Raw genomic sequence first — 56836 nt, forward strand, 5'->3', positions numbered from 1 at the left:
GACAGTGAAACGACTTTGCGCCGATGATAGTGCGGGTTCCCGTGTGAAAGTAGGTCATCGTCAGGCTCTTACAGCCCAACCGCCCCCAGTACCATTTTGGTATTGGGGGCGTTTGCTTTGGGGCGGCCGAAACGCGTTTGCCCCATCGGGTGGCCAGGCAGGGGCCGCTCCGTGCTGCGGCTCCCCGGTGCCCTGGGGCGCCAATATTTCGTTGCATGTGTCGAATGCGCGCTCCCTGGTCCGTCGTGTATACAGAGCCTCTTGCTCTGTCTGTCCAACCGACCCAAGGAGAACCCCATGCGATTCATGATTCTGGTCAAGGCCGATGCCAACAGCGAAGCGGGCGTGATGCCCCGCGAGGACATGCTGGCCGAGATGGGCCGCTTCAATGAAGAACTGGTGCAGGCCGGCGTAATGCAGGCCGGTGAAGGCCTGCATCCCAGCTCCAGGGGCGCCCGCGTGCGCTTTGCGGGCAGGGACCGCCAGGTGGTCGATGGGCCGTTCGCTGAAACCAAGGAGCTGATTGCAGGCTTCTGGATCTGGAAATGTGCCTCCCTGCAGGAGGCCATCGCCTGGGTCAAGCGCTGCCCGAACCCGATGCTGGGCGAGTCCGAGATCGAGATCCGCCAGATCTTCGAGGCCGAGGACTTTGGCGCCGAATTCACGCCCGAGCTGCGGGCCCAGGAAGAGCAGCTGCGCACACGGGTGGAGGAACAGCTGCGGCAGCAGGACGCCTGACACGGCAGGCAGGCGAACCGCGGTGCAGCCCATTGGCGCCATGAAGGCGCCTATTGGCTGCAAAAGCCGTCAGTTGGCAGGCGGCTGCTGCCGGGGCCCGAAGCGGTACACGCCCTGGTCGTCGAGTGTGCGCTCGAAGCCGCCGTCCAGCCACAGCAGGTGCAGGTGGGCGAGTGCCTCGCCCAGGGCGAAGGTCATCTGGTGCGGGTCGAGCGGGCGCTTGAACATCACAGGCAACACGTCCGTGGCCGACAGCGGGCCGTGGAGGCTGGCATCCACGATCTCCTGCAGGCGCTCCTGGTGGTGGGCTTGCAGTTGGCCGATGCGCACATGCAGGCCTGTGAAGGGCTTGCCATGCGAAGGCAGGGTCAGCGTGTCCGCCGGCAGCGCCAGGTAGCGCTTGATCGAGGTGAGGAACAGCCGCAGCGGATCGGCTTCGGGCTCGGCCGCGTGCACGCTCACATTGGTGGAGATGCGCGGCAGCACCATGTCGCCGCTGACCAGCACCGACAGCTCGGGGCAGTGCAGGGCGATGTGCTCGGGCGCATGGCCGTAGCCGCTGATGCAGTTCCAGCTGCGCCCGCCGATCTCGATGGCATCGCCATCCATCAGGCGCCGGTAGGTGGTGGGCAGGTCCGGCACCAGCGAGTGGTAGTAGGAGCCGCGGCCGTGCACGTGGCCGAGGAACTCCTCGTCGCGCGCACCATGCGAGGTATAGAAATCGGTTGCGGCCTCGCCGCTGAAGCCATCGCGGTTGCCGATGGCCGCGCGGGCCGCGTAGTAGTCGGTGGCGCTGATCCACAGGCGCACGTCCCAGCGCGCGCAGAGCCAGTGCGCCAGGCCGATGTGGTCCGGGTGCATGTGGGTCACGATCACACGCAGGATGGGCAGGCCGTCCAGGCTGGAGGCGAACACCTCCTCCCACTGCGCGCGCGTGAGCGGGTTGTCGATGCAGCAGTCCACCACCGTCCAGCCGTCCACCAGGGTGTTGCCCATCTGCTGGCGGTCGCGCAGCAGCCACAGGTTGATGTGGTCGAGCGCAAACGGCAGGCCCATGCGGATCCAGCGCACCCCGGGTGCCACGTCCATTGCCACCCCTGGCGCTGGAAGGGTGTCGCCCATCGGGTAGGTGATTTGGTGTTCGAGGGGGTTCATGCAGTGCCTGGTTGGGTTAGCATTGACGTTAACGTAAACGTCAGATTCACTGCATTGTAGGGACGGTTCGCAAAGCGACTGTCGCCAGTGCGAAACCCGTCTCCCGCACGAAGCCCATGGCCACCTCCTACACCATCAGCGACCTTGCCAAAGAGTTCGACCTCACGACGCGCGCCATGCGCTTCTACGAAGACATGGGCCTGCTGCAGCCCGAGCGCACCGGCCCGGCCGGCCGCAACCGCATCTACAGCGCACGCGATCGCACCCGCCTGCGCCTGACCCTGCGCGCCAAGCGCCTGGGCCTGTCGCTGACCGAGGCCAAGGAAATCATCGACCTGTACGACAGCCCGCGCGACACAGGCGCGCAGCTGCGCAAATTCCTCGAGGTGCTGGCACTGCACCGCAGGCAGCTGGAGGAGCAGCTGGCCGACTTGCAGGCCAACCTGGAGGAGGTGGAAGAACACGAGCAGGAGGCCCGGGCACTGCTCGACAAGGTCGAACAGCAAAAATGAGCCATAATTGACGTTTACGTAAACGTCAATTCAATTTCCTTCCAGGAACCTGCCGTGACCAGCCCTGCTTTCGAGGTGAGAAGTCCACGCTATGTGCAGCGTGTGAAGGACAGTTTCGCCCTGCAGGGCGCCATGCAGACGCTGGGCGCCCGCCTGGCCCGCATCGAGCCCGGTGCGGTGGACATCGAACTCGACTGGGCCGCCGGCCTCACGCAGCAGCACGGCTTCCTGCATGCCGGCATGGTCGCCACGGCCCTCGATTCCGCCTGCGGTTACGCCGGGTTCACCTTGATGGGCGACGATGCCGCCGTGCTCACCATCGAATTCAAGATCAACCTGCTGGCCCCTGCCCAGGGCGAGTGCTTTCGCATGGAAGGCCGGGTGCTCAAGCCCGGCCGCACCATCACCGTGACTGAAGGGCGCGCCTATGCCATGGGCGCCCAGGGCGAGAAGCTGGTGGCCACCATGGGCTGCACGCTGATGGCCGTGACCGGCCGCGAGATGAAATGAAACACCCCCTGAGTCGCTTCGCGCCTTCCCCCTCTCTCGACCCGCTGCGCGGGTCGGGAGGGGGACGCCCCCAGTGCGGCGGGGCGGCCCTTGCACGGGGGCACTGGCTTTGGCCGTGCCAGTTTTATCCCGCGCATGTCACTTTCAGCGCCGTGGACAACTGAGATCGTCGTGCCCCAAATCCTCACCATTCACTTCCTACCAGGAGACAAACCATGAGCATCCCCGCGAACCTGCCAGGCCTGAACTTCCAGCTGGGCGAAGACATCGATGCCCTGCGCGACGCCGTGCGCGACTTCGCCCAGGCCGATATCGCCCCGCGCGCGGCCGAGATCGACCGCAATGACCAGTTCCCCATGGACCTGTGGCGCAAGATGGGCGAGCTCGGGGTGCTGGGCATCACCGTGCCCGAACAGTACGGCGGTGCCGCCATGGGCTACCTGGCACACATGGTGGCCATGGAGGAGATCTCGCGTGCCAGCGCCTCGGTAGGCCTGTCCTACGGTGCGCACAGCAACCTGTGCGTGAACCAGATCAACCGCAACGGCAGCGAAGCGCAGAAGGCCAAGTACCTGTCCAAGCTGATCAGCGGCGAGCACGTGGGTGCCCTGGCGATGAGCGAGCCCGGTGCCGGCTCCGACGTGATCAGCATGAAGCTCAAGGCCGAGGACAAGGGCGGCTACTACCTGCTCAACGGCAGCAAGATGTGGATCACCAACGGCCCCGACGCCGACACCCTGGTGGTCTACGCCAAGACCGAGCCCGAGCTGGGCGCGCGCGGCGTCACCGCCTTCCTGATCGAGAAGGGCATGCCCGGCTTCAGCGTGGCGCAAAAGCTCGACAAGCTGGGCATGCGCGGCAGCCATACGGGTGAGCTGGTGTTCAACAACGTCGAGGTGCCCGCCTCCCAGATCCTGGGCGGCCTGAACCAGGGCGCCAAGGTGCTCATGAGCGGGCTGGACTACGAGCGCGCGGTATTGACCGGAGGACCTCTGGGGATCATGCAATCGGTGATGGACAACGTCATCCCTTACATTCACGACCGCAAGCAGTTCGGCCAGAGCATTGGCGAATTCCAGCTCATCCAGGGCAAGGTGGCCGACATGTACACCGTGCTCCAGGCAGGGCGCTCGTTTGCCTACACCGTGGCCAAGAACCTGGACATGCTGGGGACCGACCATGTGCGCCAGGTTCGCAAGGACTGCGCCAGCGTCATCCTCTGGTGTGCCGAAAAGGCCACCTGGATGGCGGGCGAGGGCGTGCAGATCTTCGGCGGCAACGGCTACATCAACGAGTACCCCCTGGGGCGCCTGTGGCGTGATGCCAAGCTGTACGAGATCGGCGCGGGCACGAGCGAGATCCGCCGCATGCTGATTGGCCGGGAACTGTTTGCCGAGACCTGCTGAACCCGCAGGCCGATTCCACCTTTTTGAGAGCCGAGACCCATGAGCACCTCCATCGAAGACCTGTTTGTCCACAACCGCGCCTGGGCGGCCCAGATGGAGCGTGAGCGCCCCGGCTTCTTCACAGGCCTGCTGGCGCAGCAAAAGCCCAAGTACATGTGGATCGGCTGCTCCGACAGCCGCGTACCTGCCAACCAGATCACCGGGCTGGAGCCGGGCGAAGTCTTCGTGCACCGCAACGTGGCCAACGTGGTGGTGCCCACCGACCTCAACTGCCTGTCCACCATCCAGTACGCGGTGGACCAGCTGCACATCGAGCACCTGATGGTCGTGGGCCATTACGGCTGCGGTGGCGTGCTGGCTGCGCTGGAGGGCACGCGCGTGGGCCTGGCCGACAACTGGATCCGCCACGTGCAGGACGTGCGCGACCGCCACCGTGAACTGATCGCCTCCACTGCGCCCGAATGGCGCCACGATGTGCTGTGCGAGCTCAACGCCATCGAGCAGGTGGTCAACATCGCCCAGACCACGGTGATGCTCGACGCCTGGGGCCGCGGCCAGAAGGTCACGCTGCACGGCTGGTGCTACGGCCTCAAGGATGGCCTGATCAACAACCTGCACATGACGGTGGACAGCACCGAGGGGCTGGAGTCGCTGTACAAGGCCGCCATCGCGGGCGTGGCCGCCACCCGGCGAGGCTGAGCCCACGGCCCTGCAGGATCGGTAGGCAGCCCATGTTCCCGCAACGACTCGATTCGCCCCAGGCGTACGACATCGCCAAGGCGATGATGGACGGCTTCAACCGCCACTACCGCCTGTTCCGTACCGAGTCCGCGCGGGCCAAGCACCGCTTCGAGACCGCAGACTGGCATGGCCAGCAGCGCGCCCAGCGCGAGCGCATCGAGTTCTACGACCTGCGCGTCAAGGAATGCGTGCGCCGGCTCGAAAAGGAGTACGACGCCGGCACCCAGCCCATGGACGTGTGGCACCAGGTCAAGCTCCACTACATCGGCCTTTTGGTCAACCACCACCAGCCCGAGCTGGCCGAGACCTTCTTCAACTCGGTGACCTGCAAGATCCTGCACCGCACGCATTTCCACAACGACTTCATCTTCGTGCGGCCCGCGGTCAGCACCGAGTACATCGAGAACGAAGAGCCCGCGGCCCGGCCCACCTACCGCGCCTACTACCCCTCGCGTGAGAGCCTGCACGGCACGCTCACCCGCATCATCGACAACTTCCAGCTGCAGGGCACGTTCGCGGACCTGTCGCGCGACACCGGCCACGTGCTGCGCGCCATGCAGGGCCGCCTGGACAAGGTGCGCCTGCGCGCCAACTTCCAGATCCAGGTGCTGGCCAGCCTGTTCTTTCGCAACAAGGGCGCCTACGTGGTGGGCAAGATCATCAACGGCTTCAACGAAGTGCCGTTCGCCCTGCCCATCCTGCACGATGCCGATGGCCGGCTGTACATCGACGCGGCCCTGTTCGGCGAGGACGACCTGCAGATGCTGTTCAGCTTTGCGCGCGCCTACTTCATGGTGGACATGGAGATCCCGAGTGCCTACGTGCAGTTCCTGCGCAGCCTCATGCCACGCAAGCCGCGGGCCGAGATCTACAACGCCCTGGGCCTGGCCAAGCAGGGCAAGACGCTGTTCTACCGCGACTTCCTCTACCACCTCAGGCATTCGAGCGACCGCTTTCGCATCGCGCCCGGCATCAAGGGCATGGTCATGCTGGTCTTCGACCTGCCGTCCTTCCCGTTCGTTTTCAAGCTCATCAAGGACTACTTCCCGCACCAGAAGGAGACCACGCGCGAGCAGATCAAGGCCAAGTACCTGCTGGTCAAGCAGCACGACCGCGTGGGCCGCATGGCCGACACGCTCGAATACAGCGAGGTGGCCTTTCCGCGCGAGCGCTTCGACGACGAGCTGATCGCCGAGATCCAGAAGTTCGCGGAGAGCCAGCTGGAGATCAGCGACCGCGATGGCGATGGCCAGACCGAGGTCATCATCAAGCACCTATACATCGAGCGGCGCATGATCCCGCTCAACATCTACCTGCAGGAGGCCTTCGACACCGGCCTGGCGGACAACCGCGCGCGCCAGCAGATGGAGCACAGCGTGATCGAGTACGGCAATGCCATCAAGGACCTGGTGGCCGCGAACATCTTCCCGGGCGACATGCTGTGGAAGAACTTCGGCGTCACGCGCAACGGCAAGGTCGTGTTCTACGACTACGACGAGATCGAATACCTCACCGACTGCAACTTCCGCCGCGTGCCCACGCCGCGCAACGAGGAAGAAGAGATGAGCGGCGAGATCTGGTACGCCGTGGGCCCGCGCGACGTGTTTCCCGAGACCTTCGGCCCCTTCCTGCTGGGCAACGACGCCGTGCGCGCCGTGTTCATGCAGCACCACGCCGACCTGCTGGACGCCGCGTTCTGGCAGTCGCACAAGGAGCGCATCCAGGCCGGCCATGTGTACGACGTTTTCCCCTACGACACGGACCGGCGTTTCCCCGGTCGTCCGCGCGATTGATTTTTTGACCTGACCCCCATCCAACCCACTGCAGGAGACATTGCCATGAGCAACCACCCCCAAGACCCCATCGTCATCGTCGGCGCCGCACGCACCCCCATGGGCTCGCTGCAGGGCGACTTCTCCAGCCTGGCTGCCCATGACCTGGGCGGCGCCGCCATCAAGGCCGCCATGGAGCGTGCCGGCGTCGCACCCGATGCCGTGGGCGAGGTGCTGTTCGGCAACTGCCTGATGGCCGGCCAGGGCCAGGCGCCTGCGCGCCAGGCGGCCTTCAAGGGCGGCCTGCCCAAGGGCGCGGGCGCGGTCACCTTGTCCAAGATGTGCGGCTCGGGCATGAAGGCCGCGATGATGGCCCACGACATGCTGCTGGCCGGCACGCACGAGGTGATGGTCGCCGGCGGCATGGAGAGCATGACCAACGCCCCCTACCTGTTGCAGAAGGGCCGTGGCGGCTACCGCCTGGGACACGACCGCATCTTCGACCACATGATGCTCGATGGCCTGGAAGATGCCTACGAGGCCGGCCGTTCCATGGGCACCTTCGGTGAGGACTGCGCCGCCAAGTACCAGTTCACGCGCGAGCAGCAGGACGCATTCGCCACGGCCAGCGTGCAGCGCGCCAAGGCCGCCACCGAGTCTGGCGCCTTTGCGGCCGAGATCGTGCCCGTCACCGTCAAGACCCGTGCGGGCGAGACCGTGGTGTCGGTGGACGAAGGCCCGGGCAAGGTCAAGCTCGAGAAGATCGCCGGCCTGAAACCCGCCTTCAAGAAGGACGGCACCATCACCGCCGCGTCGAGCTCCAGCATCAACGACGGCGCCGCAGCGCTGGTGATGATGCGCGAATCCACCGCGAAGAAGCTCGGCTGCAAGCCCATCGCCCGCGTCGTGAGCCATGCCACGCACGCGCAGGAGCCCGAGTGGTTTGCCACCGCCCCCCTGGGCGCCACCCAGAAGGCGCTGGCCAAGGCCGGCTGGGCCGTGGGCGACGTGCAGCTGTGGGAGATCAACGAGGCCTTCGCCGTGGTGCCCATGGCGCTCATGAAGGAACTCGACCTGCCGCACGACAAGGTCAACGTGAATGGCGGCGCCTGCGCCCTGGGCCATCCCATCGGTGCCAGCGGCGCGCGCATCATGGTCACGCTGATCCATGCGCTCAAGGCCCGTGGACTCACCAAGGGCCTGGCCACGCTGTGCATCGGTGGCGGCGAGGCCACGGCCATGGCGCTGGAACTGGTCTGATTTCGGCCCAGCATATTCGGCCAACAATAGGGCCTTCATCACCACCATCCTCCGCACCGGAGCACGCTGCCATGGAATCCAGCACCGCCGCCATCACCGCCTTCTGGCGCGAGTTCGCCGACACCGAGGCTGCCCTGCATGCCATGCCTTTGCGCGAACGTGTGGAGGAGAGCAATGTGCTGCTGGAGCGGCACCTGGAAGGGCTGGCGCTGGAGATGTCCGGTGGTGACGGGGATGCGGTGGTGGACATGATCGTCACCGCCCACGGCAGCATCGACCGCTTCCCCCTGCTGATGCAGGTGGTCGCGGCCGCGCCCAAGCTGCAGCACCACACCCTGCGGGCGTTCCGCGAGCGAACGCAGCAGCCGGACTTTCCCATCGGCATGGACGGCTTCGAGCTGTCCACCTCCGAGGTGCTGATCGCCTGCAGCCAGGACGACGGCCAGGCGGCGCTCGAGATCCGCTTCGGCCGCGAGATCCCGCAGGATTTTCAGGACCATGCGCGCAACATGGCGTTCATCATGATCGACCATGTGCTGGGCGAGTACGACTTTGCCGTGAAGGTCGGCGCCGTGGACTTCGTGGACGAGTCTGCCGACCCCGATGCCGAGTGGACCCCGCTGAGCCTGCTGCCCCCCGTGTTCGACCGCTACTGGAGCGAAACCCTGGGGCGCACCGGCGACTTCCCCAGCGGCGAGCATGTATGGGGTGGCATGACCCTGGCTTTTGGCGGGTCGGACGACGAAGACGCCGGAGAGCCGCAGGACACGGCGCTGGTGATGGTCAACCGCAGTGCCAACCCGGTCGCGATGCGCGCCGACCTGGCCTATGCCCTCACGCTGGACATGCCCGTCGGTGACCGCGACGAGCTCCAGGTGGCGCAGGACCTGCACGACCAGGCGGCCACCCTGCTGGAGTTGTCGCAGCTGGGCATCCTGGCCTACACCATGACCCGCAGCGGGCGCCGCAAGGCCGTGTACTACGTGGGCGATGAACAGCTGGCCAAGCAGGCGCTGGCGCCGCTGCTGCTGCGCGATGAGGCCGCCTCGCTGGAAACCACCACGAGCTTCGATCCCGCCTGGTCGGGCTATTTCGAGTTCGCTATCCACTGACCAGCGCTTTCATCTGACAAGGATCCCCATCCCATGGCAACCATTCTCATCATCGGCGCATCGCGCGGCATTGGCCTGGAGTTGGCGCGCCAGTACGTGGAGGTGGGTGACCGGGTGATCGCCTCCGCGCGCGATGACGCCGGGCGTGAGCGCCTGCAGGCACTGGGGGCCCAGCCGCTCACCATGGACGTGGCCAACCCCGCCAGCGTGAGCGGCCTGTCCTGGCTGCTCGACGGCGAGAAGATCGACCTGGCGCTGTACGTGGCGGGCGTGATCCGCAGGCCCAACGCGCTCACGCCCCCCACGCAGCAGGATTTTGACGCCGTCATGCACACCAACGTGCTGGGCGCCATGCAGGCCCTGCCTCAGGTGGCGCCCATGGTGGCCGACGCGCAGGGCGTGTTTGCCTTCGTGTCCTCGTCCATGTCGCAGATCGGCAGCGTGGACGACAGCGAATCCTGGCTCTACCGCACCAGCAAGGCCGCCCTCAACATGGCCGTGGCCTCGGCCCAGCACGACTACCCGGGTGCCACCCTCATCACCATCGACCCTGGCTGGGTGCAGACCGAGATGGGCGGCGGCGAGGCCCCGCTCACGGTGCAGGAGAGCGTGCGCGGCATGCGTGCCACCCTGGCCAGCGTGACCGATGCCGACAAGGGGCGCCTGCTGCACTATGACGGCCGGCGTGCTGCGCACTGGTAGCCGTGCCCGCCTTTCTTCCTTTCCAACAACAAGTGCTTTCGGAGACCCCATGCTGCTGACCCAAGACCAGGAAATGATCCGCGACGCCGTGCGCGATTTCGCGCAGGCCGAGCTGTGGCCCCACGCGGCGCGCTGGGACAAGGAGCACCACTTCCCGAAGGAGGCGCACCAGGGCCTGGCGGCGCTGGGCGCCTACGGCATCTGCGTGCCCGAAGAGCTGGGCGGCGCCAACCTCGACTATGTGACCCTGGCCCTGGTGCTCGAAGAAATCGCCGCGGGCGACGGCGGCACCAGCACCGCCATCAGCGTGACCAACTGCCCCGTCAACGCCATCCTCATGCGCTATGGCAATGCGCAGCAGAAGAAGGACTGGCTCACGCCGCTGGCCCAGGGCCGCATGCTGGGCGCCTTCTGCCTGACCGAGCCGCATGTGGGCTCGGACGCCTCCGCACTGCGCACCACCGCTGTGCGCCAGGGCGGCGACTACGTGATCAACGGCGTCAAGCAGTTCATCACCAGCGGCAAGAACGGCCACGTGGCCATCGTCATCGCCGTGACCGACAAGGGCGCGGGCAAGAAGGGCATGAGCGCCTTCCTCGTGCCCACCGACAACCCTGGCTACGTGGTGGCGCGGCTCGAAGACAAGCTGGGCCAGCACAGCAGCGACACGGCGCAGATCAACTTCGACAACTGCCGCATTCCGGCCGAGAACCTGATCGGTGCCGAGGGCGAGGGCTACAAGATCGCGCTCGGTGCGCTCGAAGGCGGGCGCATCGGCATCGCCGCGCAAAGCGTGGGCATGGCGCGCAGCGCCTTCGATGCGGCGCTCGCCTACTCCAAGGAGCGCGAGAGCTTCGGCACTGCCATCTTCAACCACCAGGCAGTGGGGTTTCGCTTGGCCGAATGCGCCACGCAGATCGAGGCCGCGCGCCAGCTCATCTGGCATGCCGCCGCGCTGCGCGATGCGGGCCGCCCCTGCCTCAAGGAGGCGGCCATGGCCAAGCTGTTCGCCAGCGAGATGGCCGAGCGCGTCTGCAGCGCCGCCATCCAGACCCTGGGCGGCTATGGCGTGGTGAACGACTTCCCGGTGGAGCGCATCTACCGCGACGTGCGCGTGTGCCAGATCTACGAAGGCACGAGCGACGTGCAGAAGATCATCATCCAGCGCGCCTTGGCCTGAGCGTGCCGCACGGCATCAGTTGCCAGGCTGCCGCAGCCACTGCGCGAGCAGGGCGTGCAGCGTGTCGGCGTCGACCGGCTTGCGCAGGACCAGGTAGCCCTGGGCGTCGGCCTCCTGCAGCTCGGGGGCGTCGAACTCGCCGCTGACCATGGCGCCGTGGGCGTCGGGGCAGCGCTCCAGCAGCGCTAGCAGCACCTCGAAGCCGCTTTCGCCGGAGCGCAGCCGCTGGTCGCACAGGATGGCCTGCGGCGTGAACCCGGCTTCGATGTGGGCGAAGGCCTCGCCTGCGTTGGAGGCCAGGCGCACCTCCACCTCCCAGGTACCGAGCAGGGCCGCCCAGGCGCCCAGCACATGCGGGTCATCGTCGAGCACCAGGCAGCGCCCTGGCAGCGGGCCGTGGTGCCCTTGCGCGCCCAGCGGCGCCAGCTGCTCCGCCGGCGAGGGCGCTTCGGCGGCCGGCAGCTCGACCCAGAAGCACGATCCCTTGCCGAGCCGGGATCGAAGGCCCTGCCGGGCGCCCATCAGCGCCACGCAGCGGGCCACCACGGCCAGTCCCAGGCCGTGGCCGCTGCGGTGCAGCTGCCATGCGTGGTGGGGGCGGTAGAAGGCCTGGTAGATCTGGCCCTGTTCTTCCAGGGCGACACCGACCCCGGTGTCCCATACCTCGATGCGCCAGTGCCTGCCGCGCTGCCGAGCGCCCACCAGCACGCCGCCGTGCGGTGTGTAGCGCAGCGCGTTGTGCACCAGGTTGGCCAATGACTGCCGCGCCAGCGCCGGGTCGGCCAGCACGGTGGCATGGGGCGGCGGCCGGTGCAGCCGCAGGGCCAGGCGGCGCGCGCCGGCTTCGGCTGCAAACTGGGTGTGGATGTCGTCGAACAGCCCCTGGAGCGGCAGCGCAGCGGGCCGCAACTCCACCGCGCCCGATTCGATGCGCGACAGGTCCAGCAGGGCATCGAACATGTGGCTCACCGAGCGCATGCTGAGCCGCCACTGCGTGAGCAGACCCTCCAGCCGCGGGATGTCCTTGCCGTGCAGGGCAATGGCCTCGGCCAGCAGGCCCATGGCGTGCACGGGCTGGCGCAGGTCGTGCGCGGCGGTGCTCAAGAAGCGGTTCTTCTCGGCCAGCGCCATCTCGGCCGCGCTGCTGGCCTGGCGGTAGCGTTCCGCCAGGTCCCGGCTGTGCTCTTCGAGCGCCACCTGGCGCACGAAGAAGCGGTGCGAGTGGATGGCGCTGCGGTAGATCACCACCATCATCACCAGGGCGATGGGCAGGGTGAAGTACCAATGGCTCTCGAAGGCCCAGGGCATCAGCACGAGGCTGCCGCCCATGCCGAAGAAGAATGCCCGGTAGACCCGCCACGAGGCCGACATCTGGGCGGCGTTGACAGCCACCGTACCCATCAGGGCGGCGTACACCAGCAGCATGAAGTCGTAGCTGGCAGTGCCCATGGGCAGGACCACGGTCGATGCCAGCGCCACGCCATGGGCCAGCGCCAGCCGCTGCACACGGGGCTGCCAGGCCGCGAGCAGGTCGGCGGGCGGGTGTTCGAGCTGCTCGCGGCGGTAGCGGCGCAGCAGGTGCCATGCGTACCACAGGGCCGGCAGGTACAGCGCGCCCCAGACGAAGAAGCCGCGCGGGTTGCCGCCCAGCCAGGCCAGCAGCCCTCCGAACAGAAAACCCATGGCGGGCATGGCCGCCATGCTCAGGCGCAGGCGCGCAAAGGCGGCGCTCAGCAGCCGCAGGCGGCCTGCGTCGGTGGGCGTGGGGGTGTCCAGCGCTTGCTCTGACATGTCCATGTGCCATGCCTCCCGTCAGCGGCCGTGCCGGGGTTCCAGCCACTGGGCCAGCAGGGCATGCAGCCGGACCACGTCGAGCGGCTTGGGCAGCACCAGGTAGCCCTCGCTCTCGGCTTCCTGCAGCTCGGGCGAGTGCAGTTCTCCGCTGACCATGGCACCGTAGGCGCCGGGGCAGTGCGCCATCAGCGCGCGCAGGATGTCAAAGCCGCTCTCGCCCGAGCGCAGGCGCTGGTCGCACAGAATGGCCCCTGGGGTGAAGCCCGTGTCCACCAGCGCCCAGGCCTCGCTGGCGCAGCTGGCGAAGCGGGCGCTGATGCCCCAGGCCTGCAACAGCGCGGCCCAGGCAGTCGCCACCTGCGGGTCGTCGTCGATGACCAGGCAGGTGCCTGACAGCGAACCCAGGTCAGGCGGGCTGCCACCGCCGGCGTCCCATGCCAGGCCGCTGTGGCGGGCAGGCAGGGCGTGGCTGGCGACCAGGGTGGCCGCGGGCAGGTGCAGCCAGAACCGCGATCCCCTGCCCAGGCGCGATGCGAGCCCGTAGTCGGCGCCCATCAGCTTGGCGCAGCGTGCCACCACGGCCAGGCCGAGGCCATGGCCGTCGTTGCCGATGTTCCAGGCGTGCTGCGGGCGGTAGAACGGTGTGTAGATGCGCAGCTTGTCCTCCAGGGCCACGCCCACGCCGGTGTCCCAGACCTCGATCTGCCAGCCCCCGCGGCGCCGGCGCGCGGTGAGCAGCACGCCGCCGCGCAAGGTGTAGCGCAGTGCGTTGTGCACCAGGTTCACGACCGACTGGCGCAGCAGGTCCGCATCGGCCAGCACGGCGGCCTGGGGACCCGGCGGGCGCACGCGCAGCTGCAGCCCGCGCGTGCGCGCCTCCTCGCGAAACAGCGTGAGCACGTCGCCGAAGAGGGCCTCCAGGGCCACCGGTACGGCGTGCACGGCCACATGGCCGCCTTCGATGCGCGAGAGGTCCAGCAGCGAGTTGAACATCCGGTTGACCGAGTGCACGCTGCGCTGCAGGTCGGCCAGCGGGGCGGACAGGCCCGGGTCGTGGTTGCGCCGGGCAATGGCCGCGGCCAGCAGCCCCATGGCGTGCACGGGCTGGCGCAGGTCGTGCGCGGCGGTGCTCAGAAAGCGGTTCTTCTCTTCCAGGGCGGCCTGGGCTTCGTCGCGCGCCGCCAGGTAGCGCGCAGCCAGCTGCGCGCCGCGCTCTTCCAGCCGCACCTGCTGCACGAAGAAGCGGTGCGTCGCGTTGGAGTGGCGGTAGATGGCCAGGCTGAACAGCAGCGCCAACGGCAGGACGGCATGCCAGTGCCCCGGAAACACCCAGACCAGCAGGGGCAGCGATGCATTCCAGCCCGCCATGTACAGGCGCATGAACACGCTGAGCACGGGCGTCTGGAGGGTGGCATTGCCGACCACGATGGCGGCGTTGGTCACCAGCAGCAGCAAGGCAAAGTCATAGTCCGCATGGCCGGCCACGATGGCCATGGGCGCGGTGATGCCGGCGCCGTGCAGCAAGGCGCATGCTTCGAGTCGGGGCTTCCACTTGCGCACCATGGCCTGGGCATCCAGGCGCTTGCGGTCGCGCAGGTGCAGGCGCCGCTGCACGGACATCACCAGCGCGAACAGGGCGTAGAAGCCGCACCACACCCACATCCACCGTGCATCGTGCCCCTGCGCGTAGAACAGCGTGAGCGCCAGCGACACCAGCGGCAGCACGAAGATGCTGGTGAGCAGGAAGCCGAAGGTCATCTGCAGCAGGCGGGCCTGCCCCTCCATGCTGATGGGGGCGTCGTCGGACCCCTCGGCCGGTGGTGCTGCCGCAGGCGAGGCCATCAGCCCGCAGGCCCTGTGGCCAGCACCAGCCTGCGCCCGCGCAATTGGGTGATGGCCTCGATGCGGTTGCGTGCACCCAGGCGCTGCAGGATGGCGGTGACATGCTCCTTGACCGTGCTTTCCGACAAGGCCAGGTCCAGCGCGATGCGCTTGTTGGGCTGGCCCAGCAGCACCAGGGCCAGGATCTCGCCCTGGCGTGTGGACAGGCCCAGCTCGGCCGGGGTCACGGGCAGCTCGCGGCTGCGCAGGCCGCCGGGTTGCACGCGCCCGGCCGGAACGAACCAGGTCAGGCCGCCCAGCAGCGCATGCACGGCCTGGGCAAAGGTGTTCGGGCTGTCCTGCTTGTGCAGGAAGCCGTGCGCACCGCTCGCGCGCGCGCGTTCGCTCAGGAGCGGGTCGTCGTCGCCGCTCATGACGGCTATGGCCGTGCCGGGGCAACTGGCCCGCAGCTGGGCGATCAGGCCCAGCGCTGCGCCTTCCGCCAGCCAGAAATCGATGAGGGCCAGCGCCGGTGCGCCATGGGTCGCCACCTGCTGCAGGCAGTCGGCTGCGTCGGTGGCCAGCCGCATCTCCATGTCCGGGCGCAGCGAGCGCAGAAACTCGGCAACCCCACGTGCCACCAGGGGGTGGTCGTCCAGGATGATGGCGTAGGGGGGCGTGGAAGACATTCGGTGGTGTGAAACCCGCAGAGAGGGCAAATTCTGCCAAGTGTTCCGCAAGATGGCTGCGGCGCCAACCCTACCCAGGTAGGGTTGGCATGCGCGTGCACAGTCGCTGCGGGGAGGCGTAGGCAGGTCTGCTACATCCGGATACCTTAAGGGCCTGCTCTCGCTCGGCACCGCCCACTGCCGGATCGATCAACCCGCGCTGTCGCGCTTGCGCAGCACCACGGTGATCTGCCCGTTGGTCTCGATGGTGGCGCGCTCCACCTCGTGCACGTGCAGGCAGCCGCCGGCGCGCAGCGCGGCCTCCAGGTCGTCGGTGGACAGCAGTTCCTTGTGCATCAGCTCGGTATGCACCTGGCCCTTGTCCACCAGCACGCGCGGCGTGCCGTCGATCAGGCGCTCCAGCCACCCGAAACGGAAGGTCAGGTTGGCCAGCACCACATGGCAGCCCATGAGCGTGCTGGCCGAGATCAGCCCGCCGACCAGGGAGTTGTCGCCCGCGTTCATCGAGTTCTGCACGGCATTGGACAGGATCAGCAGCAGCACCAGGTCGAACGGTGCGTATTGCCCCGTCTGGCGCTTGCCCGTGAGCCGCAGGAAGACCAGCAGGAACACGTAGACCAGGATCCCGCGCAGCACAAACTCCCACCAGGGCACGCTCATTTCCCACATGGTTCGACTCCTCGGACATGGATATCCGTGGGTGCCAGTCTACGGGGTCTGCGCGTGGGCGAAAATCGGACCTTGCCGTTCCTTGTGTTTGACCAGAGAGATACCACGCATGCTGCGTCGCGAATTCCACCACCATGCCAGCGCGGGGGCCCTGGGCGCCTTGCTGCTGGCCGTTGCCACCCGGGCCCATGCCCTGTCGCTGGCCGATCTGTCGGCCGCCGACACCTCGGGCGGGCTCAAGGCCGCCCTGTCTCAGGGCGTGCAGGCGGCCGTTGCCTCGCTCGGGCGGCCCGACGGCTTCCTGGGCAACCCCCGGGTGCGCATCGGCTTGCCAGGACAGCTCGACGATGCCGCCAAGCTTCTGAAGTCGCTGGGCCAGGGGCGGCGTATCGACGAGCTGGTCACCTCCCTCAACCGTGCCGCCGAAGCCGCCGTGCCACTGGGCAAGGATTTGCTGGTGCAGGCCGTCCAGAGCATGACCGTGATCGACGCCCGCAACATTCTGACCGGGGGCGACACCTCGGTGACGGCCTTCTTTGCAGAGAAGACGCGGGCCCCGCTGGGCGAGCGCTTCCTGCCCGTGGTGAACCAGGCCACCGAGAAGGTCGGCCTCACGCAGAAGTACAACGCCTTTGCCGGCAAGGCCGCCAGCTTCGGCCTGCTCAAGGCCGAGGACGCCAACCTGGCGCAGTACGTCACCGGGCGCACGCTTGACGGCCTGTACCTCATGATCGGCGAGGAAGAGCGCGCCATCCGCCAGAACCCCGCAGCGGCCGGTAGCGCCCTGGCCAAAAAAGTGTTCGGAGCACTGCGCTGAAAGGCTTCGCCATGGCGTCTTCCGACAACACCGCCTGCCCTTGCGGCCAGCTCAACGCGCGCCAGAAGCCCCTGGCTTACGCCGACTGCTGTGGCCGTTATGTGGAGCACTTCGACACCACGCCCGCGCCCGATGCGCCAAGCCTCATGCGCTCGCGCTACAGTGCCTTCGTGCTGGAGCGCGCCGACTACCTGCAGGCCACCTGGCATGCACGCACCCGGCCCGCGCAGCTCGACTTCGACCCCTGCGCCCGCTGGCTGGGCCTGGCGGTGCGCAGCCAGCGCAGCACGGGCGAGGACACGGCCGAAGTCGAGTTCGTTGCACGCTATCGCGTGGGCGGCCGCGCCGTGCGCTTGCACGAGACCAGCCGCTTCGTGCGCGAGGGCGGGCGCTGGTTCTATGTCGATGGCGACCAGCAGTGACCGCCATCCTTCTCTTTTTGTGAGCCTTGACCCATGACCTTTGAAGCCATCCTGTTCGACTGCGACGGCGTGCTCGTCGACAGCGAGCACATCACCAACGGTGTGCTGCGCACCATGCTCAACGAAGCGGGCTGGGCCATCACGCACGAAGAGTGCATGGACTATTTCATCGGCCGTACGGTGCGCAGCGCCACGGCCCGTATCGAGGCCGAGACCGGCAAGCCTCTGACCGACGAGTGGATGGCGAGCTTCTACGCCCGGCGCAATGCCGAGCTGGACCTGCACCTGGTGGCCATCGAACACATCCACCCCGCCATCGAGCGCGTGCATGCCCACCACGGCGGGCGCATCGCCTGCGCCTCGGGGGCCGACCGCTTCAAGGTGGAGATGCAGCTGGTCAAGGTGGGGCTCATGCCGTACTTTCAGGGCCGCATCTTCAGCGGCCACGAGGTGCCCCACACCAAGCCCGCGCCCGACGTGTACCTGGCCGCCGCTGCCGCGCTGCAGGCCGACCCCACGCGCTGCGCGGTGGTCGAGGACACCACCATTGGGGTGACGGCCGGCGTGGCCGCGGGCGCCACGGTATTCGCCTACTCGCCTCTGGGCATGGGCGATGAGGCTCTGCGTGCGGCGGGGGCGTCACAGGTATTCCGCAGCATGACCGAGCTGCCGGCCCTGCTGGGCTGCTGAGCCACCCGAGGGGGCAAGCGGGCACGCAAGCGCGCAGCCTTCTCTTAAACTCCCCCGCAGAGCGCGCATTCCTGCCGCGCCGGGAGGGGGAGCCTGTGGCAACACTGCAATCGATGGTGCGTGGGGTGGGGGCGGCATTGGTGGTTGTGCTGGCCGGGTGTTCGTCCGTGCGGCCCTGGATCAACGAGTCCATGCCCCTGGCGGAGCAGTCGGTCACGCAGCGGCCGTCCCAGCGCGATCCGAGCATCCTGGTGGCGGTCACGCTTTCGGGCGGCGGCGCGCGCGCGGCGGCCTTCGGTTTTGGCGTGCTCACCGAGATGCAGAACACGGTGTTCGAATGGAACGGCCAGCGCACCACGCTGCTCGATGCCACCGATGTGGTCAGCGGTGTCTCGGGCGGCAGCATCGTGGCGGCCTACTACGCGGCGCATGGCATCGAGGGGCTGCCGCGCTTCGAGCACGAGTTCCTGCGCCAGAACTTCCAGAACAGCCTGATCACCCAGGCCCTGCGCCCGGGCAATCTGATCGACCTGACTTCGCCCTGGCTCGGCCGCACGCACCTGCTGGCGCGCCGGCTCGATGAGCTCTATGCCGGCAAGACCTTCGGCGACGTGGAAAAGCGCCCGCGCCACCCGCAGCTGTTCATCACGGCCACCGACATGTCGCTGGGCACGGGCTTCGAGTTCACCTGGGACCAGTTCGCGCTGATCTGCTCGGACCTGCGCACGGTGCCGCTGTCCTTCGCGGTGGCGGCCTCCTCGGCCGTGCCGCTGCTGCTCAGCCCCATGACCCTCAAGAACCATGCGGACCAGTGCACCGACCGGCCGGTGGGCACGGCCCTGGCACGGGCCACGGCCGGCGATTACCGCACCCGGCTGTACCGGGCCCACGAGCAGAGCTACCTGGACGCCCGGCGCAAGCCCTTCATCCACCTCGTGGACGGGGGCCTGTCGGACAACCTCGGCGTGCAGCGCCTGCTCGACCGCGCCCTGGCGGGCGGCGGCCTGCGCGAAAGCTTCAGCGAGGTGGGCATTCCGCCGGGGAGCATCCGCAAGCTGGTGCTGATCACGGTGAACGCCGAGCGCGACCCCTCGTTCAACATAGACACCAGCGACAAGGTGCCCGACATGTTCCAGGTGGTCGATGCGCTGCTGTTCGGCACCGGCGCGCGCGCCACGCGCGAGACGCAGGAGTTCCTGCGCGACATCACCGAGCAGTGGCGCAAGACCCTGGCCACCCACCCGCATGCCGGCGGTGACGTGTTCGCACCGAACGCCGAGATCCATGTGGTGCCGGTCAACCTGCGCGATTCGCCCGACGACGTGGCGCGCCCGCGCCTCCTGCAGATCCCCACGGCGTTCTCCATCGAGCAGCACGAGGTCACGGACCTGATCGAGGCCGGCGGCAGCGTGCTGCGGCACTCGCCCGAGTTCCGGGCGCTGGTGAAGTCGCTGCCTCTGTACCGCGCGCCCCAGGCACCGCCGCAGTAGCCGTTGCGCGGCAGAGCAATCATGCCGGTTGGTCCGGCTCCATCATCGCGCGCACCAGCCCCGTGAAGGCCAGGGCCGCCGGCGACAGGGTGCGGTGCGTGAGCCACACGATGCTGTAGTGCGTCTGCATCGGCGCCTGCCTGCGGATCGGCAGGCGCGCCAGCGACTCGGCGCCATGGTGGAAGGCCGCATGCTCCGGGGCGAGGATCACCGCGTTCGCGGTCAGGGCCAGGTGCTGCAGCGTGCCCAGGTCGTCACAGACGACGCTGAAGAAGGAGCGGTCCTTGCGCTGCACTTGGGCGTCGAAGTGCGCCGCCACCCCGCTGGGCAGGTTCGGGCCGGCGACGGGGTAGTCCATGGCCTGGTCCAGCGCCACGGGCTGCAAGGCCAGCAGCGGATGCCCCGCGCGCACGAAGAACGACACCGGGATGTTGGGCAGGCGCTTGAGTTGCAATCCCGGCTGCTGCTGCAGGTCGCGCGTGTCGGCGATGAACAGGTCCAGCTGGCGGCGGTGCAGGCGCTCGGCAAGCGCATTCGGATCGGCGACCTCGATGCGTATCGACAGCTGCGGATGGCGCTGGGCCATATGTGCCAGCACGGGGCGACCCAGCATCCCGGCGGCAAACGGCCCCAGGCCCACGCTCAGCTGGCCCACCACCAGGCCCTGCAGCAACTGCAGGTCGCGCGGGATCTGGTCGGCATCGGCCACCAGCGCCTTGGCGCGCGCCAGCACCAGTTCGCCCGCCGTGGTGAAACGCACCTGGCCATAGGCCCGGTCCACCAGCCTGGCCTGCAGGGCTTCCTCCAGGTTGTCGATGCTGCGCGAGAGCGCCGGCTGGGACAGGTGCACCGCCTCGGCCGCGCGCCCGAAGCTGCCTTGTTCGGCCAGGGCGATCAGGTGGCGGAGCTGGCGCAGCTGCATTTTGCGGTTTATTTAAAAAGAGACACCATATTTTGCATTGGATATTCATTTGAAGCCTGTCGAGAATGGCCTGCATGCCTGCAAAACAAGGAGACAAGCCATGACGATCCCTTCCTTCCCGCGCCGCTGGGCCTTGGCAGGCCTGCTGGCCGCATGCGCCGCGGTGGCCGCGCCCGCCGCCCTGGCCCAAGCCCCGGCAGCGGACTTTCCCCACAAGCCCGTGACCCTGGTCGTGCCCTACCCGGCGGGCGGCGGCACCGACGTGGTCGCCCGCTCCCTTGCGGAGCAGATGGCGCGCCTGCTGGGCCAGCCGGTGATCGTCGACAACAAGCCCGGCGCCAGCGGCATCCTGGGCACCAGCACGGTGGCCAAGGCCGCACCCGATGGCCACACCGTGCTGGTGGGCCTGACCCAGTCGCTGCTGACCAACCCCTTTCTCTATGCAAGGCTGCCCTACGATCCGCGCAAGGACCTGGGCCTGGTCTCGCTGGTGGCCACGTCGCCGCTGCTGCTGCTCGTGCCCGCCAGCTCGCCGGCCCAGAGCGTGGCCGACCTGCAGCGTGCCCTGCGTGCCAAGGGCGATGGCGGCAACTGCGGCTCGTGGGGCGCGGGCTCGTACCCGCACCTGGCCTGTGCGCACATGGCATCGAGCTGGAAGGCGCCCATCGCCCACATCGCCTACAAGGGCGAGGCGCCCATGCTGCAGGACCTGGTGGGTGGGCAACTGAGCTTCACCATCGGCAGTGCCATCTCTGCCAAGCCCTACATGGATGCGGGCAAGCTGCGCGCGCTCGCCGTCACGGGCGGCCAGCGCCTGCCCCTGCTGCCCGCGGTGCCCACCTTCGCGGAGGCCGGCTTTGCCGATCCCGAGTACCGGGTGCTGGGCTGGCTCGGCCTGGCCGTGCCGCAGGCGACACCGCCCGCGGTGGTGGCACGCCTGCAGCAGGCCGCGCAGCAGGCCGTGGCCACGCCCGAGGTGGGCAAGCGCTTTGCCCAGCTGGGCATGCTGGCCGTGGGCAGCACGGCCGAGCAGTTCCGCCAGGGCTATGCGGCCGACCTGCCGGTCTGGGAGCGCCTGGTGCGCACCTCGGGCGCGCAACTGGATTGATCAAGGCAATCACATGGCCACCCACAAGACCACCCACAACCCTGCGCCCTTTGGGCAAGACCCCGTGACACGGGGCTTCATCGCCACCTGGCCCCACGCCGAGGTGCGCGACGCCACGGGCCGCATCGTCTGGACCCTGGCGGGCTACGAGTTCCTGGACGAGGCCGAGCCGGCGCCCACGGTCCACCCGGGCCTGTGGGCGCATGCGCGGCGCAACCTGGCGCACGGCCTGTTCCAGGTCACCGAGCGCATCTACCAGGTGCGCGGGTTCGACCTGGCCAACATGACGCTGATCGAAGGCGACGCGGGCGTGGTCATCATCGACCCGCTGACCTGTGCCGAGACGGCCGAGGCCGCGCTGCGGCTCTACCGCGCGCACCGTGGCGAGCGGCCCGTGACCGCGGTGGTCTACAGCCACAGCCACGTGGACCATTTCGGTGGCGTGCGCGGCGTGATCGACGAGCAGGACGCGATCCGCCGGCGCGTGCCCATCATCGCGCCCGCGGGCTTCGTCTGGCACACCGTGGCCGAGAACATGGTGGCCGGCAACGCCATGTCGCGGCGCTCGCAGTTCCAGTTCGGCCACACCCTGGCGCGCGGCGTCTGCGCCCAGGTCGACTGCGGCCTGGGCAAGAGCCTGCCGCACGGCACGGTGACGCTGATACCGCCGACGCTGACCATCGAGAAGGACCGCGAGCGCCACGTGATCGACGGCGTTGAGATCGTTTTCGCCCTGGCCCCCGAGAGCGAGGCGCCCTCGGAGATGTTCTTCTTCTTTCCCGGGCTGCGGGCGCTCAACCTGGCCGAGATAGGCCAGCACAGCATGCACAACCTGTGTCCCTTGCGCGGCGCCCAGGTGCGCGATGCGCGCCTGTGGTCGCGCTACCTGGACGAGGCGCTGCACGAATTCGCTCCGCATGCCGACGTGGTCTTCGCCCAGCACAACTGGCCCACCTGGGGCCAGGCGGAGCTGAGCCGCTTCATCGCCCAGCAGCGCGACCTGTACAAGTACACCCACGACCAGACAGTGCGCCTCATGAACCAAGGCCAGACCGCCGTGGAGATCGCCGAGGTGCTGCGCCTGCCGGCCGAGCTGGCGGGCGTCACGCATGCCCAGGGCTACTACGGCACGCTGGTGCACAACGTCAAGGCCGTGGTGCAGCACTACCTGGGCTGGTACGACGGCAACCCGGCGCGCCTGCATGCGCTGCCGCCGGTCGACGCCGGCACGCGCTATGTCGACTACATGGGAGGAGCCCAGGCGCTGCTGGCACGGGCGCAGGCCGACTTCGAGCGCGGCGAGCACCGCTGGGTGGCCGAGGTCACGGCCCACCTGGTGTTTGCCGAGCCGACCCACCAGGCCGCCCGCGCGCTGTGTGCCGCAGCGCTCGAGCAGCTCGGGTTTGCCAGCGAGTCCGCCACCTGGCGCAATGCCTACCTGCTGGCGGCACGCGAACTGCGCAATGGCGTGCGCGCCGGCCCCCGGCGCAGCCTGGGCTATGACCTGCTCAAGGCCGTTCCGATGGAGATGTTCCTCGACTGCCTGGCCGTGCGCCTGGTGGCCGAACGCGCCAGCGGCCAGGTGCTGCACCTGGGCTGGCGGGTCACCGACACCGGCGAGCACTGGTCGCTGAGCCTGGGCAACGCGGCACTGACCTACCGGCGCATGGAGGGGGACATTGCCGTGGATGCCTGCATCGCGGTCAGCCACGAAGAACTGGCGCGGCTGCTGGCCCAGGGGGAGGGCGTGGCCGCAGCCTTGGCCAGCGGGATCGCAGAGGGCCGTGTCGGCGTGGCTGGAGATCTGTCACGGGTCCAGGCCCTGCTGGCGATGCTCGAGGAGTTCGAACCCATGTTCAATGTGGTCGAACCCTGACACGGATCTGCCTTCAACCGTCTGACGCCGTTGGGTCGCCTTGCCGTGCCAAAGCACTGTCTGCGGCTCCCCGCCTGGTCATACGATCGAATGCAAGTCCGTAGCAGAACCTGCGGGATCAGGGCCGGGTGTCGGGCGCGGGTGTGGTCGGCACGTCCTGCTCCTCGGCGGCCTCGATCTGAGCGGCCATGGCGCGCTGATAGCCGGGGCGCTGCTGCAGGCGGTGCCAGTACAGCAGCGTGCGCTCGCCGAACTCGGGCGACAGGCCCAGGTGCTCGGCCAGCAGCAGCGCATAACCCACCGAGACATCGGCGGCGGTGAAGCGGCCCGCGCACAGGTGCTCGCCATGGGCCAGGGCGGCTTCCACCGCGCGCAGGCGGGCCAGGAACCAGCGGCGGTAGTCTTCCACCACCTGGGGCTGCTGGCGTTCCCGGGGCTCGAAGCGGCTGTAGCGCAGCACCAGGGTCTGGGGGAAGGTCAGCGTGGCCTCGCCCATGTGCAGCCAGTTGAGGTAGGCGCCATAGGCCGGGTCCACGGCGCGCACGTCCAGCCCGGCATCGGGGTGGGCCGCGGCCAGGTACTGGCAGATGGCGGCCGATTCGGTCATGCGCACGGCGCCCTGCACCAGCAGGGGCACGGTGCCCAGCGGATTCAATTCCAGGAAGCTGCGCGCCTTCAGCCGGGGCGGAAAGGGCAGCATGTGCAGCGAGTACGGCAGCTGCAGCTCTTCGAGCATCCACAGGGGACGGAACGAGCGCGCGCTGACGCAGTGGTACAGGTGGATCATCGGCATCGTGGGCCAGTGTAGTGCGCGGGCACGGCAGCGGGGTTCCCCACGCTGCCAGTGCGGTTGCAGATCACGCCGCCGTGCGGGCCAGGCGCCGGTACTCGGCGGGCGAATGCCCGGTCCAGCCCTTGAAGGCGCGGATGAAGCTCTTCTCGTTGACGAAGCCCGCCGCCTCGGCCACCTGCTTGATGGGGCGGTCGCTGCGGTGCAGCAGCTCCATGGCACGGGCCTGGCGCACCTCGTCCTTGAGGCCTTGCAGGGTGGCCCCTTCCTCCTTGAGCTGGCGGTGCAGCGTGCGCGGCGACACATGCAGCAGGTGCGCCAGCGACTCGGCGCTGTGCGATGCCAGTGCCTGGCCCGGGTGGCCCTGCACGGGCGCGCCCAGCAGCTGGCGCACGCGCGCCACCAGCAGCCGGTCGCGCCGGTACTGCAGCACGGTGAGCGGCAGCGCATGCTGCAGCATCTGGCGCAGCGCGGCTTCATCGCGCCGCAGGGGCAGGCTGAGGTAGCGCGCGTCGAAGTGGATGGCCGTCCGTGGGGCGTTGAAGCGCACCGATCCCCCGGGGAACAGCACCGCATAGGCCTCGGCATGCGGTGGCGCGGCAAAGGCGAACTCGGCCGCCAGCAGCGGCACGCGCGAATCCACCATCCAGCAGCCCAGGCCCAGGGCATTGCGCAGCACCGAGACCAGGCAGAACTCGCGCAGGGAGCCCAGGTCGCGGTTCTCCACGATGGCCAGCGTGGCCGTGCTGTCGGCCTGCGCCAGGCGCAGCGTGATGTCGTCGGCCAGCAGGCCATGGTGGCGGCACCAGCGCTGGAGCGCCACGCCCAGGTCGGGCGAGCTGATGGAGGCGCGCGCCAGCATGCCGTAGCTGCCCCAGGGCAGGCGCCGGCCGAACCAGCCCAGGGCCTCGTCGTCGAGCTCGCGCATGGCCGCGCCCGAGATCTCCTCCATCTGCCAGGCGGTGATGCGGGCGCCTTCGTCGAACAGCAGTCCGGGCGCAATCTGTGCCTGGGCCAGTGCCCAGGCGGGGCTCATGCCGCGGCGCCTGTAAGCGAGTGCAATCGCCTGCACGAAGGCGATGGGGGTGGCGGCGGGCGCGGTCTTGGGGGCGGGCAGGCCCTCAGGGGCCGCAAGGGCGGGGGATTTCACGGGTGCCAGTGTGCCCGAGGTGTGGCACGATTTGCAACCTTTGTGTCAAGCAGGGGCCGTGGCAGGCTCCTATGCTTGCACATCGCCCCGCCATTCACTCGCTGTGCGGGAGTGCGACACGCAAGGAGACAAGAACATGGGTGCAGCCCTGCCTTCCCCCGCCCCGCTGACTACCAGCCTGGCCCTTGGCGCGACCGACGTGCCCTTGATCGAGCAGACGCTGGGCGACTTCTTCGATGCCATGGTGGCGCGCCAGCCCGAGCGCGAGGCGCTGGTCAGCGTGCACCAGCAGCGGCGCTACACCTACCGCAGCCTGCAGGCCGAGGCCCGGCGCCTGGCCAGCGCCCTGCTGGGCCTGGGCCTGGTGCCCGGCGACCGCGTGGGCATCTGGTCGCACAACAATGCCGAATGGGTGCTGATGCAGCTGGCCACCGCGCAGGTGGGCCTGGTGCTGGTCAACATCAACCCGGCCTACCGCACCTCCGAGGTGGAGTACGCGCTCAACAAGGTGGGTTGCCGGCTGCTGGTGAGCATGGCGCGTTTCAAGACCAGCGACTATCTGGGCATGCTGCGCGAACTGGCGCCCGAGTGGCAGCGCCAGGAGCCGGGCCGCCTGGGCGCGGTGAAGCTGCCGCACCTCAACACCGTGGTGTGGATCGACGAGGCCGGGCAGGGCGCCGACGAGCCGGGCCTGCTGCGCTTTTCGGACCTGCTGGCGCGCGGCGACGCGGCCGATGCGCGCGTGGCCGAGGTGGCTGCGGGGCTCAAGGCCACCGACCCCATCAACATCCAGTTCACGAGCGGCACCACGGGTTTTCCCAAGGGCGCCACGCTCACGCACCGCAACATCCTGAACAACGGCTTCTTCATCGGCGAGTGCATGCGCCTCACGCCGGAAGACCGGCTGTGCATCCCTGTGCCGCTGTACCACTGCTTCGGCATGGTGCTGGGCAACCTGGCCTGCTTCACGCATGGCGCGACCATCGTCTACCCCAATGACGGCTTCGACCCGCTCACGGTGCTGCAGGCGGTGCAGGACGAGCGCTGCACCGGCCTGCACGGCGTGCCCACCATGTTCATCGCCGAGCTGGACCACCCGCGCTTTGCCGAGTTCGACCTGTCCACCCTGCGCACCGGCATCATGGCCGGCTCGCCCTGTCCGACCGAGGTGATGAAGCGCGTGGTCGAGCAGATGCACCTGTCCGAGATCACCATCGCCTACGGCATGACCGAGACCAGCCCCGTGAGCTGCCAGAGCAGCACCGAGACTCCACTGGCCAAGCGCGTCTCCACCGTGGGCCAGGTGCAGCCGCACCTGGAAGTGAAGATCGTGAATCCCGACACCGGCGCGACCGTGCCCGTGGGCGAGCGCGGCGAGTTCTGCACGCGCGGCTATTCGGTGATGCACGGCTACTGGGGCGACGAGGCCAAGACCCGCGAGGCCATCGACGCCGACGGCTGGATGCACACCGGCGACCTGGCCACCATGGACGCCGAGGGCTACGTGAACATCGTGGGCCGCATCAAGGACATGGTGATCCGCGGCGGCGAGAACATCTACCCGCGCGAGATCGAGGAGTTCCTCTACCGCCACCCGCAGGTGCAGGACGTGCAGGTGGTGGGCGTGCCCGATGCCAGGTACGGCGAGGAGCTGTGCGCCTGGATCGTGGTCAAGCCCGGCCAGGAGCTGACCGAGGAGGCCGTGCGCGCCTTCTGCAAGGGCCAGATCGCCCACTACAAGGTGCCGCGCTACATCCGCTTCGTCGCGGGCTTCCCGATGACGGTGACCGGCAAGATCCAGAAGTTCAGGATCCGCGACGAGATGAAGGACCAGCTGGGCCTGGCCGAAGAAAAGACTGCTTGAAAGAGATTCGCTGCATGACCATCCTAGACACCCAATTGAACGCCCGCTCGGCCGATTTCCTGGCCAACGCGGCCGCCATGCGCACCCTGGTCGACGACCTGCGCAGCCACCTTGACAAAGTGGCCCAGGGCGGCGGCGAGGCCGCGCGTGCCAAGCACACGGCACGCGGCAAGCTGCTGCCGCGCGAGCGCGTGCAGATGCTGCTGGACCCGGGCACGCCCTTCCTGGAGCTGGCGCCGCTGGCCGCGCTCAACATGTACAACAACGATGCGCCCAGCGCCGGCCTGATCGCAGGCATCGGCCGCGTGAGCGGCGTGGACTGCATGGTCGTGTGCAACGACGCCACGGTGAAGGGCGGCACCTACTACCCGCTCACGGTGAAGAAGCACCTGCGCGCGCAGGAAGTGGCGCAGCAGAACCACCTGACCTGCATCTACCTGGTGGATTCGGGCGGCGCCAACCTGCCCAACCAGGACGAGGTCTTCCCCGACCGCGACCACTTCGGCCGCATCTTCTTCAACCAGGCCAACATGAGCGCCCAGGGCATCTCGCAGATCGCCGTGGTCATGGGCAGTTGCACAGCGGGCGGTGCCTACGTGCCGGCGATGAGTGACGAGTCCATCATCGTCAAGAACCAGGGCACCATCTTCCTGGGCGGCCCGCCGCTGGTGAAGGCTGCCACGGGCGAGGTCGTCACGGCCGAGGACCTGGGCGGCGGCGACGTGCACACGCGCCTGTCGGGCGTGGCCGACCACCTGGCACAGAACGACCTGCATGCGCTGCAACTGGCGCGCAATGCGGTGCGCAACCTCAACAAGGCCAAGGCCGCATCGCCGGCCGACAGCGCGCCGCTGCCGCCGAAGTTTGCCGGTGAAGAGCTCTATGGCGTGATCCCCGTGGACACGCGCAAGCCCTTCGACGTGCGCGAGATCATCGCCCGCATCGTCGACGGCAGCGAGTTCGACGAGTTCAAGGCGCGCTACGGCACCACGCTGGTCACGGGCTTCGCGCGCATCGAGGGCATGGCCGTGGGCATCATCGCCAACAACGGCATCCTGTTCAGCGAGTCGGCGCTCAAGGGCGCGCACTTCATCGAGCTGTGCTGCCAGCGCAAGATCCCGCTGGTGTTCCTGCAGAACATCACCGGCTTCATGGTCGGCCGCAAGTACGAGAACGAGGGCATCGCGCGCAACGGCGCCAAGATGGTCACGGCCGTGGCCACGGCCGCCGTGCCCAAGTTCACCATCATCATCGGCGGCAGCTTCGGCGCCGGCAACTACGGCATGTGCGGCCGTGCCTACAGCCCGCGCTTTTTGTGGATGTGGCCCAACGCGCGCATCAGCGTCATGGGCGGCGAGCAGGCGGCCGGCGTACTGGCCACCGTCAAGCGCGATGGCATCGAGGGCAAGGGCGGCCAGTGGAGCGCCGACGAGGAAGAAGCCTTCAAGGCCCCCATCCGCCGCCAGTACGAAGACCAGGGCCACCCTTACTACGCCACCGCGCGGCTGTGGGACGACGGCGTGATCGACCCGGCCGACACGCGCCGCGTGCTGGCGCTGGGCCTGGCGGCCACGCGCAATGCGCCCATCGAAGACACCAAGTTCGGCCTCTTTCGCATGTAAGGACTGGTCACCATGGGAACGAACCTCACTGTTATCTACCAAGGCGCGGTGGCGCGCATCACGCTCACGCAGCCCGAGATCCGCAACGCCTTCAGCGACGAAGTCATCGCCGAGATCACGGCCGCCTTCACCGAGGTGGGCGCGCGCGCCGACGTGCGCGCCGTGGTGCTGGCGGCCGAGGGCCCGGCCTTCTGTGCCGGCGCCAACCTCAACTGGATGCGCCGCATGGCCGACTACACGCGCGACGAGAACGTGGCCGATGCCGGCAAGCTCGCCGAGATGCTGCGCGTGATCTACGAGTGCCCCCAACCCACCATCGCGCGCGTGCAGGGCGACGTGTATGCGGGTGGTGTGGGCCTGGTGGCAGCCTGCGACATGGCGGTGGCGGTGGACACGGCGGGCTTCTGCCTGAGCGAGGTGAAGCTGGGCCTGATCCCCGCGACCATCAGCCCCTATGTGATCCGCGCCATGGGTGCGCGCGCGGCGCACCGCTACTTCCTTACGGCCGAGCGTTTCAGCGCAGCCGAGGCACTGCGCATCGGCTTCGTGCACGAGGTGGTGGCAGCCGACCCGGACTTCGTGGCGCTCGACGCCAAGCTGGCCGAGCTGCTCAAGGCGCTGACCAGTGCCAGCCCGGCGGCCGTGCGTGCCTGCAAGCGGCTGGTGATCGACGTGGCCGAGCGCGAGATCAATGCCGGCCTGATCGACGCCACGGTGCAGGGCATCGCCGACATCCGCGCCAGCGAGGAAGGCCGCGAAGGCGTGCAGTCCTTCCTGCAAAAGCGCAAGCCGGCCTGGCTGGCAGGCTGATCCGCTCACCAGGACTTTCCATGGACGCACTCTGGCTCAGCATCGTTCAGTGGCTGCACACCATCGGCCTGCACGTGGACGCGGGAACGGCCCGCGAGGTGGCCGGTGGCGTGGCGCGTGCCACCCAGCAGCTCGACATGCCCGGCCTGCTGGCCCTGGCCGCCGCGCTGGGCTGGGCCAGCGGCGTGCGGCTGTATGCCGTGGTGTTCATGGTCGGCGCCATGGGCTGGGCCGGATGGATGGCGCTGCCCCCGGGCCTCGCGGTGCTGCAAAGCCCCCTGGTGCTGGCGGTCAGCGGCTGCATGCTGGTGGTGGAGTTCTTCGCCGACAAGGTGCCCTGGTTCGACAGCCTGTGGGATGCCGTGCATGCGTTCATTCGCGTGCCGGCCGGGGCGCTGCTGGCGGCTGGCGTGTTCGGGGCCGACAGCGCCACCATGGGGCTGGTCGGCGGGCTGATGGGCGGCTCGCTCGCGGCCACCTCGCTGGCCACCAAGATGACGGCGCGCGCTGCGGCCAACACCTCGCCCGAGCCGTTCTCCAACTGGGGCCTGTCCTTCCTGGAGGACGGGCTGGTGGTGGGCGTGGTCTGGCTCGCCACGCAGTACCCCGTGACCTTCGGGGTGGTGCTGGTGGTGATGCTGGTGGTCTCAGTGCTGCTGCTGGTGGTGCTCTTCAAGTTTCTGCGCGCCGTGCTGCGGCGCTTGTCTTCTCTTTTCTCTGGCCCCGCGAAGGCGGTTTGAAGTCCTATGTTCACAAAAATCCTGATTGCCAATCGCGGTGAGATCGCGTGCCGAGTTGCTGCCACTGCCCGCCGCATGGGGGTGAAGACCGTGGCGGTGTACTCGGACGCCGATGCGGGCGCCAAGCATGTGGCCGTGTGCGACGAGGCCGTGCACATCGGCGGCAGTGCGCCCAAGGAGAGCTACCTGCAGTGGCAGCGCATCATCGGTGCGGCCAAGGCAACGGGCGCGCAGGCCGTGCACCCGGGCTACGGCTTCCTGAGCGAGAACGAGGAATTCGCCCAGGCCTGCGCCGACGCCGGCCTGGTGTTCATCGGCCCGCCGCCCTCGGCCATCCAGGCCATGGGGCTCAAGGCCGAGTCCAAGCAGCTCATGGAAAAGGCCGGCGTGCCCCTGGTGCCCGGCTACCACGGGGCCGACCAGGACCCCGCCCTGCTGCAGCGCGAGGCCGACCGCATCGGCTACCCGGTGCTCATCAAGGCCAGCGCCGGCGGCGGCGGCAAGGGCATGCGCGCGGTGGAGTCTGCGGCCGAGTTCGCCGATGCCCTGGCCTCGTGCCAGCGCGAGGCCATCAACAGCTTTGGCGACGACGCGGTGCTGATCGAAAAGTACGTGCAGCGCCCGCGCCACATCGAGATCCAGGTGTTCGGTGACACGCAAGGCAACTACGTCTACCTGTTCGAGCGCGACTGCTCGGTGCAGCGCCGCCACCAGAAGGTGCTGGAAGAGGCCCCAGCCCCGGGCATGACCGAGGCCATGCGCCAGCAGATGGGCAATGCCGCCGTGGCCGCCGCGCGTGCGGTGAACTACGTGGGCGCCGGCACGGTGGAGTTCATCGTCGAGCAGCGCGCCGACGGCAGCATGAACTTCTTCTTCATGGAAATGAACACCCGCCTGCAGGTGGAGCACCCCGTGACCGAGGCCATCACCGGCCAGGACCTGGTGGAGTGGCAGCTGCGTGTGGCGTCTGGCGAGCCGCTGCCGCTGGCACAGGACCAGCTGCGCATCACCGGCCACGCCATCGAGGCGCGCATCTGCGCCGAGAACCCCGACAACAACTTCCTGCCCGCCACGGGCGCGCTGCATGTGTACGGGCTGCCGGCCCATGTGGCCTTCGAGCGCGGCACCGTGCGCGTGGACTCGGGCGTGCGCCAGGGCGATGCCATCAGCCCGTTCTACGACTCCATGGTGGCCAAGCTCATCGTGCACGGCGACACGCGCGAGCAGGCCCTGGCCCGCCTGGACGAGGCCCTGGCCCAGACCCATATCGTGGGGCTGGCCACCAATGTGCAGTTCCTGCGCCGCGTGGCACGCACCGATTCGTTCGCCCAGGCGAAGCTCGACACCGCGCTGATCCCGCGCGAGCAGGCCGTGCTGTTCAAGCGCGAAGACGTGGGCCTGCCGCTGGCCGCAGCCAGTGCCGTCGCGCAGGCCCTGCTGCACGAGCGCGCGGCCGAGGGCGCCGATCCGTTCAGCCGCCGCGATGGCTTCCACGCGCATGGCGTGGTGCAGCGCCGGTTCGAGTTCGAGTTTGGCGGCGAGCATGTGAAAGCCTGGCTGACCTACGAGCGCGGCGGCAGCCTGCACCTGGCCGTGGGCGAGGGCGCTGCCCAGGTGGCCGGGCCCCTGGTGTTTGCCCCCGCGGGGGATGCCATCGACCTGCAGTTCGCCGGCCAGCGCACGCGCGCCGCCGTGCATGCCCAGGGCGAGCTGGACCATGTGTTCACGCCCCAAGGGGCCACGCAGATCCTGGCCATCGACCTGCTGGCCCATTCCGGTGAAGTGGCGGCCGAGGGCGGGCGCCTCACGGCCCCCATGCCCGGCAAGGTGGTGTCGTTCGCCGTCAAGGCCGGCGACAAGGTCGCCAAGGGCCAGGCCCTGGCCGTGATGGAGGCGATGAAGATGGAGCACACCATCGCCGCGCCAACCGATGGCGTGGTGCAGGAACTGCTCTATGCGCCCGGCGACCAGGTGACCGAAGGGGCCGAGTTGCTCAAGCTGGCTGCTGCCGCAGCAGCAGCGGCGTAACCGCACGCGGACGGGGGTTGCCAGGGCGCGGTACGCTTGCGGTCATGAACATCACCTTTTGCTGTACCGATACCAAAGCCGAGCCCTGGCTCCAGGGCCTGCAGGCGGCCCTGCCCGAAGCGACCATCTCCGTCTGGCAACCAGGGGCTCTCCAGGCCGACTATGCCGTCGTCTGGGCCCCGCCCCAGCAGTTCGTGGACGAACAACCGGCACTCAAGGCGCTGTTCAACATCGGTGCGGGCGTGGATGCCCTGCTCAAGCTGCGCCTGCCGCCCTCCATGCGCGTAGTGCGGCTCGATGATGCGGGCATGGCCGTGCAGATGGCCGAGTACGTGAGCCACGCCGTCATCCGCCACTTCCGCGAGTTCGACGCCTACGAGGCCGACATGCAGGCCGGTCGCTGGGGCTACCGCAAGCCGCGCCTGCGCAGCGAATTCCCGATCGGCGTGATGGGGCTCGGCGTGCTCGGCGAACGGGTGGCGCGGGCGCTCACGCAGTTCGACTTTCCGGTCAACGGCTGGAGCCGTTCGCCCAAGGCCATCGAGGGTGTGCGCGGGTTCAGCGGTACCGACGGGTTCCACGATTTCCTCGCTGCCAGCCGCGTGCTGGTGAACCTGCTGCCGCTGACGCCCGATACCCAGGACATCATGAACCGCGAAACTCTTTCGCGCTTGCAACCGGGCGCCTATGTGGTCAACGTGGCGCGCGGGGCGCACCTGGTGGAGGACGACCTGCTGGCCCTGATCGACAGCGGCCATGTGGCCGGCGCCACGCTGGACGTGTTCCGCAAGGAACCCCTGCCAGCGGGCCATCCGTTCTGGAACCACCCGCGCATCGTGGCCACGCCGCACACCTCGGCGCGCACGCTGCGCGAGGAGAGCATCGCGCAGATCGCCGGCAAGATCGCGGCGCTGCAGCGCGGCGAGGCCGTGGCCGGGGTCGTGGATCCCGGGCGTGGCTACTGACCGGGCACCATCGGAGCACAGGACACAGCGCATGGCATCCAACTCTCCCTTTCGCCATTTCCTCGGCCTGCTGGGCTGGGTCCTGCTCGTTCCCGGGGCCCTGACAGCGCTGGGCGCGGCCTGGCTGCTGGCATCCAGCCTGAACCTGGTGGGCGACATGCGTTCGGCCCAGGGGCGCGTTGTGGCCCTGGTGCCGGGCACCGCAGGCACGATGGGCCGCACGGCCCATGGCAGCCAGAGCATGGTGGAGTTCACCACCCAGGAGGGCCAGACCCTGCGCGTGACCGATCCAGTGCTGCGGCGCCTGCAGGCCCAGCATTCCGTCGGTGAATCCGTCACGGTCCGCTATCCGTCCCGGGACCCCTCGCAGGCCGAGATCAGCAGCTCCCGCTGGATCAAGGGCTTCATTGGCGTCGGCCTGTTGCTGGCCGGCCTGATCGGCATGGCCGTGGGCGGACTGCTGCTGCGCTTTCGGCCCAGGCCGGCCATGGCCTGACCCCATTTCCATCGGAGACTTCCCCATGAGCATTCCCACCCAAGTCAAACTCGTCGACGTCGGCCCGCGCGACGGCCTGCAGAACGAGAAATCCCCCGTGCCCGCCGTGGTCAAGATCGGCCTGGTGCACCGCCTGCAGGACGCGGGCCTCAAGAACATCGAGGTAACGAGCTATGTCTCGCCCAAGTGGGTGCCGCAGATGGCGGACAACCACGAGGTCATGCAAGGCATTGCGCGCCAGGCGGGCATCGTCTACTCGGTGCTCACCCCCAACCTCAAAGGCTACGAGGCCGCGGTGGTCGACCGGCCCGACGAGATCGTGGTCTTCGGCTCGGCCAGCGAGGCCTTCAGCCAGAAGAACATCAACTGCTCCATCGCCGAGAGCATCGAGCGCTTCGCCCCGGTAGTGGAGGCCGCGCGCGCGGCCGGCATCCACGTGCGCGGCGCCATGAGCTGCACGGTGGGCTGCCCCTACGAGGGCGAGATCGCGCCCGAGCGCGTGGCCTACCTGGCCGGCCTGATGAAGGGCATCGGCGTGCAGCACGTGGGCGTTGCCGACACCATCGGCGTGGGCACGCCGCGCAAGGTGCAGCGCGCCATGGAGGCCACGCTGCAGCACTACGGCATCGACGACGTCTCTGGCCATTTCCACGACACCTACGGCCAGGCCCTGGCCAACACCCTGGCCACGCTGGAGATGGGCGTGTGGCAGTACGACACCTCGGTGGCGGGCCTGGGCGGCTGCCCCTATGCCAAGGGCGCCACGGGCAACGTGGCCACCGAGGACGTGGTCTACATGCTGCACGGCATGGGCATCGACACCGGCATCGACCTCGACAAGCTCATCGATGCGGGGGCCTACATCAGCGATTTTCTGGTCCGCAAGCCCAATTCGCGCGCGGCCAATGCGCTGATCACCAAGCGCGCGGGCTGACCCCCTGGGCGAAAGCCCGACAATGGCGACCCAGGGGCGGCGGGGTGCCGCCCCACCATGACCAGTGCAGGAACACCTTGGATATGTGCGGAGCGGAACTGAAGAACTTGCCGGAAGGCGTGCAACGGGTGGCAGCGGCGCTGCAGGCGCAAGGCCATCCGCACATGCCGCAGATGCTCGATGATGCGGCGCGCACCGCGCAGCAGGCGGCCGATGCGCTGGGCATCCTCGTGGGCCAGGTGGCCAAGAGCATCATCTTCCGGCGCAAGAGCGACGACGTGGCGGTGCTCGTGGTGACCTCGGGCGACCGGCGCGTGGACGAGAAGAAGGTCGAGGCCCATGTGGGCAAGGTCGGCCGGGCCGATGCCGAGTTCGTCAAGGCGCGCACCGGCTTTTCCATCGGCGGCGTGTCGCCGCTGGCGCATGCCACGCCGCCGGTCACGCTGATCGACCGCGACCTGCTGCGTTTCGACGTGGTCTGGGCCGCGGCCGGGCACCCGCACAGCGTGTTCCCGCTGCACCCGAGCGACCTCACGCGCCTGACCGGCGCGCCCGTGGTAGATGTGGTGCAGGAGCCCGCTCCACCCTCAGCGCCTGCTGCGGCAGCATGACCCCGGTCGAACTGCTGGCCAGCCACGCCCGCCAGATCGGGGCGGCCGGGCATTTCGTTGCCGGCAGCAGCGCGCCCGTGCCCTCGCCCTGCATTTCGGTGTGCCGCATGTCGCCCGACCGCAGCCACTGCGAGGGCTGCTTTCGCACGCTGGACGAGATCCGCATCTGGGGCGGCGCCGACAGCACCGTGCGCCGTGCGGTCTGGGCGCAGTTGTTGTTGCGCGCGGGCATTGCGCCACTCGCCAAGGAGGCACCACCATGAAACACATCACCTTCTACCTGGACTTCATCTCGCCCTATGCCTGGCTGGCCTTCGAGCGCCTGCCCGAGGTGCTCGAAGGGCAGAGCTACAGCGTGGCCTACCAGCCTGTGCTGCTCGGTGCCCTGCTGGCGCAGCACGCCAACCCGGGGCCCGCCGGCATTGCGCCCAAACGCGACTGGACCTACCGCCACGTGACCTGGCTCGGCCACGCCCACGGCATCGGCCTGCAGATGCCGGCGCGCCACCCCTTCAACCCGCTGCCGCTGCTGCGCCAGGCGCTGGCCTGCAGCGACGATGGCAACATCAACCGCTACGTGGCCGGCACCGTGCTGCGCCATGTCTGGCAGGGCGGGCAGGACGCACTGGACGCGGCGCGCATGGCCGATCTGGCCGCTGCATTGTCCGAGCAGCTGCGGCCCGGCCAGGACATCGCGAGCGAGGGCCCCAAGGCGCTGCTGCGCGCCAACACCGAGGCCGCGCAGGCGGCCGGGGTCTTCGGCGTGCCCGCCTTCGCGGTGGACGGCAGGCTCTTCTGGGGGCTCGACGGCCTGCCCATGCTGCGCGCCTACCTTGACGGCGATGCCTGGTTCGAGGGGCCCGAATGGGGCGCGGTGAGCGCTGTGCCGTCGGGCCTCGTGGCCAAGGGCTGACATCGCCCCACACCCGGTTCGTGCGCAGAAAAGCCTGCTGCCTGCACGCAGTCTTCCTGACAGCGCGCACACTGGCCTGTTGGGGTAAACACCAGCCGGCGCGCGTGCCTTCTCGCATCCTGAAAGCGGCTCCAAGGGTTTCACCCTAAGTTGTCAGAGCGCGGTCAGTTTGGTGAAAGGCCGTGTTGGTTTCGCGTCAGAGCGTGGTCAGTGCAATCTCCAAGAATGTGGGCAGCCGCACCAGAGGGCGGTCTGATACATCACACAGGAGACAAACCATGGCAACCCATCCCGCACCGCGGCCGATGACCGCCGAAGAGAAGAAGGTCATCTTCGCTTCGTCGCTCGGCACCGTTTTCGAGTGGTACGACTTTTATCTGTACGGCTCGCTCGCAGCCATCATTGCCAAGCAGTTTTTCAGCGGTCTGGATGCGGGCGCGGCCTTCATCTTCGCGCTGCTGGCGTTTGCCGCGGGCTTCCTGGTGCGGCCCTTCGGTGCCATCGTGTTCGGCCGCCTGGGCGACATGATCGGGCGCAAGTACACCTTCCTGGTCACCATCCTGATCATGGGCCTGGCGACCTTCATCGTCGGCCTGCTGCCCAGCTACGCCACCATCGGTGTGGCCGCTCCCATCATCCTGATCGCCCTGCGCATGCTGCAAGGCCTCGCGCTGGGCGGTGAGTATGGCGGCGCTGCCACCTACGTGGCCGAGCATGCCCCGCACGGCAAGCGCGGTGCCTACACCTCCTGGATCCAGACCACGGCCACGCTGGGCCTGTTCCTGAGCCTGCTGGTGATCCTGGGCGTGCGCCTGAGCCTGGGCGAGGCCGTGTTCCAGGACTGGGGCTGGCGCATTCCGTTCCTGGTGTCCATCCTGCTGCTGGGCATCTCGGTGTGGATTCGCCTGTCGCTGTCGGAATCGCCGGCCTTCCAGAAGATGAAGGCCGAGGGCAAGACCTCCAAGGCCCCGCTGGCTGAATCCTTCGGCCAGTGGAAGAACCTGAAGATCGTGATCCTGGCACTGGTGGGCCTGACCGCCGGCCAGGCCGTGGTCTGGTACTCGGGCCAGTTCTATGCGCTGTTCTTCCTGACGCAGCAACTGAAGGTGGACAACACCACCGCCAACCTGCTGATCGCCGCCGCCCTGCTGCTGGGCACACCCTTCTTCGTGGTGTTCGGCGCGCTGTCGGACAAGATCGGCCGCAAGCCCATCATCATGGCCGGCTGCCTGCTGGCCGTGGTGACCTACTTCCCCGTGTTCAAGGCGCTGACCGAAGCCGCCAACCCCGACCTGGCCAAGGCCCAGGCCACGGCTGGCGTGGTGGTGACGGCCGACCCTGCCTCGTGCTCCTTCCAGGGCAACCCGGTGGCGCGTGAGATCGACTTCCGCAGCTCCTGCGACATCGCCAAGCGCTACCTAGTGCAGAACTCGGTGAGCTACGACAACGTGGCTGGCCCCGCAGGCTCCAAGGCCGTGGTCAAGATCGGCACCAAGACGGTCGAGGCGCCTACCGGCAACGTGGTGAACCTCAAGTTCGACGAAGCGTCTGCCAAGGCCATTGCCGCCTTCAAGAAGGAAGTGTCCGAAGACCTGAAGGTCGCCGGCTACCCCGCCAAGGCCGACCCCGCCAAGACCAACAAGGTCCTGACCGTGGTGCTGCTGTTCTGGCTGGTGCTGCTGGTGACCATGGTGTACGGCCCCATTGCCGCCATGCTGGTGGAAATGTTCCCGACCCGCATCCGCTACACCTCGATGAGCCTGCCTTACCACATCGGCAATGGCTGGTTCGGCGGCCTGCTGCCCACCACGGCCTTCGCCATCGTGGCCCAGACCGGCAACATGTACAACGGCCTGTGGTATCCGATCATCATCGCCAGCATGACCCTGGTGATCGGCACGCTGTTCATCCGCGAGACCAAGGACGTGGATATCTACGCCAACGACTGAGGTCGCCGGCACCCTGCGACCAGTGCCCGCTCCCCCGGGTGGGCACTGTGTTCCAGAAAAGGGCCTCGCAGCTGCCATGCGGAGCTGCGAGGCCTTTTTGTTGAACAAGCAACCCCCCATCCAAAATTCAGGAGATATGAGCCATGTGGAAGATCGTTGTCGGATTTGTGCTGTTTGCGGCCCTGTCGCTGTTCGTCATCATGAAGGCAGGTGACAAGGTGGACATGGGCGGCGAGCAGCACGGCGGCGACTCGTTGCACGTGCCCGCCGCCCCGGCCTCGGGTGCCAGCGCAGCGCATTAGAAATCACCCCCTGAGTCGCTTCGCGCCTTCCCCCTCTCTCTCGCATTGCTGCGCAACGCGGGGAGGGGACGCTCCCCGCGCGGCGGGGCGGCCCTTGCGCGGGAGCACGGGTCTTGGTCGTGCCAGTTGCGCAGCCCGTTGGCTATGCGATCGTTGGATGATCAGGCACCACGACCGTCCACGTCGACTACCGCTTGAATCGGCCGTCGGTGCCGATGATGGAGAGGTCGGAGAAATCCAGGCCCGAGTGATCGGTGCTGCTGAAGGACAGCGTCAACCCACCCATGTCCCAGTTGCGGATGCCTTCCAGGCCCGCATGCAGCTTGGCGCGGTCGGGCTTGGCGCCGGCGCGCTTGAGGCCTTCCACCAGCACCTTGGCGCTCACGAAGCCCTCGACCATGGCGGGGGTGAGTTCGCTCACGCCGCCGGCCTTGGCGAGGTCCATGGCCTCCTTGATCAGCGGGTAGTTGAGCGAGCGCTCGGAGGGGAAGACCTGCGTCACCACCACGCCGCGCGCGCTGTCGCCCAGGGCCTTCACGAAGCCGCCCGAGGCGTTGTTCGACAGGGTCACGATCTGCCCGGTGACGCCCGCGGCGCGCAGCGCCTTGATGCCGTCCACCACGGCCGCGCCGGTGCCGATGAAGATCACCGCCTGCGGCTGCTTTTGTGCCACGCGCGGAGCGATGGCGGAGTAGTCGGGCTTGGCGCGGTCGAACTTCTCGACGAACAAGGCCTCGATGCTGTTGGCCTTGAAGCCCGCCTGGGCGCCTGCCAGCCCGTCGGCGCCGAAGGTGTCGTCCACGTGCACCACGCCGATCTGCTTGATGCCCAGGGTGTTCAGGTGGGTGATGGCCTTTTCGACCTCGCGCTGGTAGGTGGCGCGCACGTTGAACACGTACTTGAGCACCGGCTTGTGCAGCACCATGGCGCCGGTCGATGGACCCACCAGGGCCACGCCGTGCTGCTCCAGCACCGGCACGATGCCCTGGGTGTGCGGCGTGCCGCGCGTCATGAACAGGCCGATCACACCCTTCTGCTCGATCAGCGTGCGCGTGTTCTCCAGGGTCAGCTTGGGGTCGAACTTGTCGTCGAGCGTGATGACCTCGACCTTCTGCCCGCCGACGCCGCCCCGTGCGTTGATGTGGTCGATGTAGAGCGATGCACCCTTCATGGACTCCTGCACCGTGGCGGCGGCCGAGCCGGTCACGCCCACGGTCTGGCCGATGAGGATCTGCGCCTGGGCCGGACTACTCCACAGGACCAGCAGGACAAGCGCGGCGCAGGCCGTGTTCAGGGGAAGGGCGGCAAGGTGCTTCATACGGACCCTGGTGGTAGGTAGCGCGACAGTGTAGGCCGAAGGTGTGACAAAAGGTAGCCGGGGCTTTACCTGATCCCTGCCAGGTGAGCCCCGGCGCCGCTTCAGCGGCGGAACTTGCCGTCGGTGCCGATGATGGACAGGTCGGCGAAATCCAGGCCCGTGTGGTCGTCGGGGCCATAGCTCAGCTCCAGTCCGCCAAGGTCGAACTTCCGGATGCCCTCCAGCGCCATCTGGACCTTCTCGCGCGTGGGCTTGGGGCCGGCGCGCTTGAGGCCTTCGACCAGCACCTTGGCGGCGGCAAAGCCTTCGAGCATGGCGGGGCTGATCTCGGCCACGCCCTTGGCCTTGGCCAGCGTCTGTGCTTCCTTGACCATGCCATAGGTCACAGCCCGCTCGTTGGGGTACACCTGGGTCACGATCACGCCGCGGGCGTTGGTGCCCAGGCTCTTGATGAAGCCCCCCGACGCGTTGTTGGACAGGGTCACGATCTGGGCAGCCGAGCCGGCGCTGCGGATGGCGTTGCCCGCATCCACCACGGCCGAGCCCGAGGCGATCATCAGCACGGCCTGCGCCTGGGCCTTGGCGACCTTGGCGGCAATCGGGGCGAAGTCCGGCTTGGCACGGTCGAACTTTTCCAGCACGGTGGCCGTCAGCTTGCTGGCGGCCAGGCCCTTCTGGGCGCCGGCGAGGCCGTCGGCGCCAAAGCTGTCGTCGGCATAGACCAGGGCAATGCGGGTGATGCCCATCGAGGCCAGGTGGGTCATGGCCTTTTCTGCCTCGCGCTGGTAGGTGGCGCGCACGTTGAAGATGTTCTTGCGCACGGGCTGGTGCAGCACCATGGCGCCGGTGGAGGGCCCCACCAGCGCCACGCCATGCTTGTCCAGCAGGGGGATCATGGCCTCGGTATGGGGCGTGCCGCGCGTGAGGAACATGGCCAGCACGTTCTTTTCCTCGATCAGCTTGCGGGCATTATCGGCGGCCAGCTTGGGGTCGAACTTGTCGTCCATCGAGACGATCTCGATCTTCTGGCCATTGACGCCGCCCTTGGCGTTGACGGCATCGATGAAGAGCATGGCGCCATCGGCCGTCTCCTTGACCCCTGCTGCCACCGTGCCCGAGTAACCCGCCGTCTGGCCGATCAGGATCTGCGCGTGGCCTGTGCCGCACAGCACGGTGGCCAGGGCTGCGGTCGCCCCCCATTGTTTCCATGTGTTGTTCATGGTTGTCTCCTTGGAATTGAGGGTGACTCTAAGAGATGTTCGCGCCGGGCGAGCGGGCATAACCCGACGCCGTGACAGGACTTGTCAGCAGATGTCAGGCCTGGGGGTATTGCGAGGGGGCCGGACGGGAGCAACAGGGCTGCCTAGAATGTCCCGCCTCACCTCGAAAGACTGCTTCCATGACCCAGGGACTGATCCGTATCCGCGGCGCACGCCAGCACAACCTCAAGAACCTGGATCTGGACATCCGCACCGGGGAGCTCACGGTGGTCACGGGCCCGAGCGGCTCGGGCAAGTCCAGCCTGGTCTTCGACACCCTGTATGCCGAAGGCCAGCGCCGCTATGTGGAGACCTTCAGCGCCTACGCGCGCCAGTTCCTGGACCGCATGGACAAGCCGGCCGTGGACAAGGTCGAAGGGGTGCCGCCGGCCATTGCCATCGACCAGACCAACCCGGTACGCAGCTCGCGCTCCACCGTGGGCACGATGACCGAGCTCAACGACCACCTGAAGCTGCTGTTCGCACGTGCTGGCCAACTGTTCGACCGCGAGACCGCCCAGCCGGTGCGCCACGACAGCCCCGAGACCATTTACGCCGAGCTGCAGCGCCGCTGCGCCGCGGGCGGCGATCCGCGCGTCGTGCTGACCTTCCCCGTCGAGCTGCCCGCCAACACCTCGGCCGAGCAGGTCGAGCAGTGGCTGTCGGCCAGCGGCTTCACCAAGGTGCAGGCCGAGCGCGAGGTGGCCACGCCCACCGGCCCGCGCAAGCTGCTCGACGTGGTGGCCGACCGCTTCCGCCTGGGCCATGCCGAGAAGGCGCGCGTGATCGAGGCCATCGAGGTGGCCTTGAAGCGCGGCACGGGCCGGCTCAACGTCTACCGCCTGGCCGATGCACCCGAGGCCGAGCCCGAGCTGTGGCGCTTTTCCACGGGCCTGCACTGCCCGGACAGCGACCTGCGCTACAGCGACCCGATCCCGTCGATGTTCTCGTTCAATTCCGCCGTGGGCGCCTGCGAGACCTGCCGCGGCTTCGGCCGCGTGATCGGGGTGGACTATGGCCTCGTCATCCCCAACGACAAGCTCACCCTGCGTGCCGGCGCCATCAAGACCATCCAGACCCCGGCCTGGAAAGAGGCGCAGGACGACCTCATGCGCCATGCCGAGAGCGCCGGCATCCCGCGCGACACGCCGTGGAACAAGCTCACCGAGGACCAGAAGAAGTGGGTCATCGGCGGCACGCCGGGCTACAAGGACGGGCAGTGGAGCAAGCAGTGGTACGGAATCAAGCGCTTCTTCGAGTACCTGGAGAGCAAGGCCTACAAGATGCACATCCGCGTGCTGCTGTCCAAGTACCGCAGCTACACGCCGTGCCCCACCTGCGCCGGTGCGCGCCTCAAGACCGAGAGCCTGCAGTGGCGCATCGGCAGCAAGGACGCGGCCGACGCGGTGCTCAAACCCGGCCGGCGCTTCCTGCCCGAGGGCGTGAAATGGAGCCGTGCACAGCTCGGGGCCCTGCCCGGCCTGTGCCTGCACGACCTGATGCTGCTGCCCATCGACCGGCTGCGCCGTTTCTTCGACCGCATCGACTTCGTGGCCGAGGGCGCACAGGGCAACGAGGGTGAGACCCAGGCCCTGAAGCTGCTGTTCGAGGAGATCACCACACGCCTCAAGTACCTGTGCGACGTGGGCATCGGCTACCTCACGCTGGACCGGCAGAGCCGCACCCTGAGCGGCGGCGAGGTGCAGCGCATCAACCTGACCACGGCGCTCGGCACCTCGCTGGTCAATACGCTGTTCGTGCTCGACGAGCCCAGCATCGGCCTGCACCCGCGCGACATGCACCGCATCACAGAGGCCATGCTGCGCCTGCGCGATGCGGGCAATACCCTGGTGGTGGTGGAGCACGACCCGGCCGTGATGCTCGCGGCCGACCGCATGATCGACATGGGCCCCGGCCCCGGCCGTCTGGGCGGGCAGATCGTGTTCGACGGCACCACGGCCGATCTGCGCCATGCGGACACGTTGACCGGCGCCTACCTGAGCGGGCGCAAGCACGTGGGCTTCGGCTTCAAGCGCATGGTGACCGAGGCCACGCCGCGCCTGGTCCTCGAAGGCGCGCGCGAGCACAACCTGAAGGACGTGTCGGTCGAGTTCCCGCTGCAGCGCCTGGTCACCGTGACCGGCGTCAGCGGCTCGGGCAAGTCGAGCCTGATCCAGGACGTGCTGGCCCCCGCGCTGCTGCGCCACTTCGGCAAGGCCACCGATTCGCCGGGCGCGCACGAGCGCATGCTGGGCGCCGACCACCTGTCGGACGTGGTGTTCGTGGACCAGTCGCCCATTGGCAAGACCGCGCGCTCCAACCCCGTGAGCTACGTGGGTGCGTGGGACAGCATCCGCGAACTGTTCGCCGTGGCGCCGCTGGCCAAACAGCGCAGCTACACCGCCGCCAAGTTCAGCTTCAACAGCGGCGACGGGCGCTGCCCGACCTGCGGTGGCTCGGGCTTCGAGCATGTGGAGATGCAGTTCCTGTCCGACGTGTACCTGCGCTGCCCTGACTGCGACGGCAAGCGCTACCGCCCCGAGATCCTGGAGATCACCATCGAGCGCGGTGGCCGTGCGCTCAACGTGGCCGACGTGCTGGCCCTCACGGTGGCCGAGGCCGCCGACCTGTTCGCCAGCGACCGCGACGTGATCCGTGCGCTGCAGCCCATCGTGGACGTGGGGCTCGAGTACGTGGCCCTGGGCCAGCCCGTGCCCACGCTCTCGGGCGGCGAGGCCCAGCGCCTCAAGCTCGCGGGCTTCCTGGCCGAGGCGGCGCGCACAGCGGCCAAATCGCGCCAGGCCGTGGCACGCAAGGGCACGCTGTTCCTGTTCGACGAACCGACCACGGGCCTGCACTTCGACGACATCGCCAAGCTCATGCGCGCACTGCGCAAGCTCATCGACGCCGGGCACTCGCTGATCGTGATCGAGCACAACCTGGACGTGATCCGCGCCAGCGACTGGCTCATCGACCTGGGCCCCGAAGGCGGCGACGGCGGTGGCCTGCTGGTGGCCGAGGGTACGCCCGAGGACGTGCGCCAGCACGCCACCTCGCACACTGGCCAGGCGCTACGCGACTACGAGCTGGCGCTGGGCGCCGGCGGCCATTCGGTGCACGAGAAGGCGGCGGTGCTGCGCCGCCAGCAGCGGCTGGCGCATGCCGGCCAGGCCGACACCTCCAAGAACGCCATCGAGATCATCAACGCCAAGGAGCACAACCTCAAGAACCTGAGCGTCGACATCCCGCGCGGCCGCTTCAACGTGGTGACGGGGGTCAGCGGATCGGGCAAGTCCACGCTGGCCTTCGACATCCTGTTCAACGAAGGGCAGCGCCGCTACCTCGAATCGCTCAACGCCTATGCGCGCAGCATCGTGCAGCCCGCGGGCCGGCCCGAGGTGGACGCGGTCTACGGCATCCCGCCGACCGTGGCCATCGAGCAGCGCCTGTCGCGCGGCGGGCGCAAGTCCACCGTGGGCACCACCACCGAGATCTGGCACTTTTTGCGCCTGCTGTACGTCAAGCTCGGCACGCAGCACTGCGTGAAGGATGGTGCCGCCGTTCAGCCGCAGACGCCCGAGAGCATTGCCGCGCAATTGCTGCGCAACTTCCGCGGCCAGCACATCGGCCTGCTCGCGCCGCTGGTGATGAACCGCAAGGGCGTGTACACCGAACTGGCCGACTGGGCGCGTCCACGTGGCTTCACCCACCTGCGGGTGGATGGCAACTTTTTGCCCACCACGGGGTTCCCGCGCATCGACCGCTTCAAGGAGCACACCATCGAGCTGCCCGTGGCCAGCATCGACGTGTCGGCCGAGGGTGAGGCGCTGCTGCGCGAATCGCTGGCCCAGGCGCTGACGCATGGCAAGGGCGTGGTGCACGTGCTCAGCAGCCTCGAAGGCCTGCGCGAAGCCATGCTTGCCGGTACGCCCACGGCGGCCATCGGCACGCTGCAGGCGTTCTCGACCAAGCGCGCCTGCCCGGTGTGCGCGACCTCGTACGCCGAACTCGACCCACGCCTGTTCAGCTACAACAGCAAGCACGGCTGGTGCCCCGATTGCGTGGGCACGGGCGTCAAGCTCACCAAGGACCAGCGCAAGGTCTTCGACGATTCGGTGCAGGACGACAACGAGAAGGGCCGCGAGCAGACCTTTGCCGAGCCCGAGGTCGAGGACCTGGCCGACACGGCGTGCCCCGGCTGCCAGGGAACGCGCCTGAACGCCACCGCGCGCGCCGTGCGCTTTGCGGGCATCGGTATCACCGACATCGCGGCCTTGTCCGTCACCGACGTGCGCCGCTGGGTCGAGACGCTGCAGATCGAAGGCGGCATGACCCGGCGCGAGGCCGACATTGCGCGCGACCTGGTGCCCGAGATCAACAGCCGCCTCGAATTCCTCGAAGAGGTGGGCCTGGGCTACCTCACGCTGGACCGCGGCGCGCCTACGCTCTCGGGCGGCGAGGCACAGCGCATCCGCCTGGCGGCACAGCTGGGCAGCAACCTGCAGGGCGTGTGCTACGTGCTCGACGAGCCCACCATCGGCCTGCATGCGCGCGACAACCAGATCCTGCTCAACGCCCTGCACAAGCTGGGCGACAAGGGCAATACGCTGGTGGTGGTGGAGCACGACGAGGACACCATCCGCCGTGCCGACCACATCATCGACATCGGCCCCAGCGCCGGCAAGCGCGGCGGGCGCCTGGTGGCGCAGGGCAGCGTGGCCGACATCACGGCGGCCGGCGATTCGCAGACCGGCCGTTACCTGCTGCACGCCATGAAGCACCCGCTGCAGCTGCGCCGCAGCATGCAGCCGAGCGAGCTGAGCGCCGCCGACGCGGCCTTGGGCGAACCCGTGGAAGCGCCCAAGGGGCGGCAGAGCGCAGCGGTCAAGAAGCGCGCAGCCCAGGCTGCGGCGCTCACTGCGCAGGCCCTGGACGATGCCAAGGCGCGCGCCGCCATCCGCTGGCTCACCGTGCATGGCGCGCACCTGCACAACCTGCAGAACGTGACGGCCACCGTGCCACTGCACCGCCTGGTGGCGGTCACGGGCGTGAGCGGCTCGGGCAAGTCCACGCTGGCGCGCGACGTGCTGCTCAGCAACGTGCAGGCCTGGGTGCAGCAGCGCTCCACCAAGGCCGGGCGCGACGCCATGGACGCGGGCAAGGCACCAGCCCTGGTGGGCTGCACGGGCCTGGCAGGCTTCGAGTCGGTGGACCGGGTGCTGGAAGTGGACCAGACGCCCATCGGCAAGACGCCGCGTTCCTGCCCTGCGACCTACATCGGCTTCTGGGACACCATCCGCAAGCTGTTTGCCGAGACGCTGGAAGCCAAGGCGCGCGGCTATGCGGCCGGGCGCTTCAGCTTCAACACCGGCGAGGGCCGTTGCCCGACCTGCGAAGGGCAGGGCATCCGCACCATCGCCATGAGCTTCCTGCCCGACGTGAAGGTGCCTTGCGAGGCCTGCCACGGCGCGCGCTTCAACCCCGAGACGCTGGCCGTGACCTGGCGTGGCAAGAGCATCGGCGAAGTGCTGCAGATGGAGGTGGACGAGGCCGTGGACTTCTTTGCCTCCATGCCTTCCATCGCGCATCCGCTCCAGTTGCTCAAGGATGTGGGCCTGGGCTACCTCACGCTGGGCCAACCCTCGCCCACGCTCTCGGGCGGTGAGGCTCAGCGCATCAAGCTCGTGACCGAGCTCACCAAGGTGCGCGACGAAGTGGGCCGGCGTGGCCAGAAGGCACCGCACACGCTCTACGTGCTCGACGAGCCCACCGTCGGCCTGCACATGGCCGACGTGGACAAGCTCATCCGCGTGCTGCACCGCCTGGTCGACGGCGGGCACAGCGTGGTGGTGATCGAGCACGACCTGGATGTGATCGCCGAGGCCGACTGGATCATCGACCTGGGGCCCGAAGGGGGCAAGGAAGGGGGGCGCATCGTGGCCGCCGCGCCACCGGAAGCGGTGGTGAAACTGGGTACGCACACGGGGAAGGCGCTGGCGCCGGTGCTGGCGCGCTGAGGCGCAAGGGGATAGCGAAAACCGCTCTGTACGGCAGACAGGGCAGGGACAGGGGACCGGGGGCCCAACCCACGCAGGGGTTGGGCGAAGTCCTACGGTAGGCGCGGAACTCTGCGCACGCGGCGAAAGAGGGGAAAAACCTACTCTTCGTTTCATGGGTAACGGCGGAAAGGCGCCAAGCCCAAAAGCCCTGATCTACCCCTTAACTACCCGCCTACTGCCATGACCTCACACACTCCAACCCTGACTGCCCTGGCCCTCGTATCGGTACTGCTCACTGCCTGCGGCGGTGGTGGCGGTGGCGGTGGAAGCGGCAGTTTCAGCAGCACCAGCAGCAATGAAGTCGTCGCCGCCGTCGTCGATGCCGATCCCAGCACCGAGCCCGGTGTTCTGACGGTCACCGATGCAACCATCCCCAGCCTGAACGGGGTCTATGGCAACGGCCAGCTCACGCTGAGCGAGGTGTACTACCAGGAAGCCATGGGCGCAAAGCCCGCCACCTGCGCCTACAAGTTCATGGGTGCCGACAAGGTGGATGCCACCGCCACGGCCGGCGCTACCACCAACACGGTGGTGGACGTGACCACCACGCCTGTTTCCATTGTCGGTACCTCCACCACGCAGGCCGCTGTGGTCGGCAACATCACGGCACCTGTCTCGCTCACCGGCGCGGCTCCTGCTGCGGTCGCCCAAGGCGTGCCTACCGCCTTCGGCAAGATCACCTACCGTCCTTCGGCCACGGGCCTGTATTTCGCGTTCCTGACCTTCAACGGCAAGGAGTACGCCAGCCTCGACTCGGTGGATACCCTGGTGGACCGCAGTGGCAACCTGGTGCGTTTCACCAGCAAGACCATGGGGGCCACCGACGGTTCCACCGATACCCTGAAGCTGACGGCCATCATTCCCCTGCACGCTACCCGCAATGCCAATTGCTGACCCGGGGGCGCAGGCGGCTCCTGCGCACATCCGGTGGTTTCCCCCTTGGCCGGTCCTGCGACTGCGACTGGTTCCGTGGCCCGCTTCCCTCTGGGAGGCGGGCTTTTTTGCGGATGCTGCCTGCCCTTTTCCGTGTAGGCGAAGGTCCTACGCACGACAGGGGCGTTGGCGCACGCCAGCGGCAAGACCCCGCTCCTACGATACCCCCACCTCCACACGACAAAGCCGCTCGCCATGAACTCCCTCCTCAAGACCTGTTCTGCCATCGCCGCTGCCAGCGCGCTGCTTGTCGCCTGCGGTGGGGGCAACAGCGACGAACCCACACCCAGCAACGAGCCGGGGGTGCTCACGGTGACGAATGCCTCCCTGTCCGGACTCAACGGCGTGTACGGCAACGGTGCGCTCAACCTGACCGAGGTCGACAAGAAGAACCCGATTGGTTCCGTGCCCGAGCTGTGCACCTTCCGCTTCGATGGCGCGAACAAGGTCGGTTCGACCGAAACGGCCTTTGGTGACGTGCGCTACCGCCCGGATGCCACCGGCCTGCACCAGATCTTCGTGACCTTTGCCGGCAAGGAGTACAGCAACGGCGACACCGTGGACACGGTGGTCGCACGTGACAGCAACCAGGTGCGCCTGACCAGCAAGACGCTTACGGCCACCGATGGTTCCGCCAACACCCTGCGGGTCAGCGGCGTGGTACCCATGCGCCCCAACCGCCCGCTGGGCTGCTGACGCACCAGCGATCGCCCTCGCGGCCTGAGCCGCCCTGCTTCAACCTGTTTCCCCCCTCGGCCGGCGAGTCCGCTCCACCCGGTCATTGGCCCCGCCCATCCTGGAGATGGACGGGGTCTCTTTTTTGCTGCATCGCCGTCACAATGGCGTGGCTCTCCCCTCGCCATCCCCCATGCCGCCTTCGTCCCCTTCGCTATCGCCCCAGGTGGTGTGGCTGCACCCCGAGGCACCACCCAAGCCCGCCGAGGGCGCGCCCTGCAACGGCTGCGGTCTGTGCTGCCTGGCCGAGCCTTGCCCGGTGGGGGTGCTGGTGTCGCGCCGGCGCACTGGTGCGTGCGCGGCATTGCGCTGGAGCGATGGCGAGGGCCGCTACCTGTGCGGCATGGTGTCCGACCCGGGCGGGGTGACGGGTATCCGCCATCCCTGGCTGGTGCGCGCCATCGGCGCCTGGGCCCGGCGCTCAATTGCCGCCGGGGTGGGGTGCGATGCGCAACTGGATGCAGAAGCCCCGCCCCGCTGAGGGCGCCCCGCGGTCTACCCGGTATCACCCCCTGCGCGCCAGGTGGATGCCTGCCAGCATGCAGCGCACCGATCCACCCGCGAGCTCGATGGTGGGCACCGCCAGCGGCAGCAGGGCGGCGCTGCGCTCGATCACGGCTTTCTGCGCTGCAGTGAGACTGGCTGCTGCGCGTGCCGACAGGGCCAGCACCCGGCCCTCTTTGCCTGTGAGCTCCAGCGCATTGCCCGCGAACTCGCCGATCTGCTGTGCGCTCAGTTCGATCAAGGTGCGGCCGGATTCGGCCAGGCGCTCGCACACGGCTTGGCGGCGTACCGGGTCGCTGACCAGGTGGAAGCCGCCGAGCGCGAAGTCGGTGCCCACGCACAGCATCACGTTGGTGTGGTAGCACGGCATCCCCTGTGCGTCGGTCGTGGCAAAGGCCATGGGTTCGTAGTTGAAGTGGGTGCAAAAGCGCTCCAATGCCACCGGGTCGGCGCGGTTGGACTGCGCGGTGTAGGCCACGCGCGCGATGTGGTCGAGCACCATCGCGCCAGTGCCCTCGAGGAACATGCCGTCGGCCTCCAGGCCCGAGTAGTCGATCACGTCCTGCACGCGGTACTCGGCCTTGAGCATCTCGATCACGTCGGCACGCCGCTCACGCCGGCGGCTCTCGGCAAACATCGGGTACAGGGCCACATGCCCGCCCGCATGGGTCGAGAACCAGTTGTTGGGAAACACCGCGTCCGGCGTACCGCGCTCGCCCAGGTCCTCGAACAGGTGCACGCGCACGCCCGCCGCCTGCAAGCGGGCCGCGGCGGCAGTCACTTCGGCATGGGCAAGGCTGGCGATGGCGTCGGCTGCCTGGGCAGCGGGCGACTGGAAGGCGTTGTCAGCGGCGGTTTCTGGATTGGGGTGGAAGCGGTGCGGGCGCACCATCACGACGGCGGCAGGGGCTTGGGCAGAGGGTTGGGGCATGGACGGGGACGGACAGGTTTGGATGCAATCCCTGGAATTCTCGGCATGGGGAGCGCTACAGAAAAGCCATCATCCTGGTCAAAATGCGCTGAAAATTGGCATATTGCCAATGCTATGGATCACTATGGCCACTATCGACGACACCGACCGCCAAATCATCGGCATCCTGCGCACCGATGCCCGCACCCCCGTGGCCGTGTTGGCGCAGAAGCTGCGCATCTCCCGCGGCACGGTACAGAACCGCCTGCGCAAGATGCAGGAGAGCGGTGTGATCACGGGTTACACCGTGCGCCTGCGCCCCGATTCGGAACCCCAGCGCATACGCGCCTGGATGAGCATCGCGGTGGAGGGCAATGCCGCGCCCGATGTCATCCGCGCGCTGCGTGGCGAGCCGGCCGTGGACACCCTGCACAGCACCAACGGCCGCTGGGACATCGTGGCCGAGGTCCGGGCCGAGAGCCTGGAGGCCTTCGACATGGCACTGGGGCGCATCCGCCTCACGCCGGGCATCGGCAACACGGAGACCAGCATCCTGCTGTCCACCTACAAGGCCTGAGCGCATGCAGCACCCGTGGCAGGCGCCTGCGTGACACTTGCTAGGGAGTTTCCTGCATGCCCATGGCGACGGGACTGCAGTCCAATGCAAGGATCTATGTCTTCCAAGGATTCCACCATGCAGCGTCGCCGTCAGATCATCCAGTGGGGTGCCGCCGCCGCGGTCGCTCCGGCCACCCTGCTGGCCCGGGCCCAGAGTTTTCCGGCCAAGCCGATCAAGCTGGTGATCGCCTTCCCGGCGGGTGGGCCCACCGATATCACCATGCGCTCCCTGGCCGACAACGCCGGCAAGATCCTGGGCCAGCCCGTGATCGTGGAAAACAAGCCCGGCGCCGGCGGCACGCTGCCCGCCCAGCAGCTGCAGGGCTCCGCGGCCGACGGCTACACCATCGCGCAGATTCCGCTGGGCGTGTTCCGCCTGCCCTACACCACCAAGATCAGCTGGGACCCGGTCAAGGACATCAGCTACGTGCTCAACGTGACCGGCTATGCCTTCGGTCTGGTGGTCCCGGCCGATTCGCAGCTCAAGACCTGGACGCATTTCGTGGCCTGGGCCAAGGCCAATCCCGGCAAGCTCAGCTACGGATCCACCGGCACCATGACCAGCCCGCACCTGACCATGGAGCTCATCGCCCAGCAACTGGGGCTGGAGTTGCTGCACGTGCCCTACAAGGGCAGCGCCGACCTGATGCAATCCATCCTGGGCGGGCAGATCATGGCCGCGGCCGACTCCACGGGCTTTGCGCCCCAGGTCGAGGCCGGCAAGCTGCGCGTGCTCAACACCTGGGGGGCCGAGCGCCTGGCCAAGTTCCCCGATGCACCCACGCTCAAGGAACTGGGCCTCAACCTGGTGCAGAACTCGCCGTTCGGCATCGGCGCACCCAAGGGCACGCCCGACGCCGTGGTCAAGCGCCTGCACGATGCCTTCAAGAAGGCCATGGAGCAGGAGAGCTACCGCACGGCCCTGGCCCGCTACGACATGGTGCCCATGTACATGAGCACCTCGGCCTACCAGAAGTTCGCGCAGGATACCTTCGCGCGCGAAAAGGCGCTGGTGGAAAAGCTGGGCCTGGCCAAGCCGTCCTGAAGGCCGGCTCCGTCGACCTGGCCTGGGGCCGGTGCCGGGATTGCTTCGGCACCGTCAACCCATCGCGCGTGATCGCCACATGGACCCGGGCGCTGCAGGTCCTCAGCGCCTGACCAGGCGCGCCGGCAGGTGGTTGAGCCGCAGCGCCATGTTGGCCCGGCCTTCGCCGAAGTGCACCAGCCAGGCATGGGTGATGCGGCTGTTGGCCTGGCTCGCGCTCCAGAACCAGTCGGGTGGCGTGTCGGGGAACGCCTGGGTATCGATGGCCGGGTTGCGGCGCCCCGCGTCCACCAGCGTGTGCAACTCGCCGACCGTTGGCAGCCGCCAGCCAGTCTGCTGCGCGGCATGTTCGGCCGCCTCGATCTGGGTGAAGGTGCGGGGCTCGCCCGTGCAGCCCACACCGCTCCATCGCATGCCCTCGGCGCAGCGGCGCCAGGTCAGGCCGGTGCTGCGGTCATGCACTTCCTGGCCGCCGGCGCGCACGGAAAACCGGCCGGGCGTGTGCTGGGCCGTCCACAGGTACCCACCCAGGGCGCACAGGCCGAGAGCGAGCCAGGCGATGGCGAAGCGCTTGCGCCGGGCCATGTGCGCAGAGGTCGGTGCCGTCAGGCGGTCGCTGCCAGGATGCGCTGCGCCACCTGGCTGAAGCCGGCGCCGCGCTCGCCTTCGGTCACATAGCGTGGCAGGTGCACCAGTTGCGGCACGAAGCGCGCGATGTTGGCCACGCCCACGCTGTGCGCGAAGTGCTGGAACATGAGCTGGTCGTTGGTCGAGTCGCCCACATAGACCCAGCGGCCGATCTCGGCATCGAGGTCGCGGCCGAACAGCTCGCGCACGATCCAGCGCGCCCCTTCGAGCTTGTTGTGGGCGCCGAACCAGCCATTGATGTGGATGCTGCTCACCGTGGCGTTCATTCCGGCCGCGCGCATGCGCTGTACGGCGGCGTCGATGGCCTGCTGCGGCAGCTGCGTGAACTCGCTGTGGTCGATGGCGATGTCGGTCTCGCGCCCGGGCGAATCGGTGGCGCGCAGGGCCCCCGGCACCTCGCGCTCCACCTGCGCCAGCACCTCCTGCATGCGTGCGTAGTTGGTCGTGCGGGTGGGCCCGTCCTGCTGGTAGGTCTTGACCAGGGTCTGGCCCCCAGGGCCGTCCACGCGGCGCAGGGCGACGGCGCCGTTCTCGGCCACGATGGCATCCACGGGCCAGCCCAGCGCGAAGGGCTCGCTCCAGCCGACCGGCCGGCCGGTGATGGGGATGACGTGCAGGCCGGCAGCGCGCAGCGCGCCCAGGGCCTGCAGGGCGTCGGGCGTGATCGCACCGTCGGTGGTCAGCGTGTCGTCGATGTCGGTGAAGACACCGAGCAGGGGAGGGGTGGCTGCGATGTGCCAGTGGGTCAGAGGATGCATGAAGGCGGGGACAAAAAATGGGACCGGCGTAGCCGGGTCAGAACAGCAGGTCCAGGATGCGGTTGATCAAGGCGATGGCGAGGACCGTGACCACGACGTAGCCGATCGTCTGAAGGGTCCGGCGGCGGTCCTGGCGGTTGGCGGCGGTGCGGTAGATCCAGGCTGCAATGGGCGGCGCCACGATGGGGACCAGGATGGCCAGGCCCATCATCGGGATCACGACAAAGCCGCCCCAGTTGTCGGCCGTGTTCATGGTCCGCGCCGATTGGAAGACTTGGTAGGCAGGGATGGCCAGCGCAATGAACAGGGCGACCGAGGCGGCTGCCACGCTGATGTAGCGGGCCATGGCGACATACACCGCAGCACCGGCGAGGATGGCCCCCCACCATTTCAGGGCGATCCAGCGCTCGCGCTCGCGGGCCTGGTTGGCGGAGGCCGCCTTGGCCGCACGCGCCCGGGCCTCGCGGGCTTGGGCGGCGCAGTTTCCGCGTTGCTCGCACGATGCATTGGCGGCCAGGAAGCTGCGCAGCGCGTCCTGCCGGGGCTGCGCGAGCGCGGTGGCGATCGCACTGCGCTCGGATTCCCGGTCGAGCGCGTCGGACCGGATGCGCAGCCGCCCCTGCTGCTGGGCGGCGAGGAGCACCGCGCCCGCATCCTCTGCGGCACCTTGCAGCGCCGGACCGCGGCACAGGTAGGGCTGGGCCTGGTTGGGCGCCAGGGGGGCTTTGGCCTGGTAGCGGGGAGTCTCGCAGGCCATCGACCAGGCGGGTGTGGCCGCTTGGGCCGCAGCACGCTGCGGCAGCAGTTCCAGATCGAAGGGCCCCAGGGCCAGCGCCCTGCTGCCGGTGTTGTGCAGTTCCACCAGGGCGAAGACGCCGGGCGCTGGTGCCACGCCCGGGGTCGGGTTGGCGGTGGGTGCCCTGGCGTTGTCGCGCAGTGCCCAGACGCCGGGGCGCAGGGTCACCAGGCGTTCCTGCAGGCTACCGATCTCGTCAGGCAAGGGCACGCTGGCCTCGGGCAGTGCGATGCGCAGCTGGAGGGCCAGCAGGGCGTTCCACCAGGCCTTGGCGTCACGGGCGCGGGCGGTGCTGTCGGGTGATCCGACGGACTCGATGGCCTGGCCCAGGGTTTCGGTCGTCGGGGCGAAGTTCCCTGCCGGTTGCAGGCTGGCCAGCCAGCGCAGCAGCAGGGCCTGGCGCAGGGCGGCGGCCTCGCGGGGACGGCCCAATGCCTCCAGCGCCTGGGGCCAGTGCATGGATTCCACGGGCGGGTCGCCGACCGGCATGTTCAGGATGTCCTGGACGGGCGGGATTTCCGCGCGTGGCGCGGCGGGCTGCCTGGCGCCGCTGCGGGGCGGGTCTGCCACGGCCAGGGTGCAGCCCAGTCCCAGTGCGAGCACCAGCATGAAACGCCGCAGCATGCCTGCCGCCCTCCCACGGAGCGCAGGCCGTGCTGTCGAGGGCTGGGCGTGCCGCATGGGAGGGACGATGGCTGAGAGATGGCTTGGAGGAAGAGGCTCAGCTCGCGCTGCCCAGGCTCAGCCCGGCGTGTTCGCGCAGCGGATGGAAGTGGATCTTGGGGAACCGCTCCTGCGCCAGGCGCACGTCGTAGGGCGAGGTGCACAGGTAGGCCAGCGTGTCGGCCGCGTCGTGCGCCAGGCGCAGCGGGTAGGCGTCGGTGAAGGCGCGCAGGTCGGCCGCGTTGTCGGCCGTGATCCAGCGTGCGCCGGTGTACTGGCAGCCCTCCAGGCGCACGTCGGCATCGTATTCCGCCTTGAGGCGGTGCTGCACCACTTCGAACTGCAGCTGGCCCACGGCTCCGAGCAGCATGTTGCCGCCGGCATCGGGCTTGAAGACCTGGATGGCGCCTTCCTCGCCCAGCTGGGCCAGGCCCTGCTGCAGCTGCTTGGTGCGCAGCGGGTTCTTGAGCACCACGGTCATGAACATCTCGGGTGCGAAGAACGGCAGGCCGGTGAACTGCAGGTTGGCGCCATCGGTGATGGTGTCGCCGAGCTGCACGCCGCCGTGCGTGGTGAAGCCGATGATGTCGCCCGCGTAGGCCTCTTCCACCGCCTCGCGGCGCTGCGACATGAAAGTCACGACCGAGGTGGGGCGCAGCTCCTTGGCGCTGCGCTGCACCTTGAGCTTCATGCCCGGCACGTACTTGCCGGAGGCCACGCGCACGAAGGCGATGCGGTCGCGGTGGTTGGCGTCCATGTTGGCCTGCACCTTGAACACCACGCCGGCAAAGCCCTCGTCCTCGGGCTGGATGGTCTTGACCACGGGCTGCTTGTTGACCTGCAGCGTGCTCACGCGCGGGCCGGGGGGCGGCGCCATGTCCACCAGCGCATCGAGCACCTCCATCACCCCGAAGTTGTTCACCCCGGAGCCGAAGAACACGGGCGTCAGCTTGCCGGCCAGGAAGGCCTCGTGGTCCCACTCGGGCGAGGCACCCACGGCCAGTTCCATGCTTTCGAGCGCGGCGTCGAACTCGGCGCCGAAGCGCGCGCGCAGCGTGGTTTCGTCGGACAGCGGAATGGCCTCGAAGTCCTGCGGGCGGCGCTCGCTGCCGGACTCGAACACCGTCATGGTCTTGTTGCGCAGGTTGATGATGCCGCCGAAGGCCTTGCCCTGGCCCACGGGCCAAGTCATGGGGCAGCAGGGCATGCCCAGCTCGCGCTCGACCTCGTCCATGATGTCCAGCGGGTCGCGCACTTCGCGGTCCATCTTGTTCACGAAGGTGATGATGGGCGTGTCGCGCTGGCGGCAGACCTCGATCAGGCGGCGCGTCTGCGCTTCCACGCCGTTGGCCGCGTCGATCACCATCAGCGCCGAGTCGACGGCGGTGAGCACGCGGTAGGTGTCTTCCGAGAAGTCCTTGTGGCCGGGCGTGTCGAGCAGGTTGATCACATGCTCGCGGTACAGCATCTGCATGACCGAGGAGGCCACCGAGATGCCGCGCTGCTTTTCGATTTCCATCCAGTCCGAGGTGGCATGGCGGCTGGCCTTGCGGCCCTTGACGGCACCGGCGATCTGGATCGCACCCGAGAACAGCAGCAGCTTTTCGGTCAGCGTGGTCTTGCCCGCGTCGGGGTGGGAAATGATGGCAAAGGTGCGGCGGCGCCGGGTTTCGGGGGCGTAGGACACAGGGGATTCCAAGAGAGGGGGGTGGGCAGCTCGCTGCGGCAGGGGCCTACGGCAGTCGGCGCGGCAGGCGCTCACGCGCCCGAAACCGCTGATTTTACCGGGCTCGCGCCCAGGCCCCTCGGCGGCCGTATCCGAGTTGCTCCACCGCGCTTCGCGCAACCCGCGACGGATGAAACTGGCGCGGCCCAATCCAGTGCTCCCGTGCAAGGGCCTTCCCGCCGCACCGGGAGCGTCCCCCTCCCGACTTGCGCAGCGAGTCGAGAGAGGGGGAAGGCGCGAAGCGACTCAGGGGGTGTTTCAGGCCTCCTGTGCCTGGGCGTGGCGCGCGTACATCTTCTGCATG

At 68.3% G+C, this 56836-nt stretch carries 51 protein-coding genes (1 of these 51 cut by a window edge); 35 read left to right on the forward strand and 16 right to left on the reverse strand.

From position 1 onward, the window contains the following. Positions 1–297 precede the first annotated feature (297 nt). A complete protein-coding gene (locus tag AC07PA_RS10970; protein WP_007860637.1) occupies positions 298–738 on the forward strand; it encodes a YciI family protein in 441 nt (146 codons plus the stop codon). A gap of 69 nt (positions 739–807) precedes the next feature. Here AC07PA_RS10970 and AC07PA_RS10975 read toward each other — a convergent pair whose 3' ends face one another. Then, a complete protein-coding gene (locus tag AC07PA_RS10975) occupies positions 808–1893 on the reverse strand; it encodes an MBL fold metallo-hydrolase (protein WP_494605298.1) in 1086 nt (361 codons plus the stop codon). Between the two features lie 116 nt (positions 1894–2009). On the opposite strand from AC07PA_RS10975, the gene AC07PA_RS10980 reads away from it, so the two are divergent. From AC07PA_RS10980 to AC07PA_RS11020, 9 genes are all read left to right on the forward strand, one after another. Continuing rightward, positions 2010–2405 (forward strand): MerR family transcriptional regulator, encoded by a 396-nt coding sequence (locus AC07PA_RS10980; RefSeq protein WP_007860641.1) that lies wholly within the window; start codon positions 2010–2012, stop codon positions 2403–2405. A 54-nt stretch (positions 2406–2459) separates the two neighbouring features. After that, on the forward strand, positions 2460–2915 hold the full coding sequence (locus AC07PA_RS10985; RefSeq protein ID WP_494605301.1) for a PaaI family thioesterase: 456 nt from the start codon (positions 2460–2462) through the stop codon (positions 2913–2915). 215 nt (positions 2916–3130) lie between these two features. Then, positions 3131–4321 carry an isovaleryl-CoA dehydrogenase gene (locus AC07PA_RS10990; protein WP_494605303.1) on the forward strand — a complete coding sequence of 397 codons (1191 nt, stop codon included), beginning with the start codon at positions 3131–3133 and terminating at the stop codon, positions 4319–4321. Between the two features lie 39 nt (positions 4322–4360). Then, entirely contained in the window at positions 4361–5020 is a 660-nt protein-coding gene (gene can / locus AC07PA_RS10995) for a carbonate dehydratase (protein ID WP_494605305.1), read from the forward strand. A gap of 32 nt (positions 5021–5052) precedes the next feature. Further along, positions 5053–6855 (forward strand): bifunctional isocitrate dehydrogenase kinase/phosphatase, encoded by a 1803-nt coding sequence (gene aceK / locus AC07PA_RS11000; RefSeq protein WP_494605307.1) that lies wholly within the window; start codon positions 5053–5055, stop codon positions 6853–6855. Positions 6856–6900: 45 nt separating this feature from the next. Further along, the gene (locus AC07PA_RS11005) at positions 6901–8094 is read left to right on the forward strand and encodes an acetyl-CoA C-acyltransferase (RefSeq protein ID WP_494605309.1); all 1194 of its coding nucleotides are present in this window, start codon (positions 6901–6903) and stop codon (positions 8092–8094) included. A 71-nt stretch (positions 8095–8165) separates the two neighbouring features. Beyond that, a complete protein-coding gene (locus AC07PA_RS11010) occupies positions 8166–9206 on the forward strand; it encodes a DUF695 domain-containing protein (RefSeq protein WP_494605311.1) in 1041 nt (346 codons plus the stop codon). A gap of 33 nt (positions 9207–9239) precedes the next feature. Beyond that, positions 9240–9908, forward strand: a complete 669-nt coding sequence (locus tag AC07PA_RS11015) for an SDR family oxidoreductase (RefSeq protein ID WP_494605313.1) — start codon at positions 9240–9242, stop codon at positions 9906–9908. Positions 9909–9957: 49 nt separating this feature from the next. Further along, a complete protein-coding gene (locus tag AC07PA_RS11020) occupies positions 9958–11088 on the forward strand; it encodes an acyl-CoA dehydrogenase family protein (protein WP_494605315.1) in 1131 nt (376 codons plus the stop codon). Positions 11089–11103: 15 nt separating this feature from the next. On the opposite strand, the gene AC07PA_RS11025 is transcribed toward AC07PA_RS11020, so the two are convergent. The 4 genes from AC07PA_RS11025 to AC07PA_RS11040 all read right to left on the reverse strand — a co-directional run bounded on the left by AC07PA_RS11025 (position 11104) and on the right by AC07PA_RS11040 (position 16061). Continuing rightward, the gene (locus AC07PA_RS11025; RefSeq protein WP_494605317.1) at positions 11104–12885 is read right to left on the reverse strand and encodes an ATP-binding protein; all 1782 of its coding nucleotides are present in this window, start codon (positions 12883–12885) and stop codon (positions 11104–11106) included. 15 nt (positions 12886–12900) lie between these two features. Beyond that, on the reverse strand, positions 12901–14724 hold the full coding sequence (locus tag AC07PA_RS11030; protein WP_494605319.1) for a sensor histidine kinase: 1824 nt from the start codon (positions 14722–14724) through the stop codon (positions 12901–12903). Beyond that, positions 14724–15392, reverse strand: coding sequence for a response regulator transcription factor (locus tag AC07PA_RS11035; protein ID WP_145695946.1), 669 nt, complete (start codon positions 15390–15392; stop codon positions 14724–14726). The genes AC07PA_RS11030 and AC07PA_RS11035 overlap by 1 nt, the downstream gene beginning before the upstream one ends. A gap of 189 nt (positions 15393–15581) precedes the next feature. Then, positions 15582–16061 (reverse strand): DUF421 domain-containing protein, encoded by a 480-nt coding sequence (locus AC07PA_RS11040; protein ID WP_007860664.1) that lies wholly within the window; start codon positions 16059–16061, stop codon positions 15582–15584. A 109-nt stretch (positions 16062–16170) separates the two neighbouring features. Between AC07PA_RS11040 and AC07PA_RS11045 the strand changes: the two genes are divergently transcribed. From AC07PA_RS11045 to AC07PA_RS11060, 4 genes are all read left to right on the forward strand, one after another. After that, positions 16171–16878, forward strand: coding sequence for a DUF4197 domain-containing protein (locus tag AC07PA_RS11045; RefSeq protein WP_494605322.1), 708 nt, complete (start codon positions 16171–16173; stop codon positions 16876–16878). Between the two features lie 11 nt (positions 16879–16889). Continuing rightward, positions 16890–17300, forward strand: coding sequence for a YchJ family protein (locus tag AC07PA_RS11050; protein WP_494605324.1), 411 nt, complete (start codon positions 16890–16892; stop codon positions 17298–17300). A 33-nt stretch (positions 17301–17333) separates the two neighbouring features. Then, positions 17334–17990: an HAD family hydrolase gene (locus AC07PA_RS11055; protein WP_007860670.1), complete on the forward strand. Its 657-nt coding sequence runs from the start codon at positions 17334–17336 to the stop codon at positions 17988–17990. A 95-nt stretch (positions 17991–18085) separates the two neighbouring features. After that, positions 18086–19480 (forward strand): patatin-like phospholipase family protein, encoded by a 1395-nt coding sequence (locus tag AC07PA_RS11060; protein ID WP_494605327.1) that lies wholly within the window; start codon positions 18086–18088, stop codon positions 19478–19480. A 19-nt stretch (positions 19481–19499) separates the two neighbouring features. Here AC07PA_RS11060 and AC07PA_RS11065 read toward each other — a convergent pair whose 3' ends face one another. Then, the gene (locus AC07PA_RS11065; RefSeq protein WP_494605329.1) at positions 19500–20402 is read right to left on the reverse strand and encodes a LysR family transcriptional regulator; all 903 of its coding nucleotides are present in this window, start codon (positions 20400–20402) and stop codon (positions 19500–19502) included. A gap of 100 nt (positions 20403–20502) precedes the next feature. On the opposite strand from AC07PA_RS11065, the gene AC07PA_RS11070 reads away from it, so the two are divergent. Further along, positions 20503–21510 carry a Bug family tripartite tricarboxylate transporter substrate binding protein gene (locus AC07PA_RS11070; protein ID WP_007860674.1) on the forward strand — a complete coding sequence of 336 codons (1008 nt, stop codon included), beginning with the start codon at positions 20503–20505 and terminating at the stop codon, positions 21508–21510. A gap of 13 nt (positions 21511–21523) precedes the next feature. Continuing rightward, a complete protein-coding gene (locus AC07PA_RS11075) occupies positions 21524–23386 on the forward strand; it encodes an alkyl/aryl-sulfatase (RefSeq protein WP_494605331.1) in 1863 nt (620 codons plus the stop codon). 118 nt (positions 23387–23504) lie between these two features. Here AC07PA_RS11075 and AC07PA_RS11080 read toward each other — a convergent pair whose 3' ends face one another. Continuing rightward, positions 23505–24173, reverse strand: coding sequence for a glutathione S-transferase family protein (locus AC07PA_RS11080; RefSeq protein WP_494605828.1), 669 nt, complete (start codon positions 24171–24173; stop codon positions 23505–23507). A gap of 70 nt (positions 24174–24243) precedes the next feature. Beyond that, positions 24244–25326 carry an AraC family transcriptional regulator gene (locus AC07PA_RS11085; protein WP_494605333.1) on the reverse strand — a complete coding sequence of 361 codons (1083 nt, stop codon included), beginning with the start codon at positions 25324–25326 and terminating at the stop codon, positions 24244–24246. A 136-nt stretch (positions 25327–25462) separates the two neighbouring features. Here AC07PA_RS11085 and AC07PA_RS11090 point away from each other — a divergent pair, with 136 nt between their 5' ends. The 13 genes from AC07PA_RS11090 (at position 25463) to AC07PA_RS11150 (ending at position 38560) form a co-directional block, all read left to right on the forward strand. Then, the gene (locus AC07PA_RS11090) at positions 25463–27190 is read left to right on the forward strand and encodes an AMP-binding protein (protein ID WP_494605335.1); all 1728 of its coding nucleotides are present in this window, start codon (positions 25463–25465) and stop codon (positions 27188–27190) included. A gap of 14 nt (positions 27191–27204) precedes the next feature. Continuing rightward, positions 27205–28812 (forward strand): carboxyl transferase domain-containing protein, encoded by a 1608-nt coding sequence (locus AC07PA_RS11095; RefSeq protein WP_494605337.1) that lies wholly within the window; start codon positions 27205–27207, stop codon positions 28810–28812. Between the two features lie 12 nt (positions 28813–28824). After that, positions 28825–29622, forward strand: coding sequence for an enoyl-CoA hydratase/isomerase family protein (locus AC07PA_RS11100; protein ID WP_494605339.1), 798 nt, complete (start codon positions 28825–28827; stop codon positions 29620–29622). A gap of 20 nt (positions 29623–29642) precedes the next feature. Further along, a complete protein-coding gene (locus AC07PA_RS11105; protein ID WP_494605341.1) occupies positions 29643–30362 on the forward strand; it encodes a DUF4126 domain-containing protein in 720 nt (239 codons plus the stop codon). A gap of 6 nt (positions 30363–30368) precedes the next feature. Next, positions 30369–32390: an acetyl/propionyl/methylcrotonyl-CoA carboxylase subunit alpha gene (locus tag AC07PA_RS11110; RefSeq protein WP_494605343.1), complete on the forward strand. Its 2022-nt coding sequence runs from the start codon at positions 30369–30371 to the stop codon at positions 32388–32390. Positions 32391–32434: 44 nt separating this feature from the next. Further along, positions 32435–33355, forward strand: coding sequence for a 2-hydroxyacid dehydrogenase (locus AC07PA_RS11115; RefSeq protein WP_494605345.1), 921 nt, complete (start codon positions 32435–32437; stop codon positions 33353–33355). Between the two features lie 31 nt (positions 33356–33386). After that, entirely contained in the window at positions 33387–33851 is a 465-nt protein-coding gene (locus AC07PA_RS11120; protein WP_007858378.1) for a DUF3592 domain-containing protein, read from the forward strand. Positions 33852–33876: 25 nt separating this feature from the next. Next, positions 33877–34785, forward strand: coding sequence for a hydroxymethylglutaryl-CoA lyase (locus tag AC07PA_RS11125; protein ID WP_494605347.1), 909 nt, complete (start codon positions 33877–33879; stop codon positions 34783–34785). An 83-nt stretch (positions 34786–34868) separates the two neighbouring features. Continuing rightward, positions 34869–35396 carry a YbaK/EbsC family protein gene (locus tag AC07PA_RS11130; RefSeq protein ID WP_007858376.1) on the forward strand — a complete coding sequence of 176 codons (528 nt, stop codon included), beginning with the start codon at positions 34869–34871 and terminating at the stop codon, positions 35394–35396. Further along, positions 35393–35659 (forward strand): DUF1289 domain-containing protein, encoded by a 267-nt coding sequence (locus AC07PA_RS11135; protein WP_007858375.1) that lies wholly within the window; start codon positions 35393–35395, stop codon positions 35657–35659. The genes AC07PA_RS11130 and AC07PA_RS11135 overlap by 4 nt, the downstream gene beginning before the upstream one ends. After that, positions 35656–36309, forward strand: a complete 654-nt coding sequence (locus tag AC07PA_RS11140) for a 2-hydroxychromene-2-carboxylate isomerase (protein WP_494605350.1) — start codon at positions 35656–35658, stop codon at positions 36307–36309. The genes AC07PA_RS11135 and AC07PA_RS11140 overlap by 4 nt, the downstream gene beginning before the upstream one ends. A gap of 278 nt (positions 36310–36587) precedes the next feature. Next, positions 36588–38258, forward strand: a complete 1671-nt coding sequence (locus AC07PA_RS11145) for an MFS transporter (RefSeq protein WP_145695933.1) — start codon at positions 36588–36590, stop codon at positions 38256–38258. 143 nt (positions 38259–38401) lie between these two features. Continuing rightward, a complete protein-coding gene (locus tag AC07PA_RS11150; RefSeq protein ID WP_007858372.1) occupies positions 38402–38560 on the forward strand; it encodes a hypothetical protein in 159 nt (52 codons plus the stop codon). Between the two features lie 187 nt (positions 38561–38747). Here the strand turns inward: AC07PA_RS11150 and AC07PA_RS11155 are convergent, their stop codons facing one another. After that, positions 38748–39878, reverse strand: a complete 1131-nt coding sequence (locus AC07PA_RS11155) for an ABC transporter substrate-binding protein (protein ID WP_494605353.1) — start codon at positions 39876–39878, stop codon at positions 38748–38750. A 101-nt stretch (positions 39879–39979) separates the two neighbouring features. Then, on the reverse strand, positions 39980–41098 hold the full coding sequence (locus tag AC07PA_RS11160) for an ABC transporter substrate-binding protein (RefSeq protein WP_007859372.1): 1119 nt from the start codon (positions 41096–41098) through the stop codon (positions 39980–39982). Between the two features lie 179 nt (positions 41099–41277). Between AC07PA_RS11160 and uvrA the strand changes: the two genes are divergently transcribed. The 4 genes from uvrA (at position 41278) to AC07PA_RS11180 (ending at position 49345) form a co-directional block, all read left to right on the forward strand. Continuing rightward, positions 41278–47154, forward strand: coding sequence for an excinuclease ABC subunit UvrA (uvrA, locus tag AC07PA_RS11165; RefSeq protein ID WP_494605355.1), 5877 nt, complete (start codon positions 41278–41280; stop codon positions 47152–47154). 222 nt (positions 47155–47376) lie between these two features. Next, on the forward strand, positions 47377–48090 hold the full coding sequence (locus AC07PA_RS11170) for a hypothetical protein (RefSeq protein WP_494605357.1): 714 nt from the start codon (positions 47377–47379) through the stop codon (positions 48088–48090). A 234-nt stretch (positions 48091–48324) separates the two neighbouring features. Continuing rightward, positions 48325–48825, forward strand: a complete 501-nt coding sequence (locus AC07PA_RS11175; RefSeq protein ID WP_145695929.1) for a hypothetical protein — start codon at positions 48325–48327, stop codon at positions 48823–48825. A 172-nt stretch (positions 48826–48997) separates the two neighbouring features. Further along, positions 48998–49345 carry a hypothetical protein gene (locus AC07PA_RS11180; protein ID WP_494605359.1) on the forward strand — a complete coding sequence of 116 codons (348 nt, stop codon included), beginning with the start codon at positions 48998–49000 and terminating at the stop codon, positions 49343–49345. A 24-nt stretch (positions 49346–49369) separates the two neighbouring features. Here AC07PA_RS11180 and ctlX read toward each other — a convergent pair whose 3' ends face one another. After that, on the reverse strand, positions 49370–50299 hold the full coding sequence (gene ctlX / locus AC07PA_RS11185; protein ID WP_494605361.1) for a citrulline utilization hydrolase CtlX: 930 nt from the start codon (positions 50297–50299) through the stop codon (positions 49370–49372). Between the two features lie 124 nt (positions 50300–50423). Here ctlX and AC07PA_RS11190 point away from each other — a divergent pair, with 124 nt between their 5' ends. Together AC07PA_RS11190 and AC07PA_RS11195 are read left to right on the forward strand one after the other, a co-directional pair. Beyond that, positions 50424–50855: an Lrp/AsnC family transcriptional regulator gene (locus AC07PA_RS11190; RefSeq protein WP_007859354.1), complete on the forward strand. Its 432-nt coding sequence runs from the start codon at positions 50424–50426 to the stop codon at positions 50853–50855. A gap of 117 nt (positions 50856–50972) precedes the next feature. Beyond that, positions 50973–51941, forward strand: a complete 969-nt coding sequence (locus AC07PA_RS11195; RefSeq protein ID WP_494605364.1) for a tripartite tricarboxylate transporter substrate binding protein — start codon at positions 50973–50975, stop codon at positions 51939–51941. A 102-nt stretch (positions 51942–52043) separates the two neighbouring features. Here AC07PA_RS11195 and AC07PA_RS11200 read toward each other — a convergent pair whose 3' ends face one another. The 5 genes from AC07PA_RS11200 to AC07PA_RS11220 form a co-directional block, all read right to left on the reverse strand. Further along, positions 52044–52526 carry an Lcl C-terminal domain-containing protein gene (locus tag AC07PA_RS11200; protein ID WP_494605366.1) on the reverse strand — a complete coding sequence of 161 codons (483 nt, stop codon included), beginning with the start codon at positions 52524–52526 and terminating at the stop codon, positions 52044–52046. Positions 52527–52546: 20 nt separating this feature from the next. Continuing rightward, complete coding sequence (locus tag AC07PA_RS11205; RefSeq protein WP_494605368.1) at positions 52547–53347, reverse strand: HAD-IIB family hydrolase; 801 nt, start codon at positions 53345–53347, stop codon at positions 52547–52549. 37 nt (positions 53348–53384) lie between these two features. Beyond that, positions 53385–54767, reverse strand: a complete 1383-nt coding sequence (locus tag AC07PA_RS11210) for a hypothetical protein (RefSeq protein ID WP_494605370.1) — start codon at positions 54765–54767, stop codon at positions 53385–53387. Between the two features lie 97 nt (positions 54768–54864). Further along, positions 54865–56493 carry a peptide chain release factor 3 gene (locus AC07PA_RS11215; RefSeq protein ID WP_007859347.1) on the reverse strand — a complete coding sequence of 543 codons (1629 nt, stop codon included), beginning with the start codon at positions 56491–56493 and terminating at the stop codon, positions 54865–54867. Positions 56494–56790: 297 nt separating this feature from the next. After that, positions 56791–56836: the 3' end of an SDR family oxidoreductase gene (locus AC07PA_RS11220; protein WP_494605372.1), read on the reverse strand. Its footprint extends 731 nt past the window's final position; 46 of the gene's 777 nt are visible here — the last part of the coding sequence; the start codon falls outside the window, past its right edge — the gene reads right to left on this strand; its stop codon occupies positions 56791–56793.

Source organism: Acidovorax sp. GW821-FHT09B03 (assembly GCF_059418305.1).

Coding starts and splice junctions, on each gene's coding strand:
- AC07PA_RS11065 (WP_494605329.1), bottom strand. CDS start 20,402: ATGCAGCTGCGCCAGCTCCGCCACCTGATCGCCCTGGCCGAACAAGGC.
- AC07PA_RS11035 (WP_145695946.1), bottom strand. CDS start 15,392: ATGTCTTCCACGCCCCCCTACGCCATCATCCTGGACGACCACCCCCTG.
- AC07PA_RS11040 (WP_007860664.1), bottom strand. CDS start 16,061: ATGTGGGAAATGAGCGTGCCCTGGTGGGAGTTTGTGCTGCGCGGGATC.
- AC07PA_RS11155 (WP_494605353.1), bottom strand. CDS start 39,878: ATGAAGCACCTTGCCGCCCTTCCCCTGAACACGGCCTGCGCCGCGCTT.
- AC07PA_RS11005 (WP_494605309.1), top strand. CDS start 6,901: ATGAGCAACCACCCCCAAGACCCCATCGTCATCGTCGGCGCCGCACGC.
- AC07PA_RS11055 (WP_007860670.1), top strand. CDS start 17,334: ATGACCTTTGAAGCCATCCTGTTCGACTGCGACGGCGTGCTCGTCGAC.
- AC07PA_RS11010 (WP_494605311.1), top strand. CDS start 8,166: ATGGAATCCAGCACCGCCGCCATCACCGCCTTCTGGCGCGAGTTCGCC.
- AC07PA_RS10990 (WP_494605303.1), top strand. CDS start 3,131: ATGAGCATCCCCGCGAACCTGCCAGGCCTGAACTTCCAGCTGGGCGAA.
- AC07PA_RS11095 (WP_494605337.1), top strand. CDS start 27,205: ATGACCATCCTAGACACCCAATTGAACGCCCGCTCGGCCGATTTCCTG.
- AC07PA_RS11030 (WP_494605319.1), bottom strand. CDS start 14,724: ATGGCCTCGCCTGCGGCAGCACCACCGGCCGAGGGGTCCGACGACGCC.
- AC07PA_RS11110 (WP_494605343.1), top strand. CDS start 30,369: ATGTTCACAAAAATCCTGATTGCCAATCGCGGTGAGATCGCGTGCCGA.
- AC07PA_RS11115 (WP_494605345.1), top strand. CDS start 32,435: ATGAACATCACCTTTTGCTGTACCGATACCAAAGCCGAGCCCTGGCTC.
- AC07PA_RS11205 (WP_494605368.1), bottom strand. CDS start 53,347: ATGCATCCTCTGACCCACTGGCACATCGCAGCCACCCCTCCCCTGCTC.
- AC07PA_RS11045 (WP_494605322.1), top strand. CDS start 16,171: ATGCTGCGTCGCGAATTCCACCACCATGCCAGCGCGGGGGCCCTGGGC.
- AC07PA_RS11050 (WP_494605324.1), top strand. CDS start 16,890: ATGGCGTCTTCCGACAACACCGCCTGCCCTTGCGGCCAGCTCAACGCG.
- AC07PA_RS11090 (WP_494605335.1), top strand. CDS start 25,463: ATGGGTGCAGCCCTGCCTTCCCCCGCCCCGCTGACTACCAGCCTGGCC.
- AC07PA_RS11125 (WP_494605347.1), top strand. CDS start 33,877: ATGAGCATTCCCACCCAAGTCAAACTCGTCGACGTCGGCCCGCGCGAC.
- AC07PA_RS11080 (WP_494605828.1), bottom strand. CDS start 24,173: ATGATCCACCTGTACCACTGCGTCAGCGCGCGCTCGTTCCGTCCCCTG.
- AC07PA_RS11070 (WP_007860674.1), top strand. CDS start 20,503: ATGACGATCCCTTCCTTCCCGCGCCGCTGGGCCTTGGCAGGCCTGCTG.
- AC07PA_RS11135 (WP_007858375.1), top strand. CDS start 35,393: ATGACCCCGGTCGAACTGCTGGCCAGCCACGCCCGCCAGATCGGGGCG.
- AC07PA_RS11075 (WP_494605331.1), top strand. CDS start 21,524: ATGGCCACCCACAAGACCACCCACAACCCTGCGCCCTTTGGGCAAGAC.
- AC07PA_RS11210 (WP_494605370.1), bottom strand. CDS start 54,767: ATGCTGCGGCGTTTCATGCTGGTGCTCGCACTGGGACTGGGCTGCACC.
- AC07PA_RS11015 (WP_494605313.1), top strand. CDS start 9,240: ATGGCAACCATTCTCATCATCGGCGCATCGCGCGGCATTGGCCTGGAG.
- AC07PA_RS11120 (WP_007858378.1), top strand. CDS start 33,387: ATGGCATCCAACTCTCCCTTTCGCCATTTCCTCGGCCTGCTGGGCTGG.
- AC07PA_RS11100 (WP_494605339.1), top strand. CDS start 28,825: ATGGGAACGAACCTCACTGTTATCTACCAAGGCGCGGTGGCGCGCATC.
- AC07PA_RS11170 (WP_494605357.1), top strand. CDS start 47,377: ATGACCTCACACACTCCAACCCTGACTGCCCTGGCCCTCGTATCGGTA.
- ctlX (WP_494605361.1), bottom strand. CDS start 50,299: ATGCCCCAACCCTCTGCCCAAGCCCCTGCCGCCGTCGTGATGGTGCGC.
- AC07PA_RS11150 (WP_007858372.1), top strand. CDS start 38,402: ATGTGGAAGATCGTTGTCGGATTTGTGCTGTTTGCGGCCCTGTCGCTG.
- AC07PA_RS11160 (WP_007859372.1), bottom strand. CDS start 41,098: ATGAACAACACATGGAAACAATGGGGGGCGACCGCAGCCCTGGCCACC.
- AC07PA_RS10980 (WP_007860641.1), top strand. CDS start 2,010: ATGGCCACCTCCTACACCATCAGCGACCTTGCCAAAGAGTTCGACCTC.
- AC07PA_RS11180 (WP_494605359.1), top strand. CDS start 48,998: ATGCCGCCTTCGTCCCCTTCGCTATCGCCCCAGGTGGTGTGGCTGCAC.
- aceK (WP_494605307.1), top strand. CDS start 5,053: ATGTTCCCGCAACGACTCGATTCGCCCCAGGCGTACGACATCGCCAAG.
- AC07PA_RS11145 (WP_145695933.1), top strand. CDS start 36,588: ATGGCAACCCATCCCGCACCGCGGCCGATGACCGCCGAAGAGAAGAAG.
- AC07PA_RS10970 (WP_007860637.1), top strand. CDS start 298: ATGCGATTCATGATTCTGGTCAAGGCCGATGCCAACAGCGAAGCGGGC.
- AC07PA_RS11190 (WP_007859354.1), top strand. CDS start 50,424: ATGGCCACTATCGACGACACCGACCGCCAAATCATCGGCATCCTGCGC.
- AC07PA_RS11175 (WP_145695929.1), top strand. CDS start 48,325: ATGAACTCCCTCCTCAAGACCTGTTCTGCCATCGCCGCTGCCAGCGCG.
- AC07PA_RS11130 (WP_007858376.1), top strand. CDS start 34,869: ATGTGCGGAGCGGAACTGAAGAACTTGCCGGAAGGCGTGCAACGGGTG.
- AC07PA_RS11020 (WP_494605315.1), top strand. CDS start 9,958: ATGCTGCTGACCCAAGACCAGGAAATGATCCGCGACGCCGTGCGCGAT.
- can (WP_494605305.1), top strand. CDS start 4,361: ATGAGCACCTCCATCGAAGACCTGTTTGTCCACAACCGCGCCTGGGCG.
- AC07PA_RS11025 (WP_494605317.1), bottom strand. CDS start 12,885: ATGGACATGTCAGAGCAAGCGCTGGACACCCCCACGCCCACCGACGCA.
- AC07PA_RS10975 (WP_494605298.1), bottom strand. CDS start 1,893: ATGAACCCCCTCGAACACCAAATCACCTACCCGATGGGCGACACCCTT.
- uvrA (WP_494605355.1), top strand. CDS start 41,278: ATGACCCAGGGACTGATCCGTATCCGCGGCGCACGCCAGCACAACCTC.
- AC07PA_RS11200 (WP_494605366.1), bottom strand. CDS start 52,526: ATGGCCCGGCGCAAGCGCTTCGCCATCGCCTGGCTCGCTCTCGGCCTG.
- AC07PA_RS11105 (WP_494605341.1), top strand. CDS start 29,643: ATGGACGCACTCTGGCTCAGCATCGTTCAGTGGCTGCACACCATCGGC.
- AC07PA_RS11140 (WP_494605350.1), top strand. CDS start 35,656: ATGAAACACATCACCTTCTACCTGGACTTCATCTCGCCCTATGCCTGG.
- AC07PA_RS11195 (WP_494605364.1), top strand. CDS start 50,973: ATGCAGCGTCGCCGTCAGATCATCCAGTGGGGTGCCGCCGCCGCGGTC.